At 55.7% G+C, this 57,671-nt stretch carries 39 protein-coding genes; 26 read left to right on the top strand and 13 right to left on the bottom strand.

From position 1 onward, the window contains the following. Nucleotides 1-39: 39 nt before the first annotated feature. The 7 genes from CLV80_RS12230 to CLV80_RS12200 all read left to right on the top strand — a co-directional run bounded on the left by CLV80_RS12230 (nucleotide 40) and on the right by CLV80_RS12200 (nucleotide 15,161). Nucleotides 40-1,056, top strand: a complete 1,017-nt coding sequence (locus tag CLV80_RS12230; protein ID WP_106358227.1) for a zinc-dependent alcohol dehydrogenase family protein — start codon at nucleotides 40-42, stop codon at nucleotides 1,054-1,056. Nucleotides 1,057-1,187: 131 nt separating this feature from the next. Next, nucleotides 1,188-4,880, top strand: a complete 3,693-nt coding sequence (locus tag CLV80_RS12225) for a DUF4132 domain-containing protein (RefSeq protein WP_133169774.1) — start codon at nucleotides 1,188-1,190, stop codon at nucleotides 4,878-4,880. Nucleotides 4,881-5,056: 176 nt separating this feature from the next. Further along, complete coding sequence (locus CLV80_RS12220; RefSeq protein ID WP_207766578.1) at nucleotides 5,057-8,680, top strand: DUF4132 domain-containing protein; 3,624 nt, start codon at nucleotides 5,057-5,059, stop codon at nucleotides 8,678-8,680. Further along, on the top strand, nucleotides 8,674-9,765 hold the full coding sequence (locus CLV80_RS12215; RefSeq protein WP_106358224.1) for an ATP-binding protein: 1,092 nt from the start codon (nucleotides 8,674-8,676) through the stop codon (nucleotides 9,763-9,765). Before CLV80_RS12220 ends, CLV80_RS12215 begins: the two co-directional genes overlap by 7 nt. After that, nucleotides 9,758-12,145, top strand: coding sequence for a DUF5682 family protein (locus CLV80_RS12210; RefSeq protein WP_106358223.1), 2,388 nt, complete (start codon nucleotides 9,758-9,760; stop codon nucleotides 12,143-12,145). Before CLV80_RS12215 ends, CLV80_RS12210 begins: the two co-directional genes overlap by 8 nt. Next, a complete protein-coding gene (locus CLV80_RS12205) occupies nucleotides 12,142-13,254 on the top strand; it encodes a VWA domain-containing protein (RefSeq protein WP_106358222.1) in 1,113 nt (370 codons plus the stop codon). The genes CLV80_RS12210 and CLV80_RS12205 overlap by 4 nt, the downstream gene beginning before the upstream one ends. After that, nucleotides 13,251-15,161: a hypothetical protein gene (locus tag CLV80_RS12200; protein ID WP_106358221.1), complete on the top strand. Its 1,911-nt coding sequence runs from the start codon at nucleotides 13,251-13,253 to the stop codon at nucleotides 15,159-15,161. Before CLV80_RS12205 ends, CLV80_RS12200 begins: the two co-directional genes overlap by 4 nt. 4 nt (nucleotides 15,162-15,165) lie before the next feature. On the opposite strand, the gene CLV80_RS12195 is transcribed toward CLV80_RS12200, so the two are convergent. Continuing rightward, entirely contained in the window at nucleotides 15,166-16,335 is a 1,170-nt protein-coding gene (locus CLV80_RS12195) for a replication initiation protein (RefSeq protein WP_106358220.1), read from the bottom strand. A gap of 516 nt (nucleotides 16,336-16,851) precedes the next feature. On the opposite strand from CLV80_RS12195, the gene CLV80_RS12190 reads away from it, so the two are divergent. Further along, nucleotides 16,852-18,240, top strand: coding sequence for an AAA family ATPase (locus tag CLV80_RS12190; RefSeq protein ID WP_106358219.1), 1,389 nt, complete (start codon nucleotides 16,852-16,854; stop codon nucleotides 18,238-18,240). 3 nt (nucleotides 18,241-18,243) lie between these two features. Then, nucleotides 18,244-19,317, top strand: coding sequence for a ParB/RepB/Spo0J family partition protein (locus tag CLV80_RS12185; RefSeq protein WP_106358218.1), 1,074 nt, complete (start codon nucleotides 18,244-18,246; stop codon nucleotides 19,315-19,317). A gap of 18 nt (nucleotides 19,318-19,335) precedes the next feature. On the opposite strand, the gene CLV80_RS12180 is transcribed toward CLV80_RS12185, so the two are convergent. Both CLV80_RS12180 and CLV80_RS12175 read right to left on the bottom strand, forming a co-directional pair. Next, nucleotides 19,336-20,352, bottom strand: coding sequence for a nucleotidyltransferase family protein (locus CLV80_RS12180; protein ID WP_106358217.1), 1,017 nt, complete (start codon nucleotides 20,350-20,352; stop codon nucleotides 19,336-19,338). Nucleotides 20,353-20,962: 610 nt separating this feature from the next. Further along, complete coding sequence (locus tag CLV80_RS12175) at nucleotides 20,963-22,024, bottom strand: LacI family DNA-binding transcriptional regulator (RefSeq protein ID WP_207766577.1); 1,062 nt, start codon at nucleotides 22,022-22,024, stop codon at nucleotides 20,963-20,965. A gap of 137 nt (nucleotides 22,025-22,161) precedes the next feature. Here CLV80_RS12175 and CLV80_RS12170 point away from each other — a divergent pair, with 137 nt between their 5' ends. The 12 genes from CLV80_RS12170 to CLV80_RS12115 all read left to right on the top strand — a co-directional run bounded on the left by CLV80_RS12170 (nucleotide 22,162) and on the right by CLV80_RS12115 (nucleotide 37,494). Then, nucleotides 22,162-23,196, top strand: coding sequence for a Gfo/Idh/MocA family protein (locus CLV80_RS12170; protein ID WP_106358215.1), 1,035 nt, complete (start codon nucleotides 22,162-22,164; stop codon nucleotides 23,194-23,196). Between the two features lie 5 nt (nucleotides 23,197-23,201). Beyond that, a complete protein-coding gene (locus tag CLV80_RS12165; protein WP_106358214.1) occupies nucleotides 23,202-24,140 on the top strand; it encodes a sugar phosphate isomerase/epimerase family protein in 939 nt (312 codons plus the stop codon). A 27-nt stretch (nucleotides 24,141-24,167) separates the two neighbouring features. Beyond that, nucleotides 24,168-25,388, top strand: coding sequence for an ABC transporter substrate-binding protein (locus CLV80_RS12160; protein WP_106358213.1), 1,221 nt, complete (start codon nucleotides 24,168-24,170; stop codon nucleotides 25,386-25,388). A gap of 70 nt (nucleotides 25,389-25,458) precedes the next feature. After that, entirely contained in the window at nucleotides 25,459-26,361 is a 903-nt protein-coding gene (locus tag CLV80_RS12155; protein ID WP_106358212.1) for a carbohydrate ABC transporter permease, read from the top strand. Further along, nucleotides 26,358-27,185 (top strand): carbohydrate ABC transporter permease, encoded by an 828-nt coding sequence (locus tag CLV80_RS12150; RefSeq protein ID WP_106358211.1) that lies wholly within the window; start codon nucleotides 26,358-26,360, stop codon nucleotides 27,183-27,185. Before CLV80_RS12155 ends, CLV80_RS12150 begins: the two co-directional genes overlap by 4 nt. Then, nucleotides 27,182-28,255, top strand: a complete 1,074-nt coding sequence (locus CLV80_RS12145) for an ABC transporter ATP-binding protein (protein ID WP_106358210.1) — start codon at nucleotides 27,182-27,184, stop codon at nucleotides 28,253-28,255. Before CLV80_RS12150 ends, CLV80_RS12145 begins: the two co-directional genes overlap by 4 nt. A gap of 290 nt (nucleotides 28,256-28,545) precedes the next feature. Next, nucleotides 28,546-30,441: a biosynthetic arginine decarboxylase gene (gene speA / locus CLV80_RS12140; RefSeq protein WP_106358209.1), complete on the top strand. Its 1,896-nt coding sequence runs from the start codon at nucleotides 28,546-28,548 to the stop codon at nucleotides 30,439-30,441. Continuing rightward, complete coding sequence (locus CLV80_RS12135) at nucleotides 30,442-31,668, top strand: saccharopine dehydrogenase family protein (protein ID WP_243394544.1); 1,227 nt, start codon at nucleotides 30,442-30,444, stop codon at nucleotides 31,666-31,668. It begins immediately after the preceding gene. A 7-nt stretch (nucleotides 31,669-31,675) separates the two neighbouring features. After that, nucleotides 31,676-32,848, top strand: a complete 1,173-nt coding sequence (nspC, locus tag CLV80_RS12130; protein ID WP_106358208.1) for a carboxynorspermidine decarboxylase — start codon at nucleotides 31,676-31,678, stop codon at nucleotides 32,846-32,848. Continuing rightward, a complete protein-coding gene (gene speB / locus CLV80_RS12125) occupies nucleotides 32,845-33,699 on the top strand; it encodes an agmatinase (protein ID WP_106358207.1) in 855 nt (284 codons plus the stop codon). Before nspC ends, speB begins: the two co-directional genes overlap by 4 nt. 166 nt (nucleotides 33,700-33,865) lie before the next feature. Then, nucleotides 33,866-35,701 (top strand): ABC transporter ATP-binding protein, encoded by a 1,836-nt coding sequence (locus CLV80_RS12120; protein WP_106358206.1) that lies wholly within the window; start codon nucleotides 33,866-33,868, stop codon nucleotides 35,699-35,701. Next, nucleotides 35,698-37,494 (top strand): ABC transporter ATP-binding protein, encoded by a 1,797-nt coding sequence (locus CLV80_RS12115; RefSeq protein ID WP_243394542.1) that lies wholly within the window; start codon nucleotides 35,698-35,700, stop codon nucleotides 37,492-37,494. The genes CLV80_RS12120 and CLV80_RS12115 overlap by 4 nt, the downstream gene beginning before the upstream one ends. Here the strand turns inward: CLV80_RS12115 and CLV80_RS12110 are convergent, their stop codons facing one another. The 7 genes from CLV80_RS12110 to CLV80_RS12080 all read right to left on the bottom strand — a co-directional run bounded on the left by CLV80_RS12110 (nucleotide 37,495) and on the right by CLV80_RS12080 (nucleotide 49,357). Further along, the gene (locus CLV80_RS12110; protein ID WP_243394558.1) at nucleotides 37,495-38,313 is read right to left on the bottom strand and encodes an ABC transporter ATP-binding protein; all 819 of its coding nucleotides are present in this window, start codon (nucleotides 38,311-38,313) and stop codon (nucleotides 37,495-37,497) included. 43 nt (nucleotides 38,314-38,356) lie between these two features. Beyond that, nucleotides 38,357-40,504, bottom strand: a complete 2,148-nt coding sequence (locus CLV80_RS12105) for a condensation domain-containing protein (protein WP_106358203.1) — start codon at nucleotides 40,502-40,504, stop codon at nucleotides 38,357-38,359. A 121-nt stretch (nucleotides 40,505-40,625) separates the two neighbouring features. Next, nucleotides 40,626-41,675, bottom strand: a complete 1,050-nt coding sequence (locus CLV80_RS12100; RefSeq protein WP_106358202.1) for a FecCD family ABC transporter permease — start codon at nucleotides 41,673-41,675, stop codon at nucleotides 40,626-40,628. Beyond that, nucleotides 41,672-42,682, bottom strand: coding sequence for a FecCD family ABC transporter permease (locus CLV80_RS12095; RefSeq protein ID WP_243394541.1), 1,011 nt, complete (start codon nucleotides 42,680-42,682; stop codon nucleotides 41,672-41,674). The genes CLV80_RS12100 and CLV80_RS12095 overlap by 4 nt, the downstream gene beginning before the upstream one ends. A gap of 4 nt (nucleotides 42,683-42,686) precedes the next feature. Continuing rightward, complete coding sequence (gene fepB / locus CLV80_RS12090; RefSeq protein WP_106358200.1) at nucleotides 42,687-43,631, bottom strand: Fe2+-enterobactin ABC transporter substrate-binding protein; 945 nt, start codon at nucleotides 43,629-43,631, stop codon at nucleotides 42,687-42,689. Continuing rightward, nucleotides 43,628-45,022, bottom strand: coding sequence for a condensation domain-containing protein (locus CLV80_RS12085; protein ID WP_106358199.1), 1,395 nt, complete (start codon nucleotides 45,020-45,022; stop codon nucleotides 43,628-43,630). The genes fepB and CLV80_RS12085 overlap by 4 nt, the downstream gene beginning before the upstream one ends. 15 nt (nucleotides 45,023-45,037) lie before the next feature. After that, nucleotides 45,038-49,357 (bottom strand): amino acid adenylation domain-containing protein, encoded by a 4,320-nt coding sequence (locus CLV80_RS12080; protein WP_106358198.1) that lies wholly within the window; start codon nucleotides 49,355-49,357, stop codon nucleotides 45,038-45,040. Nucleotides 49,358-49,561: 204 nt separating this feature from the next. Here CLV80_RS12080 and CLV80_RS12075 point away from each other — a divergent pair, with 204 nt between their 5' ends. Genes CLV80_RS12075 through CLV80_RS12065 form a run of 3 tightly spaced genes read left to right on the top strand, consistent with a single transcriptional unit; the run spans nucleotide 49,562 to nucleotide 52,087 of the window. Next, nucleotides 49,562-51,169, top strand: a complete 1,608-nt coding sequence (locus CLV80_RS12075; RefSeq protein WP_106358197.1) for a (2,3-dihydroxybenzoyl)adenylate synthase — start codon at nucleotides 49,562-49,564, stop codon at nucleotides 51,167-51,169. Nucleotides 51,170-51,183: 14 nt separating this feature from the next. Then, complete coding sequence (locus tag CLV80_RS12070) at nucleotides 51,184-51,432, top strand: phosphopantetheine-binding protein (protein ID WP_243394539.1); 249 nt, start codon at nucleotides 51,184-51,186, stop codon at nucleotides 51,430-51,432. Then, a complete protein-coding gene (locus tag CLV80_RS12065; protein ID WP_106358195.1) occupies nucleotides 51,425-52,087 on the top strand; it encodes a 4'-phosphopantetheinyl transferase family protein in 663 nt (220 codons plus the stop codon). The genes CLV80_RS12070 and CLV80_RS12065 overlap by 8 nt, the downstream gene beginning before the upstream one ends. On the opposite strand, the gene CLV80_RS12060 is transcribed toward CLV80_RS12065, so the two are convergent. Genes CLV80_RS12060 through CLV80_RS12050 form a run of 3 tightly spaced genes read right to left on the bottom strand, consistent with a single transcriptional unit; the run spans nucleotide 52,084 to nucleotide 54,724 of the window. Further along, on the bottom strand, nucleotides 52,084-52,860 hold the full coding sequence (locus CLV80_RS12060; RefSeq protein WP_106358194.1) for an SDR family oxidoreductase: 777 nt from the start codon (nucleotides 52,858-52,860) through the stop codon (nucleotides 52,084-52,086). The genes CLV80_RS12065 and CLV80_RS12060 overlap by 4 nt on opposite strands. Continuing rightward, nucleotides 52,851-53,504 carry an isochorismatase family protein gene (locus CLV80_RS12055; protein ID WP_106358193.1) on the bottom strand — a complete coding sequence of 218 codons (654 nt, stop codon included), beginning with the start codon at nucleotides 53,502-53,504 and terminating at the stop codon, nucleotides 52,851-52,853. Before CLV80_RS12055 ends, CLV80_RS12060 begins: the two co-directional genes overlap by 10 nt. Nucleotides 53,505-53,524: 20 nt before the next feature. Continuing rightward, nucleotides 53,525-54,724 carry an isochorismate synthase gene (locus CLV80_RS12050; RefSeq protein WP_106358192.1) on the bottom strand — a complete coding sequence of 400 codons (1,200 nt, stop codon included), beginning with the start codon at nucleotides 54,722-54,724 and terminating at the stop codon, nucleotides 53,525-53,527. 438 nt (nucleotides 54,725-55,162) lie between these two features. On the opposite strand from CLV80_RS12050, the gene CLV80_RS12045 reads away from it, so the two are divergent. Together CLV80_RS12045 and CLV80_RS18305 are read left to right on the top strand one after the other, a co-directional pair. After that, complete coding sequence (locus CLV80_RS12045) at nucleotides 55,163-57,259, top strand: TonB-dependent receptor (RefSeq protein WP_106358191.1); 2,097 nt, start codon at nucleotides 55,163-55,165, stop codon at nucleotides 57,257-57,259. 186 nt (nucleotides 57,260-57,445) lie between these two features. Then, nucleotides 57,446-57,671, top strand: a 226-nt coding sequence (locus tag CLV80_RS18305) for a helix-turn-helix domain-containing protein (RefSeq protein WP_165793376.1), incomplete at its 3' end; no start/stop codon positions are given.

Genomic DNA, 57,671 nt, shown 5'->3' with positions numbered 1-57,671 from the left:
CTTCCTCCCGATGCGCGTCACCCAAACCAAGGAAAAGATATGAAAGCGACAGTAATGCATGGTCCCGGTGATGTCCGCTATGACACCGTCGATGACCCTAAAATTCTTAAATCTACAGATGCAATTATCCAACTCTCGGCGACCTGCATCTGCGGTTCCGATCTATGGCCCTATCGCGGGCACGGTGATTTTTCTCAGCCTATGCATATGGGTCACGAATACTGCGGTGTAGTGGTCGAAGTCGGCGCTGACGTAAAATCTGTTAAACCGGGGCAATTCGTGGTCGGATCGTTTGTTCTATCCGACAACACATGCCCACACTGCCAATTCGGATTCCCTTCATCATGCGAGCAGCGCGAATTCATGACAGGTGCCCAAGCCCCCTATGCACGCGTGCCACTTGCCGATGGGGCATTGGTTGCCACAAACGAACTGCCAACAGACGATCAAATCCCACATATGCTTGCGGTTTCTGATGTACTTGGCACGGGGTATTACGCCGCCGAAGCCGCAGGCGTAAAATCAGGTTCCACAGCCGTTGTCGTGGGCGATGGCGCGGTTGGGCTTATGGGCGTTCTGTCTGCTAAACTTCAGGGCGCGGAACGGGTCATCGCCATGAGCCGCCATAAAGACCGACAAAAGCTGGCATTGGAATATGGTGCAACGGACATCGTCGAAACACGCGGCGAAGAAGGGATTAGCGACGTGCTTGAACTGACCAATGGCGTCGGCGCCGATGCGGTGCTGGAATGTGTTGGATTACAGCAGTCAATGGATCAGGCAATGGGCGTCTGCCGTCCCGGCGGTTCTGTCGGCTTTGTTGGTGTACCGCACGAAGTTACGTTCACAGGCGAAGGGCTGTTCTTTGCGCAAAAACGTTTGTTTGGCGGGCCAGCGCCGGTACGCCGCTATTTGCCCAATTTGATGGACATGGTCCTGAAAGGTGAAATCGCCCCAGGCAAAGTGTTTGATCTTGAACTCCCCCTCGCGCAAGTCGCCGAAGGCTATAAGGCAATGGACGAACGCCGTGCCATCAAAACAATGCTACGCGTGTAAATAAAAACCTGTGTCGCGCCAAACGGCGCGGCACGAAATCCTGCACTTTATCCTTTTCAAACGCCTGTGTTTCCATCACCTTACGATCAACCTTTGCGCGCAGAAGGTTCGATTTAGGGAGATATTAACGAGTGCTACGCCGTATTCTACAAGGCCTTATGGGGCAGACTACCAAAACCAGCCAACCTTCTTCACAAGAAGACATATCTCCATTTCGTTACCTGAGTGCGTTAAAATCAGGGCTCTCGGCACGTGCAGAATTATTCTTTCTCACGGGTGAAGATCGGGCCGTCCTTGCCGACATCAAGGCAACAATAGCTAAGAACACTAATTTTTCGCCTGGTCGCACAGATTCAAAAGCGGTCAGTGCGACAAATGACCTGTGCTTTATCTTAGGCGGCCATCCAGACCGGCTCGCGCGCTATGCTGAACTACGCGTTGCGATGAATTGGGGCGTTTCGACATATACCGGGAAAAGCCAAGGCCATTTAGACACTATTTCAGAAGACGTACGCATTCTGCTAGAGGTGCTAAAGCGAAGACATACCGTTAAAACGGAAACACCGACGTCATGGGCGGACCTACGTAAAGCTGCCGAAATACTTGGTGGCACAGATGCGGACATCATCACATTTATTCTGCCAACTGAACGCTATTCAAACCGAAGCCTCAACCTAAAGTTCCCCAAGAACGAAACCACCTGGAGCCAATTCCAGCCAACCAGCTTAATGACTGCTCTCGACCGCTGCGATGGCAAGGGGCGTAGCATGGTTCTGAAAGGATTGAAAAAGCAAAGCTTTGTAACTTCTCCAGAATTCCTGAACTATCTGTTCAAACAATCCGAAGAAACATCGGCCACATTACGTGCGGCGGCAGTCGATCTACTCCGCGAACATAACGGCGCGACGGTTGAACCGAAGGCCGCCGATACCTTGAAATCAAAAAAGGCGACAGTGCGCGCGTTTGGTGTTCAGGTGCTTGGTATGCTCGGAACGCCTTCCGCGCTTGCTATGTTAAAAGCCCACAAAGATACCGAGAAAAGCCAAACTGTTCTGACGGCGCTCGAACTGTTTGTCGGGGCACCGGTCGTCGAAACGAATACCATAGAAAACGGTTATATCGATATCCAAGGTGCGCACATCACGCTGCCACCGCATATCGAACTCATTGACGACGGCAGCGCCCCTCTCGACGAAAGCTTTAACGCACAGTTCCATCCCACCGAAGAAAAGATGCGCCAAGATGCCGAAGCCCGATACCAAAGCAGTTATGACTACTGGATCAAGCGAAACAAAAAACACAGCGAACCGACCAAAGACAAAGTCCTTCCAATTGGTCCAGCTTGGCTTAAATCCCTGAATACACCTGTTGGTTCACCAACGGATGAAAAACGTGGTTCTGGTCCGGGACTGCCCCACCGATACGATGATACGCTCGCCCCCATTATCGAGGCCGCGCTCGACAAAATTCCGCTACGCCGTGCAATCGACCTTGCCGCTTATAAATCGTATTCACTGTTGGGACTTTTTTCGAGCAGCCACGATCCCCGAAGCAGATATGTCCAAAGCGCAATCGCAGATGGTCGTGTCAGTTTTTCACAGGTTGTCGCGATCGCCGAAGAAAACCGAGCCATCATACAAACACCCAGTGATGGGAATGAGCTCACCTATGCTAGTCGTTATCTAAGTGAAGTCATCAATCGCCCAAGATACTATTACGGTTCCTCAACAATCTCGCCGGGCGTTTGGGAAATTGCAGCGTCAAACCTACCCATCATTGTTGATGCACTTCCCCCCCGCGGTTCTGACATCAAAACGGCAATACGCGCTATGGAAGTCATCGCTGACTTTCCGTCCCTGCCTGCCGATCTTGTGCAACCGCTGCTATTTGTGGCGATAGATGATAGGGCGCGGTTGCGTGAACCTGCGCAAAAACTGCTTGCTGATGCGCCGGGGATTGATGATCAATTGATCGCCATTTTGTCTGACAAACGCCAAGCCGTCCGCGCAAACGCGGCGCGGTTCTTGGCTGATCGGGGCGCGAAATCCGCCCTGCCCGCCCTGACCAAACGTTTGAAAACCGAAAAATCCGAACTCGCCCGCGCTGATCTGATTTCTGCCGTTTCGCGATTGGGTGGCGATACAACGCCATATCTTGGTCGCGATGCCCTAATCAAAGAAGCCCAAAAGTTTGTTGAAAAGCTGCCCAACGAAAAACTGAACTGGCTTCCTTTGTCGACGGCGCCCAGCCTGAAATGGAAAGACAAAACCACCGCCGACCCTGTTGTGTTGGACGGCTGGCTGCGGCTCGCGCTCAAATTAAAATCGCCGCTCGGGTCACCGTTGTTTGGCCTGTACTTTGACCAAATGACACCGCAAAGCGTGACCGAAGTCGCTGATTGGGTCCTTAACAGTTGGCTGTCTTATGATACCGACCGCCCTGTCGGCGAAGCGGCACGCACAAAGGCCGCAGAAATGGCGAAACGTATAGTCGCCCAACAAAGCAGCTGGATGACCCAAGTCGGCTACACGGAACAACAGATTGCGGAACAGATACTGCGGGGCATGTCGTCTGGCTATCCCAACTCTGGGGCGGACAGCAAAGGTATCCTTGCGCTAGCCCACCGGGCGACGTCTGCCAAAGCAGGACCACTGATCGCAACATATCTCAAACAGCACGGCAAACGGGTATCGCAAGCCAAGGCATTGGTCGAAACCCTTTACGGCATGGGAACCCAAGACGCGGTGCAAGTGCTTGTCGCGACCGCAACCCGGTTCAAACAACGCACCGTGCGCGAACTGGCCGAAACGCTTGTGTCACAATTGGCAGAGGCACGCGGCTGGACCCAAGACGAATTGGCCGATCGGTCTGTCCCCACAGGCGGGTTCGAAGACGACGGCACAATGCTGCTAGAGGTCGGCGAAGATGCCAAACCTTATACAGCGCGGCTAAGCAGTGATCTGACCGTCAAACTGTATAACCCGCAAGGCAAAGAGGTGAAATCGATCCCCGCTGGCAAGGATGCAAACACCAAGGAATCCAAATCACTCCTAAGCGCGGCCAAGAAAACCATCAAAACCGCCCATGCCCAACAGCAGGCCCGGCTTTACGACGCGATGATTAGCAGTCGCACGTGGGAACGGCAGGCTTGGCAGGATGATCTAACCAAACATCCGATTATGCAGCGCCTGACCGAACGGGTCATTTGGCGCGGTCTGGACGATAAGGGCGCATTCATCACCGGGCTACGGCTTACCCCCGAAGGCGAAGTAGTGAACGCGGCTGGCGACGACATTGATCTGTCTACAATCAGTAAAATCGACATCGCGCATACGGCCAACCTCTCCGAAGATGACAGAAACGAATGGCTGCAACATCTTAAGGACTTTGAGGTTAAACCGCTATTCCCGCAAGTATCCCGCCCTGTGCGCACCCTGACAGACGCGCAAAGCAAAGATACCAAACTGACCGACCGCGAAGGTTGGTTGATGACCACCTTCAAACTGCGGTCAGCCGCCAAAAAGGCAGGCTATGATCGGGCGCCTATCGGCGACGGGGGTGGTTTCGACGCATACCGCAAAGAATTCAGAGGCGCACAAATCTGGGCAGACCTGTATTTCACCGGCAGCTACGTGAGCGAAGATGACATTCCCGCCGCAATCAGACACATGCAATTCACCCAAATGGGCGAAGGCGGACGCGGGCGTGCGTTAACTTTGGAAAAAGTCCCGGCGCTACTGCTGTCAGAGGTCTGGAATGACATGCACGAGATGGCAAAATCAGGTGCCTTTGACCCAGAGTGGGAGAAAAAAGGCCTATACTGATGGCGCCCTTAGCTAACGCTTTCCTTTAGGGCAGCGTTAGCTAAAGTGCCGGTAAATTAACGTGTAAGCTGAGTATCCGTATGAAGTCCTTTCTCAAAAATCTCCTGCCATCCAGCAATTCCCATACCAAATTCATCAAACAAGACCTCGAACATCTGAATCAGACGCAGGCGGGATTGGGGGATAGCACGGTCAGCTATGTCCTGACGGGCGAAAACGAAACTGTCCTGTCGACACTGTCCACTTTGGGTGGCGGCGATCAGCTGAACGTATGTGGGGCACATCGATACAGCCGTGGAAACAGCGCTCTTCAAGATCAACGCCCCTATCATTTCATCGATATGGACCCGTTCGACGGTGATCTACTGGTGCGTTACGCAAAAGTACTGACAGCGGCACATGGTAGTGCGCCGGATCATGCGCTCGGATCTAAAACGATCCCCGATGTCATGCGTGTTTTGTTCACCGAAACAGCGCTCGGCGCAGTTTCCCCAACAAGACGCTGGGACAATGAACCACGCGAAGCACAGCCAAAGGGGCTTACTCGCGATCAGCTAATCCCGATGGCGCAGGCCTGTGGTGGCACAACAGCCCAGCTATTTGAATTGCTATACTGGGAAAACGACGACTACGTCTCAGTACAAGCCCGCGCCTTTCGCGAGCTGCTGGACCCCAGCACATTGGTCAAATCCCATCCAGAGGATGCGATCAAAGGCATCACAAAATCACCCGCGAAGGGCCGCACGATTTTCGTCAATTCACTGCACAAATGGAAACTCACGCAGCAAGAACCGTTTCTTGGGTGCGTCCTATCGCGTGTGGGCGACAGTTCCCGCGCTGTCCGCGAAGCCGCCGTTAACGCACTCCGTGATGTCCCCGCGAATATCATCGAACCCATGGCGATCGAACAGCTAAGCAAAGGGGCCGTCGGCGCGCGGACCGGCATGGTCGAAGTCTTGCTTGGGTTGGGCACAGATACTGCCACACAAGCACTACGCGCCCATGCGAAAACAGAAAAAACAGCGCGCATCGTCGCCATGATCGAAAACGCATTCTCTGCGGCTGAAATGACCAGTGAATCCGGGCAAGCCGCCGATGACGCCACCGGATACACCGCAATTGACGGAACCCGCATCGATATTCCTGCGCCCCGCTCGTTGACCGATGGACCCGGCATCACAATTACCAACGACGACCGCAAACTACTAAAAACGGCGCTGGTCGCGGCAAACGAAAAGATCAAAGCGCGCAACGCCGATAACAAAGCAAAGAATTTCAGATACCAGCAACCGCTGCTAAAATCAGAATTAATCGGCCAAGCCGAAACGTTCTTAACCACAGCCAAGCTGCCGAGCAGTCGTTCTCATGACCTGTTAAGTTTTCTAAACCGAAATGCCGAAGAATGGCTAAAGGGAAAGATGGCAGGCCTAGCACAAAAACCTGCACTGACTTTGGCAATCGGGTCGCTCTACAATGCGCGTTTCATGCTGAGCCAGCACCAGAGCGGCGCCATAACATCAGCAATCAACAGCTACCTTGCGACTGACACCGCAGACCTGCGCGCGTTGGACGATCTGTGGCAAGAACTACAGGTAGAAGTGAAAATCGGTGACTGGAACAAATCGGTCACGCGCAAAGCAATCAAAGGCGATCTGCTGCGGATGATGATGCCAGCAGAAATGTATGCCGCACCTAACCCGCATGATTTACCGGTCAACGCAGTCTGGCCTTATCTTGCGGACAACTTTGATGTGCTCGACGAAGCACTGGGCGTGCGCGCATCTGAATTTGGCGGTCTTGGCCATGTGATTGCCATTGGCTACTTGGCCCGCATGCCCAAAACACCGATGCGCTATTTCGCACCCTTGCTTGAAATTGCAACCGGAGAACGCAAAGCCGGCAAGGCCGAAGCGCGCGCTTTGCTAAACGACGTCCCCCAAGTGACCGATCGCCTGCTCACATTGCTCAACGACAGCAGACAGGCAATCCGCAAAGGTGCCGCCGAATGGCTTGCCGCACGTGAAGACACCGCTGCAATTCCTGCGCTCAAGACCCAGCTAAAGAAAGAGAAAAGCGAAATCGCCAAGGCCGCGATCCTGACCGCGCTAAAACAACTGGGCGAACCACTGGATTCATATGTCGGTCCAACTGTCCTAATCCGCGAGGCGGAAGCTGGCTTGAAGAAAGCCAAATTTGATAAGCTCGATTGGCTTGACCTTGATCACATGCCTGCCGCCAAGTTCAAGAACGGCAAACCCGTTCCGGGCGATGTGCTGCGTTGGTGGATCTTCTTAGCGTTCAAGCTCAAGCAGCCGGGTGGCAACGCCTTGTTTGAAATCTACCTCGATCAGCTTAAGCCGGACAGCGCTGCGGCGTTTTCAAAATGGGTCTTCGATAGCTGGATCGCCTATGACACCCTTGTGCCTTCTGACGAAGAAGCAAACGCATACGCCGAGAAAAACGCGGACGTGCAAGTTAAAATGTACCAGCGCTGGAACCCCAACTTTACCCGTGCGCAAGCATTCGCGCAGCTACGCAATGCGATAAAATCACAATACCAAAATACAGGAACCGCAACCAAAGGTATCCTTGGGCTAACGTCAAGGGTGCCTTCACAGGTCGCAGCCGACCAAGTCCGCGCATACTTGCGCAACCACGGTTCGCGCACATCCCAAGCCTCATCCCTGCTAGAGGTCCTTGCCCACAAAGGTGATCCTGTATCGCTTCAAGTCGTCATCGCCGCCGCAACCCGACTGAAACAAAAGGGCGTCCAAAAATTTGCAGGCGACCTCGTTCAGGCGGTCGCAGACAAAATGAACTGGTCGCTTAATGAACTGGGTGACAGAACAATCCCAACCGCGGGATTAGATGACGATGGCAATCTTGATCTGACCTGCGGAGAGGATGAAAAACTATACCGGGCGACGCTTGGCGATGATTTGACCTTTGTCCTGAAAAACCCGGACGGCAAAATCGTAAAAGCCCTGTCCACCGGTAAAGACGAAGCAACCAAAGCCTCGAAAAAGCAGATCACCGCGTCGAAAAAGGAACTCAAGCAAGTCATCACCATGCAAACCGCCCGCCTCTACGAGGCGCTATGTGGTGAACGGGTATGGCCGCTGACAGATTGGACCCGCGATTTTCACGATCATCCCGTCATGCGACGGCTGATTGAAAGGGTCGTTTGGCAAGGATTGGATTCCAACAATACCGTTCTGCAAAATTTCCGCCCCACGGCAGAGGGTGAATTTACCGATGCCGAAGATAACGAAGTCGATATCAGCGCATTTGCGGGCATCCGTCTGGCACATGGCGCGACACTATCCGAAAGCGAGGCCGATCAATGGGCGGCCCACCTGAAAGATTATGAAATCAAACCGTTGTTCGCGCAATTCGGGCGCAGCTTGCTGCGGCTCCCTGACGACCAAAAAGACAAAACCGAGATCAACGATCGCAAGGGCTGGGTAACAGAAAGCTTTGCCATTCGCGGCGCGGCGTCGAAACTGGGCTACGAACGTTGCGGAACCCAGGACGGTGGCTGGTTCTACGGCTACCAGAAATCTTTCAAAGGCGTCGGTTTGACAGCTATCATTGAATTCACCGGGAACTTCCTTCCCGAAGAAAACCGCAACGTCGCGATTATTTCACTTGGGTTCGAAAAAGAAGGCGGGCGTTACGGGAAAAAGGTCAAACTGTCCGAAGTGCCCCCCGTTCTGCTATCAGAATGTTGGAACGACCTGCATGCAATGGCTGCCAAAGGCGCCCATGACCCCGATTGGGAAAAAAATACGCAATGGTAGAACAAACACAACGCGCGCCCGCTGAAATTCGATATGGCGATGAAATCGCTCGTCTTTTGGCTGCGGACACAGACCCAAAACCAAACGGTTGGCACCTTTCACCGCGCGCGGTCCGTCGCTTTATCCTAGGCGACAAAGCCTTGGACGTACGGCAAAAATTCTTTGGCGATGATCCTTTGGTTGATCGTTGCATCGTGTCGCTCATGGGGCATCAGGGGCTTATGCTTGTCGGTGAACCCGGCACCGCGAAATCGCTACTGTCGGAACTGCTTGCCGCCGCAATCGGCGGCACATCCAAACTAGTGGTGCAAGGGTCGGCTGGCATTATCGAAGATCACCTGCGCTATGGCTGGAACTATGCGTTGTTGCTCGCCGAAGGCCCATCCGAACGCGCGCTCATCCCATCCCCAATCCTGAGCGCGATGCGCGGTGGCCAAATCGCCCGGATCGAAGAATTGACCCGTTGCGCCCCGGAAGTCCAAGACGCGATCATTTCGCTGATGTCGGAAAAAACGGTGGCGATCCCCGAACTTGGCCCCCAAGTCGAAAGCCGTGCCATTCCAGGGTTCAACCTGATCGGCACCGCCAACCTGCGCGACCGCGGCGTGCACGACATGTCGTCGGCTTTGAAACGTCGGTTTAACTTTGAAACCGTCAAACCCATCGCCGATGCGCAGTTTGAAAAAGAACTGATTAACCGTCAGGTGGCCGAACGGATGGCCGAAAACCCAGTGTCGCCAGCGCTTTCGCCCGATGTGCTGGATCTGGTTGTCGCCGTGTTTCGTGATTTGCGCACAGGCACCACCGCCGACGGGGCAAGCGTCGCAGTCCCCAACAGCGTCATGTCCACAGCCGAGGCTGTCAACGTGACCCACGCCGCCGCGTTAGAAGCCGCCTATCTGGACAATGGCACCCTGACCGCAGGTCATATCGCGCGGCAATTGGGCGGGACGGTGTTCAAAGACGACCCCGAAGACGCCCGCAAACTGCGCGCCTACGTTGATCAAATCGCCAAACCACGGTCACGGACATCGCGCACATGGGCCGCATTCTATAAATCAGCCAAAGAAAGCCTGCGTGACTGATCGGGATACATTCGCACAGCTGCGCTCTGATCTATTTCAACCGGATCGGGGGCTTTATGTCGTGCCAATCCGGCACCATTCGCCCGCATGCGCATGGGCGCTGCGCGCACTGATCCGCGACATAAAACCCAGCCAAATCTTGATCGAGGCTCCATCAGATTTCGCCGATAAAATCCCGCTTTTGCTGGACCCTACGACGAAACCACCTGTCGCGCTTGTCGCATTGGTCGATAACGCTGGCGAACGGGGGCGCGTCGCGGGCTATTACCCGTTTTGCGACCATTCCCCTGAATACGTCGCACTCCAAACCGGTCAAGAGGTTGGGGCAGACCTGCACTTCATCGACGCGCCTGCGGCTGACAAAGCAATGCGTGGTCAACTTGACGGCGTCGAGCCCACATCATTGATGGACGAACAACGGTTCAACAGCAATGACTACACCACTGCATTGGCACGTGCGACGGGGTGCCGGGATGGGTTCGAACTTTGGGACCACCTGTTTGAAACCCGGCTTGGCAATCCAGATTGGCGCAGCTTTTTCGGTGATGTCGGTGTCTATTGCGCGGGTATCCGTGCAGCGACCCCCGAAAGCCAAATCACGGAAACCGGCGATACCAATCGTGAATCCCACATGGCGCGCGCCGTCAAAAAGGCGCTCTCGCGTGGTGGGCCGGTTGTGGTGGTGGTTGGCGGATTTCACGCGCCTGCGCTTGTTGGTGCGCTTGACGACCTGCCCGCCCTTGAAAAACCCAATGGCAAAACCGATAGCTACCTCATCCGATATGGATTTCGGGCGATGGACGCCCTGAACGGCTATGCTGCGGGTCTACCGCAGCCGGGGTATTACCAGCAAATGTGGGAACGGGCCGACATTCAGACCGGTCCGAATACATGGCGGACACTTGGCGTCGATATTCTAACAGAATTCGCCACCCAAATGCGTGCCGAAGGCCACCAAGTTCCCCTCCCCTCTCAGGTCGAAGCCGTCCGCGCGGCTGAATCGCTCGCAATTTTACGTGGGCGGCCCGGTGCACTGCGTCATGATCTGATCGACGGCATCCGCACTGCGTTGATCAAAGGCGAAACCACCGCCCAAGACATCTGGACAACCCGGTTTCTGACGTTCCTTTGCGGTGATAAGCTGGGCGATGTCCCCGTTTCCGCGGGATCGCCGCCATTGGTCGAAGACATACGCCGCCGCGCACGCACCTACCGTTTGGATCTAAGCGATAGTGCGCAACGCAGGCGCAAATTGGATATCCGGCGGAACGATACGCATCTTGCCGCATCACGGTTCTTTCACGCGATGCAACTACTGTGCCCCAGTTTCGCGACTCGGATCGTCGGGCCAGATTACCTGACCGGTAGCCGCATAGAACTGTTGTTCGAAGAATGGCAATACGCATGGTCCCCCCAAACCGAAGGCCAGCTGATCGAACAAGCTGTCTTGGGCGATGAACTCCCCAATGCCTGCCTCGCGCTGTTATACAGGCAACGGGCCACTTTGATCGAAGATGGGCGCGCTCGCGACCTACCGGCGCTGATTGACTTGCTGTCGCGTGGGCTGCTGGCCGGGCTTGGTGCGCAGCTTGGGCCGTTTGTCGAACAGCTTGGCAACGATATCCAAAACCACGGCACATTCGCCTCAGTAACCGCCGCGCTAAGGCGTTTGATGTTCGTGCTGCAATCCGCTGGGCCGCTTGGTGCGCCCGATACGCTTGATCTGCGGCAATTGGTCAACGCGGCTTATGGGCGATTGGTGTATCTTTGCGATGACCTTCCAAACACATCTGACGACGACACCCAAGAACGGCTAGACGCGCTGCGCATGGTGAATGAAATCCTGCGTGATTGCGACAGCATCGGGCTAGATCGGTCACTTTTGGACGAAGCGTTAGACCGGGTTGCGATCTACACCGAAAATCCTGTGATCCTCGGGGCGGTTCTGGCGGTCTGTGTCCAAGCAGGCACACGACCTGCCGCGACGTTGGTGCAAATCATGCAAGGGCGGCTGACGGGGGTTAGCCTTGATACCGCCGATCAAATCGGGGTGCTGCGGGGCATCTTATACACCAGCCCGGCCCTGTTGTGGTACGCTGACGGGCTGCTGGCCGTTGTCGACCAGTTCATGTGCAATATCGACGAAGATCGTTTTCTTGACCTGCTACCGCACCTACGGCTGGCCTTTACCGGGCTTAATCCACGCGAAACAGACCGGCTTGCTGGGGAATTGGCGGCGATACACGGGGTTCAGGCAGGCAGCTTGGTCACCGTGAATACAATGGCCACAGAAACCGACCTTAGCGAAGGGCTAACCATCGAAAAAGCCCTGCGCGCGTCACTGTTGGCAGACGGATTGACCGATTGGATAACACCATGACCGAAGGAACACGCCGCTGGCGGCTTGCCTTAGGTCGCTATGCCAAAGACAATTTGGGCGGGCTTGGCGGCCAAGACCAGAAAATGGATCAGGCGCTCGATTACCTTTATGCACGCGAATATGATCAACGCGGACTTGAACGAGATCGCGGCGCAGGGTCGCTTGATCCGACACAAATGCAGGCGTTGACGTGGCTGGGCAAGGCCAAGGGCCTGTTCCCAAACACCGTGTTTGAAACCCTGCAAGGACACGCGCTTGACCGGTACGGGCTGACTGACCTGCTCAAAGATCCTAAAACGCTGGAAAGTCTGGAACCAAACCAAGACCTGCTTAAGGTTTTGTTAGGTTATCATGACCGCGCCGACCCTGCGATCCGGGCCAAATTACGCGAGGTCGCCGATAAAATCATACGCGATATCATGGAACGGTTGCGGCACGATGTGATGCGGGCGTTTTCCGGGCGACGCAATAGATTTCGGCGGTCAAATATCCCATCTGCCGCGAATTTCGACTGGCGCAACACGCTACGCGAAAACCTGAAAACCTATGACCCTGAAACGAGCCGTATTATCGCGCAAACACTGCGGTTTAATAGCCGCGAGAAACGGAAACTGCCGTGGACTGTTGTGCTATGCGTCGATCAATCAGGGTCGATGACCGACAGTGTGATCCATTCGGCGGTCATGGCCGCAATCCTATGCGGCCTGCCCGGAATCACTGTGAAAATGGTGCTGTTTGATACGTCAATCATCGACGTGTCCGACAAACTGACCGATCCTTTGGATACGTTACTATCCGTGCAACTGGGCGGCGGCACCAATATCGGCCGCGCTGTCACCTATTGCGAAGACTTCATCCAAGACCCCGAACGCACTGTCTTTGCGCTGATCAGTGATTTCGCCGAGGGCGCATCACCACGCACATTATACGCCGCCCTTGCCCGCATGGCCGAAGCCCGCGTGCGCATGGTCGGGCTGGTCGCACTAGATGACCAATCCGCACCTTACTTTGATGGAACAATCGCGGGGCGGGCCGCTGACCTAGGAATGCACGTCGGCGCAATGACCCCCAATAAATTCGCCGATTGGCTGGCCGAGATCATGACATGACCCTGTCCGAGATGATCGCAGTTCACGATGAAAACGCTTTGGCTGCATTGGCCAACGTCGGCATTGTACGCCGTGCCAAACGCGACTTTGAAGCAGGCAAAGCAACCGTCGAAGCCCGCGACGACACCCAAGCAACCGTCACCGCAGACGGTAAATCCGTGACGGTCCCTGCAACCGGATTAAACGCCGCCACCTGCGACTGCCCATCCACCGGAGTGTGCAGGCATATCATCTTGGCAGCTTGCGCCCTGCGCGCAGACACCCCTGCCCCCGCAGTAAAATCCGCACCCGACGATCTGCATGCCCTAACAGAGGAAGACCTGCGCAAATTCGCTGGCGCCGATTGGGATAAGGCAATCAACCTTGCCCGCATCAGTACCGCCGCAAAAATCGACGCTGACGGGGCCAACCTAACGGTGCACCTGCCCGATCTTGAATTTCCTGTGGTGTTTTTGGCCGGTCAGGGGCTTTCTGGCGCTGTATTCAAAGGCGCGAAATCCGCTAAACGACGGGTCACCACCGCCGCCGCACTTGTGGCGCGGCAACAAGGCGGTGCACAAGCGCTTGATCAAATCACCCATGATGATGCGCAAAGCGCCTTTTTGTCCGCTGAATTCCTTGCCCAAGTCCAAACTGCGATTACCGCTGCCGTCACAGGCGTGTTTGGCGGCGGTTCAGTCATCGCCGAAGACACGCTCTTTGACCTGTCGATTTCCGCACGCGCCCAATCTGCACCACGGTTAACCTCGCTTCTGCGGGTTCTTGTCCACCATGCCCGGCTTGCACGTGCCCATCATTTTGATTTTCGGGACGATAGGTTCTTGGCCGATGCTGCCTTGACCTATGCGCTCGCAAAAGCCTTGGAAAAACACCCCGAGGATACCCAGCTCACCGGGACATTGCGGCGCACCTACCGCGATAGCGATAGCTTCGACTTAATCATGCTTGGCGCTGTGCGCTGGAACGCCGCCAGCGGGGCACGTGGGCTGCGTCTGTATGGTTTCGCGCCCGATCAAAACGCGTGGTATACCACATCCCAAGCACGCGGCGCCGGGATGGACCCCGGATTTGCACCCGAAAACGCCTATTTCGGTCCACTGTGGGGCGCAGCCACCGCCAAAGACATCACAGGAACCCAAGTCACCCTGCGACAGGCACGCATTTCATCTGATCAACAAATCTCATGGGACCAAGCATCTGCAGCGCCCACCAACGCACCCGACGTCATTGCACAGCTCAATAACGCCGGGGCGGTATTTGCGAATTGGGATGACGCGCAAGACGATATCGCCAAACGATCACCCGCCGGGTTGCGACGGATGGGCAGCGCAGTTCCAATACTGCTCGCCCCGATCGATATTGGAACCGCAAATTTCGAAGATATTAACCAGCAATATCAATTGCCTATTGCCGATCAAACCCGCGCATCGTGGAACCTGACCCTATCTGCAAAGCAGCATAAAACCGTGGCATGGCTTCAAGACAACAAAGCCAACATTCGCCTGCTATTTTGCGAAGCAACCGTCGTCGACCTGCGGCTACGGCTAACACCTGTATCCGTCATGATCGGCCAACATATGATAAACCTGTCGCTGGACACACTTCCGGATGCGAAATCGACCTTGGGTAACCGCGCGCGATCATTTCTGAAAAGCAAGATCAGTTCCGGTTCCACACTCGCGCAAGCATCGCTCAGCGCAATCGAACAGCTTGGGAACGCAGTTTTTGACGCCACAGCCGAGGTCATGCGCTTTGGTCAATCCAACACGCTTATGGCGCTGGCGGACCAAGCCGAAACGCTTCAGCTCGCGCTTCTGGCGCAGGCGTTACGGGATTTATCGCAAACACCCGATGCCAATCAGGCGATGCGCGTAAGCTATCTCGCATCCGAAATCATGCGCAGTTAACGATCTAAAGATCGTCAAACGCGCCGGGCATTAGGTCTTCCCAAAACGCAAAGATTGCTTCGGCGTTCAGCGCAGACATCCAGCCGTGGTTTTCGAAATCAAGCCGTGCGCCGGAATCATCCAACCGCGACATAAACAGCCGTTTATCCGCGTCGCGCTGCGTCGGGCTGCGGGCGTTGATCAACTCGCGCACGCGGGCAAGCCGTTTGGCCCGGTCCGAAGTCAGGGCCCCCTGCCCTGCTTTCTCTTCCGCGTAATCTTCGCGCAACGCGGCTGTCAGATAGCTAACAGGATTCTGCACACCTTTGCGCGCGCTGACATAGTTAATCTTTTCAGAAATATGCGCGGGTCCGTGTTCTTTGATCCATTGTCGGGCCAAACGGTCGCTCACGCCCTGATCTAGCAACTTTTCATAAACCGGTTCATTCCGAACCCCTTCCCCATCATCCAGATCAAGAATGGATAGCTGCGGGTTCTTGGCAATCTTGAACCTGATCTCGGTCACCGCCCGCCCCATTTTGCGGGTCTCGGGGGTCACGATAATGTTCGACGTCTTGTTCACCTCGGCCACTGCCGGTTTGATCACCTTAGCATTCAGATGCTTAAACACCTCGTAATAGGCGCTGTCATTCACGCCCATCAAACGGCGGAACAGTTCAAGCGGCCACCACCCCGTGCTTCCCGTCCGCACAAAGCGATAGCAGTTTTCATAAAGCGCAAGAGCATGACCGCTGGTGAACCGACGTTGAATGTTCAGATTGATCAACGCGAACACCTTAGGGTCATGCAGCTTTTCAGCCAGTGCCGCTGAATACGCATATTCGCACACGCCGCCCTTTAGCTTGGCGTAGGCGAGCAGACTGGACACGCCCCATTCCTGTTGACCGTTTTCATCCAGCATATCCCACTCGGCAGAAGTCTCGACCAAACCGCGCAAGGACTGCTTCAGCGTTTCCATGTCATTCGAATTATATCCGATCATCGTGCACAAGGTGCGCGCGTCGATCGCGTGGGACTGTTTGTGGATCAGCGTGTCATAGGCGTTCAGCAACAGGACATTCGAAAGCTTGCGCTGCAACAGCGTCAGCTTGCCACTCACGTGAATCGCGGCCACGTTCTTTTTGACTTCGCCGCGGCGCAAGGCACCACTTAGCGAAACTTGATCAGATGCCATTCCTGCTCACCTTCTATCGAGGTTTCCTCCAGTCTGCCCTATAAGGCACCTAAGAGCAAGCCAACCTTGGGGACCTTAAGCAGCATAACGACAGTCCCGTAAACGGGTTCTTTAAGGATAGAACGACCAAGAAAGGAAAACTTAAGGTATCCATATACAGGGCAAGGTTCTGGCAAAGACCCGCCAATTAGACACTAACACGGGCAATACCGACTCTGGGCACCTCAAACCCCGCGAATCGGACCCTGCCATCCTGTATTTGGTGCCCAATGAACCTGTATATGGATACCTTTCATCCTGCATACGGGTCCAAAATATCCGTAACCTATTGGCAAAAAACAATTTTTTCTAAGCAAATATCTTAAAGTACTTAAAGAAATTAAACAGCTATATGTCGTCGTTTCCTATGAATTACAGAATTTTCTTGCAAATAAGCGCTTAACGATTCGCAAATCCGATTTCATGTGCGATACTCCCACGCAAATCACCTTAAACAGCTTACATTGAGTTTCAAACATGTCATCTTCAAGCAAGCCACCCCTGCCCCCTTATATGAACATCGATCCGGCCAAAGCAGCGGCCAAGTTATCTGACCCTATCGACACCACGCGATTCGCAAAAGCCGCGACTTTCGCAGCGAAAGGGCGCGATGATCTGGCCAAGCGCGGACACGCCCCAGATGGCGAAAAACGCCTGCGCCGGTTCTCCACTTGGGAGGTCTGCCGCTACCTGATCCCCGTCGCGACTTCCCATCTGCGGCGCGTTCTGAAAGCCAACCCTGACCTACCCCAAGGCCACGGTGAGGGCGGATCAAAATGGTTCACGCTCGAGGAAATCCTAACGCTCCGGAAATTCTTTGCAGCTGAAGGCGCAGCCGACCGTGAGTACCTGCCCTACCGGCCCAAAGATCAGCCTGCGAAAATCATCGCCGTGGCAAACTTTAAGGGCGGCGTGGGTAAAACATCGACCACCACGCACCTCGCCATGTCAGCCGCGCTTGATGGCTACAAGGTGCTGGTGATCGATCTCGATAGCCAAGGGTCGCTGACGTCCATCATGGGGGGCAAAGTCGAAGACGAATGGCAAACCGCTTTCCCGCTGATGGCGAAAGATTACGCCATGAACGTCGAGGCCGAAAACAAGGTCCGCGAACGTAACGGGCAAACTCCCCTGCCCCTAGATGAAACCCTGTCAGAGGCGCGCAATGTGAACGCCCGCGATTTGATCCAGTCAACGCATTGGCCAAACATCGACCTGATTGGTTCGCAGCTCAATCTCTACTGGGCCGAATTCCAAGTGCCTGTTTGGCGGATGCAGCTGCGCAGTTGGGCGCTTTGGGACGCGCTAAGCAACGCGCTGTCGGGTGAAGGTATTTTAGACGAATATGATATCATCCTTCTCGATACGCCGCCCGCGCTTGGCTATCTGACAATCAACGCATTGGCTGCTGCTGATATTCTGCTGGTACCACTTGGGGCGTCGTTCCTTGAATTCGACAGTACGGGCCGGTTCTTTGATATGCTCTACAGCACCTTTGCGTCGATTGAAGATGGGGAAAACACGGTGCGCCGTCGCGATGGATTGCCGGAAATGAAATTCGAATGGGATGCTGTGCGCGCCATCGTGACCCGTTTCGATGCGAACCAACAGACCGATTTGGCGAATGTGATCCAAGCCTATTTCGGTGACTTTATGACGACCTACCGGCAAGAGGTCACCGCGATGGTTGGCCAAGCCGGCGAACATGTGAATGGCATCTATGAGGCCGACTACCGCGACTTTAACCGCGATACCTACATTCGCGGACGCGAAACATTTGACCGCACTTGGGCCGAAGTCAAAGAAGTCCTGATCGGGACCTGGTGGCGCGACGCCCAGATGCAAAAATCCGAGCAGGAGGATTAACCAATGGCAAAACGCCGCAAACTGACCGCGCCATCCGTCGAAGACCTACAAGCCATCGACGCAGAGTTTCGCAGCGAAACTCCGGCGCGCACAAACCGGACCTCAGCGCCAATCGCGCAAGTGGCTGCGGATAGCGCGCAATTCGGTCATGCCGAAAATGTGCAATCGCGGCTTGATAAGCTCGATGCAGAACGTCTGCGCGAGGCTGAAAAGAACGGGCTGATCGTCACGGAAATTCCGACCGACAAAATCACGACTGACGCGATGGTCCGCGACCGGACGGTTCTAAGCGAAGAAGAGATGCTGGAACTGCGTCTTTCAATCGCCGCCAATGGTCTGCGCCTACCGATCGAGGTTTACGCTGACGGGCAGGGTTACAGCCTGCTGTCTGGCTACCGTCGTCTGATGGCGATGCGCGGTTTGGCTGAACTAAACGGCGACGGCAAGTATACGACGATCAAAGCCTTCGTGCGCCCCAGTACCGACACCGCATCCGCCTTTGCCGCTATGGTCGAAGAAAATGAAGTCCGCGCAAACCTAAGCCACTACGAACGCGGCCGCATCGCGGTGATCGCCGCACAGCAGGGCGCATTCGGCAGCACCGAAGAGGCGGTGAATGTCCTGTTCGCGTCGGCGTCGAAATCAAAACGCTCAAAGGTGCGCTCCTTTGCCGAGGTATTCGAGATGCTCGGCGACATGCTCGCGCATGCAGAGGGCCTCACAGAGCGCCGTGGGCTGCGTTTGGCAGGTGCATTGCGGCAAGGTGGCGAAAGCCGTCTGCGTGCGGCGCTGGACGCCGGGCAGGGTGGTTCGGTCGAAGATGAATGGATCGCCCTAGAACCCGTGATTGCCGAAATCGAAGAGGGGCCACGGGACACCGTCAAACGTGGCCGTCCCAAAGCCGCGACGCCAACAGGCTGGGTTGGTAATGACACGCTTAAACTTTCAACCGGCGTCACCCTACGCAAAGAACGCGACAGCCAAGGTTTCGTGATCCGCCTATCCGGCAAACCCGTCGACGCCGAAATGATCGACGCCGCAATGGAAGAACTGCGAAACCTATTCGAACGCGGCTAGAGTTTCGCAGCGAAACTCTTACAACTCTGCCAGAATGTGCGCGGTGTCGGGCATTCTGGCCAATGTCCCATCCAACCTTTGTTCCCAACGTGGCCCTGTATTACGTGCCAATTCATATGCGTCGCGTAATTCGTCGGGGCGGTCCTCGGCCAGTGCGTTAATCAAAAACGCGGCCTGCGCCCGGTCTTTGATCGCCTTGATCTGGTCCGGCCCATCACGCCGCCGATCTGCGACAATCAGTTTGTGAATAGCAAAGCGTTCCGGCTGCGGGATCTGCACCAGCGTTCCGCTGCGGTACAGGATCGCTGCGGGGATCGGATCTTGGATCAAATAATTCAGGTGATGCAGCGATTGCGCATCAACGCCAAGCGCGACCAGCGGCCTGACGCCCTCCTCTGCATCGAATGACGGGGTCAGAAATTCGACCATCAAATCGTTGCGTGTTTGCTTCCAGCGCCAGACGTTTTCGGGGCGCAAACTGGGCACCGGATCAAAAGAAAAATCACGGAACACTTCATGCAACGGCGGCGATACGGCATCCTCTAGAGCTAGCGACAGCCGCTCAAAGCTGGCAATGTCGATATCGCCAGTTTGGGCCGTATCGTCAAAGCCGTACCGCAGGCCAAGTTCACCTTCGTACAGACGAAACGCGTGGGTGCCGACAACCGTGCCACCCAGCCGAAATACGCCAGCTTTGGCCATCGCTGACAGCAGGCTACCTGTGGCGGCGTCCGTGCTCATAAAGCCTTCGGCGCGCAGGATACGGATCAGGCGGGTGCGGTTGGTTTGGCGATCCTTAGCGGCGGCACGCAGTTCGGTTAGTGTCGATAGGCGGCTGGATAGGGCAGGGGAGTCCTCTCCGATATAGGTCTTGCGCACATCGGTCCCGACGCGAAACGTGTCATACCAATAGGTCTTATCCCCGCGGGTGATCTTGGTCGGCGTGCCGCGAATATCCATCATCGCTTCGTCCTTAAGTGAACGAAGCAAGTCGTGATAAGCCGCATGGGCAACAGAAGAATGGCGATTAATCATAATGTTCAACGTAAGTTATTTTTGTTGAACATACGCCGTGTTCAACAAAAAGTAAATCTGTTGAATACGGCCAAGCCTTCTATGTCCTGATGATGAGTGCGGCCGTTCGAGAGGAGGTTCTGTAAGGCCCTGAGAGCCAAATCAAGCTGCCGGCGGTTGAAACTGGGTCAACCGATTGCACTTCGCGACTGAAAATCAGGGACCACGTCAATGAAAGGCGACCCACGTTTGTTGCATGACGCCACGACCTGAGGATATGACGCAAATTTTCGATAAGATGTGTCCATTCCGACCACTGCCAGTGCCAAACAGGTGGAGACATAGTTTGCCGCTCCGCTGACATTTATCTCAACAATCGAGGCTGAGGGTTATTTCGGAAGATGATTCGCGTGCTCCGCATGACCGTATAATCGACCTGGCGATCCGATATGGTCGTCCACCGTTCGCGGAGATGTCGATTATTGGGTTCTTTGCAGATGGAAGAGTGGTTGCTTTGGACGTTCCTAGCCTAGACCAGAAGAGCGATATTATGTGCTTGTCCCAGAGCGCCGACAAGTGCCCTCTGCGGTCGGTGTCTTTGCAAGATGATTTAGCGATGGCACGCAGCTGATCACGCCATATCCCGTATGCTGTCGCCGTCGATGAATGTGTAAGGCACGCTTTCGCGGATTATTTTTGCCGGGTCTGAAAACGGGCGATCTTGCATTGTTGGCAAGAGTGCCTCGGCAATTCTGACGCCTAAGTCAAATAGGTTGAACCTGTAATGGCTCAGGTTCGGGGTAAGCAGTGAGGCTAGCCTTGTGCCGACTCCGATCAGGGATAGGTCTTGGCCGGGGGTTAGCCCATTTTCTGCAAGGCCACGGTAAATCCCAAAAGGAAGGATATGATCTGAATAAATGACCGCAGTAGGGCGTGGGTTTAGTTCTATGAGGTCATGCACCAACGTCACACCACCATTGTCGCCGGCATCTGTTTCGACGATGAAGTCCTCGTTAACTTCTATCCCGGATCTGGCTAAGTTACGTCGATAGCTTTCGACCATAATATGGCGCAGGTTCAGATCGCTGCGGGGCAGGGCGAGCGCGATTTTGCGATGCCCTTTGGCAATGAGCCGATGAATTGCATCTTCGACGACCCCGTCAAAATCAAGATCAAGCCAGGGCTGGCCCACGTCCGTGAGAGACCGGCCCAATGTGGCGAATGGCAGATTTTGATCAGACAGATAACTGATCCGCGCGTCGTTGCGGTGAATGGATGACAGTACCAAAGCATCAGTAAATCGGCGCGCGACAATCTGTTTAAGATAGGTTTCAGGATCGACGGTTGATGGCGATAAAAGCGCCACCAAGTTCAGACCGTGCTGCGTCAAAACCGATTGCATCCCGTCAAAGACCCGGATGAAAAACAGATCGCCTTGCATCATGCCTTCGCTATCGGTCTGAAGAACGAACCCGATCACGTTGGTACGCCCTTTGCTAAGCGCACGCCCGGCCTGATTGGGAACGTAACCAAGCTCTGCCGCGGCTTTGAGGACTTTTGATTTGGTGTCCTGATTCACGTCCGGCTTGTTATTAAGCGCCCGCGAAACGGTGCCTATTGAAATATCAAGATGGCGGGCAAGGTCGCGGATGCCTGTCAAAGTATGTCCTCCATTATCGGGGTAGTTTGTCATACCTAGCATGCAATTAAAAGCAAACCGTAAACGTTTACGATTCTTGTTGACAGAAGCAGAAGCATCCGCAATGTTGTCGTAAACGTTTACGGTGAATCGCTCGGGATTTTATCTGATGCGATCCGGGGGGAGAGAAGATGCGTGCATTGTTTGTTGGCTGCGGGGCCATGGCTGCGGCTTGGGCCGAGGCTGTTCATAAAAATGATCTGCTTGTAGGGCGGGTTAAGATTGTCGCGCTTGTGGATGCAAATCTGGCGGCGGCGCAGGCGTTTGCCACAGCACATGGGCTGACGGACGCGCAAATCTTCACAGATATTGATGACGCCCTTGCAAATGTCGAAACTGACATGGTGTTTGATGTGACGCCGCCAGAGGTGCGGGCGAACATCGTGCGTAAATCGCTCAAGGCCGGGCGGCACGTTCTTTCTGAAAAACCTATGGCTGCAAACATGGACGAAGCGCGTGAGCTGGCGATCTTAGCCCAAGAAAGCCGCCGTTTATTCACGGTGACCCAGAACCGAAGATATAAGCCAGGTGTGCGCCGGATCGGAGCGTTTTTGGACAGCGGCGTGTTGGGTGACATCACTGGTATACACGCAGATTTCTTTATCGGTGCGCGCTTTGGCGGGTTTCGCGATCAGATGGATCATGTCTTGCTTTTGGATATGGCGATCCATCATTTTGATGCGGCGCGGTTTATGTCTGGGCAAGATGCGGCCCGTGTTTTTTGCGCTGAAACCAACCCACAGGGGTCTTGGTATGCGCATGGTGCATCGGCCTTTGCGACGTTTGAAATGTCGGGCGGTAGCTTTTTTACCTATCGTGGTAGCTGGTGCGCGGAAGGTGAGCGCACATCGTGGGATGCCGCGTGGCGGATTACTGGCACAAAAGGCAATCTAATATGGGACGGTGAAGATAAGCTGGACGCCTATATTGCCGACGGGGATGAGACGTTTTTGCGCGATTTTAAACGCGTTGATGTTCCTGAGCTTTCTTCTGATTACCAAACCCAAGACCACGCGTCCGTTCTGGCGGCATTTTTGGATGCTATCGCATCAGGTGACCGCGCCGAGACCGACAGCGTAGATAATTTGCATTCCATGGCCATGGTCTTTGGCGCAATTCAAAGCGCGCAGACTGGCAAACAAATCAACATCACACAGGATTTCTAGGACCGATGAGCAACCCAGCAAAAGATATTCGGATTGGCACAATGGTGTCTGCCAACAATGGTGATGCCGCCGCGAGCATTGCAAATATTGCGGATCACGGGTTCGAAAGTTTTGAACCATTTTTCTGGCAAACTACTGCCGGGCAGGACGTTGCCGAGCTTGGCAAACGTTGCCGTGATGCGATCGGGGATCGTGATATTACCATGTCGACGATTGGCATGTTCGGGAACCCGTTAGAAACGGATGCGCTGGACATTGAAACGCTGGACGGTTGGAAAGCCTGCATCGATAACGCGCATCATTTTGGGGCGACTTGTGTGGCTGGGTTTACCGGCCGCCTGCGCAATCGGCCGCTGCCCGAAAGCCTGCCGCGCTACAAAGAAATTTGGGGCGATTTGGCGAAACGTGCCGCTGACAAGGGGGTGCGGATTGCGTTTGAAAACTGCGCGATGGATGGCAATTGGGAAACCGGTGATTGGAACATTGCCCATAACCCCGACGCATGGGAAATGATGTTTAACGAGGTGCCGGATGACAATGTTGGTCTGGAATGGGAACCTTGCCACCAGATGGTCTATCTGATTGATCCGATGCCGCAAATTCGCAAATGGGCGGATAAGATTTTCCACGTACACGGAAAAGACGCGACAATCCGGCACGATGTCATCCGCGAGCATGGAATTTTTGGCAAACATCCGTTTGTGTTCATGCGCACACCGGGTTTTGGCGACAGCAATTGGACCGACATTATCTCGGAATTGCGGTTGGCGGGCTACAAAGGGTCCATCGACATCGAAGGGTGGCACGATCCGGTTTACCGCGATGCGCTTGAAATGACCGGGCAGGTCCATGCGTTGAATCATTTGAAAACTTGCCGGGGGGGATCGTTCGTCGACGATCTGGCGGACTATGGCGGTGGCGATCCATCGTTAGAAAAGAACTGACGAACACCAGTGGAGGAGGATTTAACTATGAAATATATGATCGGAGCGAGCGTCGCCGCTTTGCTGTCTATGGGCAGTATTGCGCATGCCGAAGACGTGACCATTACGATTTGGTCGCTTGATGATGAAAACCAACCTGCGATGAACCTTGCGCAGGAATTTAGCGACATGGATAACGGGATCACTGTCGATTACCGCATGATCCAGTTTGATGATGTGGTGACGGAATCGATGCGGGCCTTTGCCACGGGGCAGGCACCGGATATCATTGCCGTTGATAACCCTGAACATGCATTGTTTGCGGCGCGTGGCGCGTTTTTAGATGTCACTGATATGGTTGCCGCGTCTGATGAAATCGTCGCCGAAAACTATTTCTCCGGCCCGCTTAATTCGGTCACATGGGATGAACGGCTGTATGGTGTCCCAAAGGCCACGAACACGATCGCACTGTATTATAACGTGGATATGTTCAAGGCAGCGGGGCTTGATCCTGATGCTCCGCCAGCGACGTGGGATGATCTGGTCGCAGCTGCACGGACGTTGAACGATCCTGACAACTCTGTCTATGGGATCGCTTTTTCTGCCAAAGCCAGCGAAGAAGGCACCTTTCAATTCTTGCCTTGGGCGCAGATGTCTGGCGGCGGTTATGACCACATCAACACCGAAGGCGCTGTTCACGCGTTAGATACGTGGAAAACGCTGTTGGATGAAGGTTTGGCGTCGCCGGACACGTTGACACGCGGTCAGTGGGATTCCACCGGAACATTCAACTCAGGCAATGCGGCGATGGTTATTTCCGGCCCATGGGAATTGAACCGGATGGTAGACGAAGCCCAATTTGAATGGCGCGTCGCGCTATTGCCTGTCCCCGAAGAAGGCGCACCGCGCGCGTCAGCGATGGGTGACTTTAACTGGGCTATTTTTGCCAATACTGATCACCCGCAAGAGGCGTTCCAAGCGCTTGAATACTTTGCAAGCCAAGACGACCGGTTGTTCCCTGAATTTGGGCAATTGCCGGCGCGGTCTGACATCGAATTGCCGCCCACTGGCGTGGCCCCAAAAGATGCAGCCCTGCAAGTCTTTCTTGAGCAGCTACAGTATGCGCAGGCCCGTGGTCCGCATCCTGAGTGGCCGAAAATTTCAAAGGCGATTCAAGATGCAATTCAGTTGGCGTTAACTGGGCAGATGACGTCCGTTGATGCGCTTAATCAGGCGCAGGCATCTATTGACGCCATTCTAGCCGAGTAATCAAAGTTGTATGGGGCGCTGCATTTCGTATGCACGCGCCCCATGATGTTCTAAGGGGGGAAGCAGGCCGGTGAAACGGATACGATCAAGCATCATTGACGGCGTTGGATTTGACCTAGTGTTGGTTGGCATCCCGCTTGTTTTTCTTCTTCTCTTTTCGGGACTTCCGCTGGTTTATAACGTGTTGATGAGCTTTCAAGAGGTTGACCTGTTCAGCCTTGGCGAAGTGTTTCGCCCCTTTGTTGGCTTGAAAAACTATCGTGCGCTTTTCGCCCAACCCGAGTTTTGGCCGATCATGTGGAACACGGTTATTTTCGTTTTCTGTTCCATCGGTGGTCAGTTCATTGTCGGGTTTGGTCTGGCGGTGTTCTTTAATACAGGGTTTCGCGGATCAACGTTTATTCGCGGGCTGTTCTTGGTGTCTTGGGTGATGCCAGGGCTTGTTGTGGGTGCCACGTGGAATTGGATACTTGCCGGTGACTTTGGTGTCTTGAACTACCTGCTAAGTAGTATTGGCGTGATTTCGGAAAACATCTTTTGGCGCTCTGATATCAACTATTCGCTTTGGGCTGTGATTATCACCAACATTTGGTTGGGAACGGCGTTTAACATGATCCTGCTGTCCGTCGGGTTGGCAGGAATTCCCAAGGACCTGTACGAGGCTGCGTCGCTTGACGGTGCGACCGCGTTTCAGAAATTTTGGACGATCACGGTGCCGATGATGCGGTCCACCACGGGCGCGGTTATTTCGCTTGGGTTGATCTTCACGTTGCAGCAGTTTGACCTGTTTGCCGCCATCACCGGCGGGGGGCCAGCCAATTCATCGAATGTTGCACAGTATTGGGCGTGGGAACTGTCGTTCCGCCAATACGACTTTGCCCGCGGTGCGACGATTTCAACAATCATGATCGCGGTCGTTATGGTGGCTTCCGTCTTTTATGTCCGTTCAACAAGACACGAGGTCCGGGGATGATGACACCTCATTTAAATCGCATCTACCTTGGGGCGGCGATCGTCTTTGCGATCATCTATCTGTTCCCGCTGTATTGGATGTATGTCACCGCGCTGAAATCAGGATCCGAGATTTTCGCATATCCGCCGACCTTTATCCCCAAAGACCCACAGTGGGGCGTGTTCAGCCACGTTTGGGAAGTTCGCGGCATGGGCCGGTTTATCTGGAATTCGCTTGTGATTGCGACGGGTACCATGATCCTTGTCGCGGGGCTGGGCACGGGATGTTCTTATGTTCTGGCACGGTATCGCAACATCTGGATTGATGTGGCTTTGTTCCTTGTGTTGATGCTGCAAGTTTTGCCTGCATCACTTATGATTACGCCACTGTTTGTGGGGTTCTCGGCTGTTGGGTTGCTTGATTACCCACGGTTTGCGGTCATCTTGGCGGTCACGGCAAAGGCGATGCCTTTCTTTGTGATCCTTGTGCGTGCGACATTTATGGCGGTGCCTGCGGAATTAGAGGAAGCAGCATTAGTTGACGGGAACTCGCGAGTTGGGGCCTTTGTTTCGGTAGTTTTACCACTGGCCCGTAACGGGGTTCTGGTGTCCGCCATTCTTATTTTCATGCAGGCGTTTGGTGAGTTCGTTTATTCCAAATCGATCATTCAGGATGTGAACCTACAACCCGCTTCGGTTGGTTTGAACGCCTTTATGGGCCCCAATACCGTCGAATGGAACAACATCATGGCCTACGCGACGATCTACGTCACGCCCATCCTTGCGGCCTTTGTATTGCTGCAGCAGCGCATCGTCGCTGGACTTACTTCAGGAGCCCTCAAATGACACAGGAACTGCAAATCGAACTGAACGGTGTCGACAAACACTATGGGGCTTTTCACGCGCTTAAGGATATACAGCTTGCGATCCCAAAGGGGGCTTTTGTTGCGCTGGTTGGTCCATCTGGCTGCGGTAAATCCACGTTGTTGCGATCAATTGCTGGGTTGGAAACGATATCTGGCGGAGAGATGAAAATCACCGATGAGGTGGTGAATAATGTGCCGCCCCGGCACCGCGATGTGGCGATGGTGTTTCAATCATATGCGCTATATCCGCATATGACAGTCATCGACAATCTGACCTATTCGTTACGTCTTAAGAAGACCCCAAAAGCCGAGGCACGCAAGATCGCAGAAGAGGTCGCGGCAACGATAGGTTTGGAAAATCTGCTGGATCGCTTTCCACGCGAACTGTCAGGTGGGCAACGTCAACGGGTCGCTATGGGCCGTGCCATTGTGCGTCGACCCAAAGTGTTTTTGTTCGACGAACCGCTATCCAATCTTGATGCGTCGCTGCGCGTTCATATGCGCAAAGAAATACGGGCGTTGCATGATAGGCTGGGGGCGACGTCGGTTTATGTGACCCATGATCAAATCGAAGCGATGACAATGGCTGATCATGTTGTGGTGATGCGCGCTGGGGTGATTGAACAGCAGGGCGCGCCGCTTGAACTATATGATCGGCCCGCTTCGCAGTTTGTCGCGGGGTTCATCGGGTCGCCAGCGATGAATTTCGTCGATGGTGTCACAAATGCTGATGGCACGGCTGTAACGCTGGAAATAGACGGTGCACCCGAATTGAAATTGCCACGTCAGGTGGCGTGTAACCAAAAGGTCACCGTTGGTCTGCGGCCCGAGCATCTGTCGATATCAGCGGCGGGGCAGGGCACGATTACCACCAAAATCAGCGTGATCGAATCCACAGGTTCCACTACCTATGTTGGCGCGGGCGACACAGGAAAAATCACAATTGTTCTGTCTGAACGGCGCGATATTTCGGTTGGCGACACAATCGACCTAAGCATAAACGCCAAGGACATCCATCTGTTTGACCCGCACAGCCAGATGGCAATTTAATGTGAATTTCAATTGGGTGGGACTGCGAAAGGTCGCACTCAATTCTGAATTTTGCCGCCTAAATGACGGAATAGAATAAGGCGTATATCCGCACACCTAAAACCACCCCAAGATGAGCTTGCATCTCTTTTTGCATGGTCCTATAGAAGTCGTACCCGCCCGGTTGGTCGCTTCGTTTTCGTGCCGAAGTTTCGCCTACCTAGCTATTCAATAATAGCGGGCGGAGTTATGATTTTACATCAAAAACCAATCAACGTGATCCCGTTTCGCCTTAGAAACACGGATTGCTTATGAGAGACACAGCCCACGAAATTACTGACATTTATGGTGTTTCTTCTTGGTCGGATGGCTTGGTCGATGTTGCCGATAGCGGCGATTTGGCGCTGCGTAATCCGCATGACGACAGCCCGCCAGTGTCATTGCCAGAGGTGATGAACGCACTAACACAGCGCGGAATTTCGGCACCGATTTTGTTGCGCGTTCAGCCCTATTTGGACCGTGCGCTAGACCGCCTTCATACCGCGTTTGACTCTGCATTCCGCGAGGTGAATTACAAAGGCAAGTATCGTGGCGTTTTCCCGATCAAGGTGAACCAGCAGTCCGATGTTGTAGAGCGCCTGACTGAAGTGGGGCGTCAGTATCACTTTGGCCTTGAAGTCGGGTCAAAGCCCGAGCTGTTGATCGCCTTGTCGCAAACCATGTCGCCGGATGCTTTGTTGATTTGCAACGGTGCAAAGGATGCGGGTTTTATGCATCTTGCGATCTTGTCGCAGAAGTTGGGCTTTAACACGATCATCGTGCTTGAAAGCCTGCACGAGTTTGAAACCGTGTACCGGATTGCTACTGAATTGGATGTGCGCCCGACGCTGGGCGTGCGGATCAAGCTGACTGAAACTGTGACGGGCAAATGGCAGGCGTCATCGGGTGACCGTTCTGTGTTTGGCCTAAGTGCGCTGGATGTGGTCAAGCTAACCGCGCGTTTGGAAGAAACCGGGTTGATGGATTGTCTGGTGTTGCAACACACCCATTTGGGATCGCAAGTGCCCAACATCATGGATGTCCGCCGTGCCGCGACCGAGGCCTGCCGTTTTTACGTTGAACTGACCCGTTTGGGTGCGCCGCTTTCTTATATGGATTTGGGCGGTGGTTTGGGCGTCGATTATACCGGTGAGCGCCGCCCGGATGAGAATTCGGTTAATTACACCGTGAACGAATACTGCACGAACCTTGTGGAAACCGTCGCTTATGCGATGGACGATGCGGGCATTGAACACCCAACGATCGTGACCGAAAGCGGGCGTTTTGTCGTCGCGCAGTCGGCGATCTTTGTGTTCAATATCTTGGGCGCAACCCTATATGACAATTCGGAAAAGCCCGAGGTCCACGAAGGTGATCACCATCTGCTAAGCGATCTGTTGGCGGTTGAAGGCTATATCGCGGGTGCCCGCCTGCAAGAGGCGTTGAACGACGCGATTTATTATCGTGATGAAATCCGGGCGTTGTTCCGACGTGGACAGATTGATCTGCAGCTTTTGGCGCGTGCCGAGCAGGCGTTCCTATATCTGCTGTCGCGCTTCAAGACTGCGGCAAAGCTGGAAGATAGTGCAGGTCAGATTGATGAACAGCTGACAGGGTTCGTCGATTACTACCACGGCAATTTCTCGTTGTTCCAATCGTTGCCTGACGTTTGGGCGATTGACCAATTGCATCCGATCATGCCGCTACAGCGCCTGAACGAAGAACCAACGCGTAGCGCTGTTTTGACCGATATTACCTGTGATAGTGACGGTAAAATTGATCAGTTTGTGCTGGCTGATGGTGTTTCCGGCGCGCTGCCTGTGCACGAACTGCGCAAGGACGAGGATTACTATATCGGCGTGTTTTTCGTGGGTGCCTATCAGGAAACCTTGGGCGATTTGCACAATCTGTTTGGTGACCCGAATGTGGTGACCATTTCGCTTGATGGCGAAGGTGGTTTTGACATCGAACACGAAGTTGAAGGTGACACCATCGCGCAGGTGTTGTCCTTTGTCGAATACGACCCCCAAGACTGTCTTGCCACGTTCCGCAAGACGGTGGAAAAGGCCGTGAAAGCGGGCAAGGTGAATGCCGCGGAACGGCGTACGATGATGGCAGCTTATAAAGATAGTCTTGCAGGTTCGACCTACTTTGGCACGGACGGCTGAATGAAAATGAAGGATCAAAACATGGAAAAAGTTCTGGTTGTAGGGGCCGGTGGCGTTGGTGCCGTGGCAGTCGTTAAGATGGCGATGCACCCCGAGATATTCAAAGAGATCACATTGGCCAGCCGCACGGTTTCAAAGTGCGATGATATTGCGGCAAATGTAAAGACCCGCACTGGTGTGACGATCAAGACTGCCGCGCTGGATGCGATGGACGTTGCAGCCACGGTTGCACTGATCAAGGAAACTGGTGCTGAGCTAGTGGTGAACCTTGCGTTGCCGTATCAGGATTTGGCGTTGATGGATGCCTGCCTAGAGGCGGGCGTGCATTATCTGGATACCGCCAACTATGAGCCCGAGGACGAGGCCAAGTTCGAATATCACTGGCAGTGGGCCTATCAGGAACGCTTTGAAAAGGCGGGTTTGACGGCTGTTCTGGGCTCTGGTTTTGATCCGGGTGTGACGTCGATTTTTGCGACTTGGATTCGTAAACACAAACTGGACGGCATTCGCCTGATCGACGTTCTGGACTGTAACGGCGGCGATAATGGCAAGCCATTTGCGACCAACTTTAACCCAGAGATCAACATCCGCGAAGTGACCGCAACTGCGCGTCACTGGGAAAACGGTGACTGGGTCGAAACACCGCCAATGTCGCATAAGGTTGCGTTCGATTTCCCTGCTGTGGGCGAAAAGAACATGTACCTGATGTACCATGAAGAACTGGAAAGCATGAAAACGCACTTCCCCGAAATCGAGCGGGCGCGTTTCTGGATGACCTTTGGTGATGCCTACATCAACCACGTCACCGTTCTGCAAAACATCGGCATGACCAGCATTGAACCTGTGACCTATGAAGGCCACGAGATTATCCCGCTTCAGTTCCTAAAGGCCGTGCTGCCAGACCCAAGCGATCTGGGTGCGCTGACCAAAGGGAAAACCTGTATTGGTGACATCATCACTGGCCCTGCGGGCGACAGCGAAAAGACCTATTACATCTACAACATCTGCGATCACGAAGAATGCTTTGCCGAGGTCGGCAGCCAAGCCGTTGCATACACCACTGGTGTACCTGCGATGATTGGTGCGGCGATGATGATGAAAGGTATTTGGCTGGAACCGGGTGTTTGGAACACCGAACAGCTGGATCCCGATGCATTCATGGACATGCTGAACACCGATGGTCTGCCTTGGCAGGTGGTCGAGCTTGACGGGCATCCAGAGTTCTAAGCTGACGATGGATATCGAAGAACTCTCCCGCACGAGCTTTGCGCGGTTTGACCTGAACCGTGTGCCTTCGCCATGTTTTGTCGTGGACGAAGTCGCGATCGAACGTAACCTGAGCATCTTGGCCGACGTGGCCAAGCAATCAGGTGCGCATGTTCTATTGGCGCTCAAGGCGTTTTCGATGTTTGCGACGGCGCCTTTGGTCAACAAATACCTGTCGGGTGTTTGCGCGTCGGGTCTTTATGAGGCCCGGCTAGGTCGCGAAAAATATGCGGGTGAGGTCACCACCTATTGCGCCGGGTTCAAGGCGGATGATCTGGATGAAATCATCCATCTGTCCGATCACTTGATCTTTAACACACCAAGCCAGCATCAGCGTTTCGCCAGCCAGGTACAAGCGGCGCGGGACGCGGGTGAAACCATTAGCCTTGGTCTGCGTATCAACCCGGAACATTCCGAAGGGTGGAACCCAAAATACGATCCCGCAGCGCAATGTTCGCGGCTTGGCACGCCGATATCAAAGGTCAGCGCGGCTGATCTGATTGGCATCGACGGGCTGCACATGCACACGCTGTGCGAACAGGGTTTTGAACCTCTCAAGCGGACTTGGGATGCGGTCGAAGACCGACTTGGGCCGTGGCTGAAGAACATGAAGTGGCTGAACCTTGGTGGCGGGCATCACATCACCAAGTCTGATTATGATCGCGCGGGGCTGATCGCGCTGATCCAGCACATCAAAGAAACCTACGGCGTCGCCGTATATCTGGAACCGGGCGAGGCCTGCGCGCTGCATGCGGGCATCTTGGTCGGCGAAGTGCTGGACGTTGCCAACAACGACATGCCTTTGGCGATTACTGATATATCGGCCACATGCCACATGCCCGATGTGATCGAAGCGCCTTATCGCCCTGATCTATTGGGCGAGGTTGCAGAGGGCACGACCTATCGTCTTGGCGGGCCGTCTTGTTTGGCGGGCGATGTGATTGGTGATTATACCCCAGCACAGGAATTGGCACCGGGCGACCGCATCGCGTTTTTGGATCAGGCGCATTATTCGATGGTGAAAACCAATACGTTTAACGGGGTGCCTTTGCCTGCGATTGCGCTTTGGAATTCTGACACTGATGACCTGCGGATGATCCGCGAATTTACCTACGAAGATTTCTTGGAGCGCTTGTCATGACTTATTTTCTTGAAGGCGAACTATCAGGTCGCGAACGCGATCCGCAGTCGGCCAAGTTTCGGGTGATCCCCGTACCGCTAGAACGCACTGTGTCTTACGGGGCAGGGACCGCCGGCGGCCCTGATGCAATTCTTGAGGCCAGCGTTGAGCTAGAGCGCCTGTTTCGCAATTCCGAACCCTGTGCGCAGGGTATCGCTACCGAAGAATTTGTGGATTGTTCCGGCCCATTGCCCGAAGTCATGGAACGGATTGCCGCCCGCACCGAAGGGGCCGTAAAGGCAGGCGCTGTTCCTGTCACCTTGGGCGGCGAACATGCGCTTTCTTATGGTGCGGTGCGCGGTGTGGTGCGCGGCTTGGGCCGCGATGTTGGTATTGTCCAAATTGACGCCCACGCTGATTTGCGGCTTGCCTATCAAGATGAACGCCATTCGCATGCATCGGTCATGCAATTGCTGGCCGAAGAAGATGGCATTCGCATTGCGCAGTTTGGCGTACGGGCCCTGTGCACCGAAGAGGCCACGCGCCGTACCGATTGCGGGGTCTTCTATCGCGATGCCGAAGAATTGGTGACCGAAAACATCAGTGCGGTCGATCTGCCCGATGATTTCCCCCAAGACGTCTATGTCAGCTTTGACGTCGATGGATTGGACCCGTCGATCTTGCCTGCGACGGGTACGCCCGTGCCGGGTGGACTGGGGTACTATCAGGCGCTGAACCTTGTCCGTCATGCCCTAAAGGGGCGTCGTTTGGTTGGGTTTGATGTGGTGGAACTGGCCCCCCATGACGATAGCACCGTGTCCGATTTCACGACGGCGCAGATCACCTATGCCATCATGGAAATGGCTGATTAACCAACATTAATCAGTTTCTGAGCGATCAAAGAAATTGCGTCCGGGTGACCTCGGGCGCTTGTAGTCGTGGTGCGCGGTTGTTATCGTCTGCCTCGATCAGCCAAGCTGCTGCGGCACCGCCGAAAGCCTAGCCAACAGTCCCGCATAAAGCATGAAGAGGCAGGCAATGGCGATCAAAGAGCCGCGCGCAGAGCAAACCCCGAAACCAAAACGCGTTTCGCCCTGGCGCATTCTTACCCCGGTCAAGACACAGATTAATCTGGCGATGGCGATCTCGGCCAGTTCGGCGCTGTTTGGTTTGGCCGTGATGCTGCAGTTGATGATGGTTGTGCAACGCCTGATCGAAGACCCAACAACGGTTCCGTGGCTTTGGTTTGCGGGTGCTGCAATCTGCACAGTCGGTGCCTATGTCGCCCGGCTGGGCGCGTTCAATCAGGCGCATTATGCAGCCTTTCGGTTGGAACGCGTGTTGCGCACTGGTTTGGCAGAACGGCTGGCGCGCGTGTCGCTTGGCTATGTCGAAACCCAAGGTGCCGGTGCGCTGGCCAAGGTAATCCATGATGATGTGAAAGCGCTGCATGTGTTCGTGGCGGATAGTACGCCGCTTTATGCGCGTGCTTATGTGACGCCGGTCGTGACGCTAGCACTGTTGATCGCATTGGATTGGCGGCTGGCGCTTGTGACCTTGATCGTCCTCGGGTTTGGCTATGGCATCTTGAACGGTGCACAAAAACGTCGTCGTGACATGGTGCGCAAATATAACGCCGCTCGTGAACAGGTTAGTGCGGCGGTCGTTGAATACGTGCAGGCCATGCCTGTTGTGCGCAACTTTGACAGCGGCAAGATGAGCTTTGGCCGCTATCAGAATGCGTTGGACGGTTATCTAACGGTGATGTTGGATTGGTACCGCGCGGCTGGATTTCCGGCGCGGTTCTCTTGGCTTGTGCTAAGCCCGATGCCGACATTGACCCTGGTGTTGGGCACTGGGCTTTGGCTGACATCAGCGGGTGATTTATCTGTATCGCGGTGGCTTGGCGTGCTGCTGATCTGTACCGGCATGGCCGAAGCGATGATGCCGATGATGATGCTGCGCCACATGATCGAGAAAGTATCGCTAAGCGTTGCGCGCATCGAAGAAGTGATGACTGCGCCCGAACTGGGGCAGGGGGCCAAGGTGCCATCGGACACGCCGCTAACCTTGGACCCAACAGCGCCAGCATTGCAGTTTGAAAACGTGACCTTTTCCTATGGTCCTGATTTGGACCCCGCGCTGCGCGATATCAGCTTTGCAGTTGCCGAGGGTAGCGTGACCGCTTTGGTCGGGCCATCGGGTGCAGGCAAAACAACGGTCGCGCGTCTGATCCCACGATTTTGGGATGTGACGTCGGGTGCGATTTCATTGGGCGGTCATGATATCCGCGACATGGGCCCTGATCAGTTAATGGAACAAGTCGCGTTCGTGTTTCAGGAAAGCTTTCTATTTGCAGAATCGATCGCTGCAAATATTCGAATCGGCAAACCAGACGCCAGCGACGAAGACGTGATTGCTGCTGCGACTGCTGCGCAGGCACATGGTTTCATCAGTGATCTACCCCAAGGATACGACACGCCCGTCGGTGAACGCGGTGTGTTTTTGTCAGGTGGCCAACGCCAGCGGATCGCGATTGCGCGGGCGCTTTTGCAAAGCCGTCCTATTTTGGTGCTGGACGAGGCGACAGCCTTTGCCGACCCTGAAAACGAGGCCGAATTGATCGCCGCCCTGTCCGAGCTGATGCGCGGGCGGACTGTTATCATGGTGGCGCACCGTTTGGCGACGATCCGCGACGCCGATCAAATCTTGGTCTTTGATCGCGGGCAGATTGCCGAACGTGGGGCGCATGATGATTTGGTCGCGCAGGGCGGGGTCTATGCCCGCCTATGGAACAACTATGAACAGGCGCAAAACTGGTCGCTGGGCGGTGAACGCACCCCCCAAGCACCCGTGATCGAGATGGTGAAATGATGCAAAAAGCCGCAAATGTACCGCCGCGCAAAACAAGCGCGAGTTCCTTTTTAACGACCTTTCGTCAGCTAGCCGATAGCGTCGGACCAGAGGCCGCGCCGGGCCTGCGTTGGTCATTGGCTGGATTGATCGCTGCCGCTGCTTTTCAGGGCTTTGGCCTAGCCGCGATTGCGCCGCTGTTCACTGCCGCCGCGACTGATCCGGACCTAAGCCGGGCGTTGATCTGGTTTGGCGTGATGATCGCCCTGATGGGTACGGCTTCGGGTTTGCGTTGGTTTGCCCAAGGGTTTGATTTCGACGGCCGCATGGTTCGTGCGACATGGCGATTGCGTGGCCAGTTGGGCGCAAAACTGCGTGAAATCCCGTTAGAGCAATTACAGAACAAACGCGCCGGAGAGTTGAACTCGATGGTTTTAGGCAACGTCGATGAGAACCTGCTTTATGCGCTGACGGTGCTTAATCTGGTGTTCACTGCGATTGTTACGCCACTGTGTGCCGCGATTGGTATCGTGATGTTTGACTGGCGGTTGGGGCTGTTGCTGCTGATGATTTTCCCGGCCATCGTGCCGCTTTATCGTTGGCGCAGGCCCGCGCTGGGGCGTGGCAAACGGATTTTGGGCCAAGCCCACCAAGAAGCCAGCGCCGACGTGTTGGAATATACGCAGGGGCTTCCGATTTTGCGGGCCGCTGGTCGTGCAGGCGAAAAAGCCGAGAAGCTTTCCCAGACATTCCATAAACTGGAATCGATTCAGGCGTTTGGGCATCGTAAAGGGGCAAAGCCGAACATCATCGTAGCGAGCGTCGTTGAATTGGGCTTGGTTGCGGTTTTGGGGCTTGGTGTTTGGCTGGTCGTTGCCGGAAGCCTGCACCCCGCGACGTTGGGCGCTGTCTTTGTGATTGTAGTGCGCCTGTCAGAACCACTGTCCACGTTCATCCTATACACCGCGATGCTAGAGGTGATGGAAGCCGCGCTTGAACGGATCGGCGCGTTAATGGCGACCAAGCCTTTGCCGCAAACTGAACCAGCACAGGTCCCCAAGGAATTTGGAATCCAGTTTAAGGATGTTAATTTCACATATGCGCAAGGTGACGGTCAGGCGATCAGTGGTTTCAACGCCGATCTGCCCGAACGGTCGTTGACCGCGCTTGTTGGTCCATCGGGTTGTGGCAAGACGACTCTGACCCGACTGTTGCTACGGCATTTCGATCCGCAGAATGGTGCGGTGACAATTGGCGGGGTTGATCTGCGACAAATCCCTGCGGATCGTATCAATGGTCTGATTTCTGTCGTGTTTCAGGATGTGTACCTGTTCAACGACACGGTTCTTGCCAACATCCGCATGGGCCGCCCAGAGGCAACCGACGAAGAAGTTCGTGCAGCTGCCAAAGCCGCGCAATGTTTGGATTTCATCGAACGCTTGCCGCAGGGCTGGCAGACTCCATTGGGCGAAATTGGTGGCCGATTGTCTGGTGGTGAACGTCAGCGGATTTCGATCGCGCGGGCGCTTTTAAAGGATGCCCCGATTATTGTTTTGGATGAACCAACTGCGGCGTTAGATACTGAAAGCGAACTGGCCGTGCAGCGTGCGCTGGATGCGTTGGTATCACAAAAGACCGTGATTGTGATTGCGCACCGCCTGTCCACCATTGTTGGGGCCGACCAGATTTTGGTGATCGAAGACGGCACCCTTATGCAAGCAGGAAAGCATGCCGATTTGCTGGCCAAAGGCGGCCGCTATGCCCGGATGTGGGCGGCGCAGGGTGCGGTCAAAAAGTGGTCAGTCGCGAGCTAATCAGCGCGGTACGATCATTGGTGTATGGCTAATGGGATCGTCGATGATGATCCCATCCAACCCAAACACCTGCTGCAGCAAGTCTGGCGTCATAAGCGCCTTTGGCGTGCCTTCGGCGACGATTTTACCAGCGGTCATCACCACGAGATGATCGGCGTAACGGCAGGCCTGATTAAGGTCATGCAGCACGGCCACAATTGTGCGCCCCCGTTCGCGGTTCAATTGGCGCAGCAGCGAAAGCAGTTCAAGCTGGTGGGCAATGTCGAGATATGTTGTCGGCTCGTCCAGCAGCAAGATTGGTGTTTCTTGGGCAAGCACAAGCGCAATCCAGACGCGTTGGCGTTGGCCACCAGAGAGCGCTTCGACATCGTGATGTGCCAAATCGGCGACACCGGCGGCATCCATTGCCATGGCGACGATACGTTCATCTTCCGCGCTTTGCTGGCGGAACGGCCCCTGATGCGGGTAGCGCCCGCGCGCGACAAGATCGACAACAGTGATCCCCGGCGGGGCCTGTGCGCTTTGCGGTAACAACCCGATTTCTTGGGCGAGCTTGCGCGGGGGGAGCCGCGCGATGTCATGCCCATCAAGAAGAACCTGGCCCGCACTTGGCGGCAGCAAATTACAAAGCCCCCGCAAGAGCGTGGATTTCCCGCAGCCATTCGGGCCGATGATGACGGAAAACTTGCCCTCTTCGACGCCCATCGAAATATCTGCGCTGACCACTTTGCCAGCATAGCTAAGCGAAAGCCCCTGCGCCTGAAGGCGCGGGGTGTTTGTGGTGGGCTGCTGGTTTGGGGCGTTATGAGAGCGTGAAATTGCGTTCAAGGTGGCCTCTGACTGGCGAGTGACGGGCAAGGGATTAGGGTAATAGTTCGGCGAGCGGACGATCCGCTGCATTGTCGCTGGCGAAGGCTGCACAGCTATTTTCGACTGCTGAAATCAGTGCTTTGACATCATCGGGGCCGTAATGCGCGGTGCGATAGCTCATCATTACGCGCAGGCGTTTTGCGCCCTCGATCACGTCTTCGACGACCTCGAACTGTAGGCCAAGCACAGAGTCGCTTTTTTCGGGGTCGACTTGACGGAACCGGATCGGGCCTTGGGGTCCTTCTAGCGTGCCGTTCAGTTTGTTTTGCGCGTGGATTTGAATGAAGACTTCGAACATGTGTTCGCCCAATGGGGCTTTGCCACCCGTCAGCGCATCTTCGACAAGGTCGATTGGGATTTCGCAGTAAGGCAGCGATCCGTTGATCATGTCGCGCACGTTGCCGATCAGCGCCCGTGGCGTGAGGTGGCCGGGGGTGCGCAGCGAATGGGCCGTCACAGTGGTGAAATACCCGATGGTGTCGAAATATTCGGGGTCGGTGCGCCCTGACGCCGATGTGCCGATTGTCAGGTCATCGAGCCCCGCAAGCCGTTGTAGCGCACATGAAATCGCGGCGTAAACGGTGTTGAACAACGAGGCAGAGCAATCTTTGGACAGCGCGTAAAGCGCATCTGAAACGGGACGATCAAGCATGATCTCGGTCCAGCCACCGTCCGCAGCATGACCATCCGCAGGCGGCTGCCACGGTGCGGCTGTCGCGGCGCGGATTGGCTGTGGGGGTGACGCGTCCTTAAGAGCATCAACCCAGTAGTCCAACGCGTCTTGGTCAAATCCAGACGCCGCTTGTTTGTGGGCAAAGGCGTGGAATGGCGCGATGGGTTCTCCCCAGTCGGGTGCGTTACCCGCGACCCTTGCGGCATAGGCTTTGGCAAGGTCATCCATCATCAGGTTCACGGACCATTCGTCAACGACGATGTGATGGAACAGGAACGACAGTGTTTGCCCTTCGGCGTCGCGCACAAAACGCAGCCGGATCGGTAGGTCACGCGCGAGGTCAAAGTCGTAACCGGCCTCTTCGCCAAGGATCGGCGCGGGGTCTTGGACACCTTCGGACGGCCAGAACCATTGCTGTTGGTCGACCTCTGACATCGGAATGCATTCTTGTTCGACGGTGTCGCCTTCGGCGATAAAGCGGCTGCGCAGGGCAGGGTGGCGTTCAAGAATATCGCGGAAGGCGGCGGCGAAAACTGTTTCGTCAACCGGATCAAGAAAGCGCAGCACAAAGGGGATGTTGAACATAGGTCCAAACCCAAGTGCGGCGTAGATTTTCCACAAGGACGCCTGCGCGTGCGACAGTGGCGTGCGTTCTGTGGTTTCATAAAGCGTCGGAAGCGGCCCCGGTTTCACCGCAGCCCAATCGTCGGCTTGCTGATCGGCGGCCGGCGTTTCGATCTTGGCGACTTTGGCCAGTGACGCAGCGGTGGCATGTGAAAATAGGTCGTTGAACCGCAGCTCAAACCCGTGTTGCGACGCAAGCCGCCCGATGACGCGGGTGGCGACCAGCGAATGCCCACCGAAATCAAAGAAATCGCTATCGGCTGTCATCTCGGGTGCATCAAGCGCGAGCCGGAATTCGTCGAGGATGGTTTGTGTGGTTTGATCTGTCGCTGTATCCTGAAGGGCAAGGTCAGTCGCCTGATTTTCTGCTTTGGGAGCAAGTGTCGCCAACAGCATGTTGCTGTCTGGAAGGTCAGCTGCAATCGGGTGCCGGATCAACGCAAGATGTGTCGTGTTTTGCGCCATAATCAGCGCGAGCGCTAATGGTCCACGCGTCGCTAGATCCCAGGTTTCGGCAGCCAAATCTGTTACGACTTGTGCCACCTGTGATGCGTTTTGCGCCCAGCGGATTTGCAGGCCAGCCGTGGTTTGTGACGGACGCACCAGCAATTCACCCGTATCATCGAAATGATAGCTCCGGCCCAATTCCGGCGTATCGATCACCAGTTGAACAAAAGCCGCTGCGATTGTGCCCGGCTCGGTTTCCGCAGGCAGTTGGACAAGCTGAACAGAAGGCACCAGACCGTTTTCAGTCTGCATATGTTCAAGCCATATCCGCGCTTCGTCTGGTGTCGCAGGGCGAGAACCGAACTGGTCGTCGGTATGCGGGTTATGCTTGGTCATGATGGTGTCCTGCTGGTTCCGGGGGGCGTCATTTTGGGCTGGGGACCCTTGTGCGAGGGCCCGGATCTGGCGCGTGTAAACAAGGGCAGGGCCACCATAATGTCAAGTGTTTTTGTCGGATTTACGGGGCGCCGTTCCGTAGCCGATTTCCGGCGAGCAACCAGATCAGGTAGACCCCACCAATGATCCCGGTGACTTGTCCGATTGGCATGGTCAAGTCGAAGGGCGCAACGCGTGTCAAAAGGTCCGCGCCAAGCATGAGGCACGCGCCAAACAACGTCGCCCCGATAAGCGGTTGTGTTGGTGCACGCCCCAGCCGCCGCGCAAGCTGTGGTGCGGCGAGAGCGACGAATGCGATCGGTCCGGTGGCGCTTGTCGCGAGGGCGGCGAGTATCAGCGCGCCCAGTAGCATCCAGCGGCGCACGCGTTCGACGGGCACGCCAAGTGGCCCTGCCAAATCGTCGCCCATCTCCATCATTCCTAGAGGCCGCATTCCCAAAAGCATGGGCCCCATCAGCGCAATCAGCCCGAGCCATAAAGGCCAAACATGCCCCCAATCGCGCCCGTCGACGGACCCCGCCAGCCAAAGGTTCGCCGAAATCGCGACGTCTAGATCGCCCTTTACCAGCAGCAGTGCGTTGATCGCGTGCAGCACTGCACCAACGCCAATCCCCGTCAGTACAAGCCGATAGGCGCTGACCCGTCCGTCTTTTCTGGCCAATAGATACACGCCGACGCCAGTCAGAAGCGCGCCGGCCATCGCTGCAAGCACGACATTGGCACCTGTACCGCCAAAGACGATAATCCAGATAAGCGCACCCGTGGCAGCGCCAGCAGTGAAACCGATGACGTCAGGCGACCCAAGTGGATTACGCGAGATGGTCTGAAACACCGCGCCCGAGGTGCCAAGGGCCGCACCTGCGCCGATTGTAACCAAAAGGCGTGGTAGGCGGATGTCTATGAGCACATGTTCGACGGCGCGGGATGGGGCATTGCCCGTAATGACCTGCCAAATCTCTTGCGTCCCGATTGGAAGCCGCCCGAGCATCAGCGCTGTCGTGGAGCCAATCACGAGCAGCCCGAACAGGATGATATTCAGCCAAAGCGCGCGGCGTGCCAAAAGCAACGACCAACCCCGCCAACGTAGGACAATGTTTGGTGCAGTCGTCATAGCCCGCTCATCTTTAGGCGCCGTGCCAAAGCGACGAATATCGGCCCGCCGATGAGGGCAGACATGATGCCAACGTCGATTTGTGCGGCCGGGTCGATCAGCCGCCCGGCCAGATCAGCGACACTGACAAGCGCCGCGCCGATCAGCATGGAAAGAAGCAGTAGCGCACGATGCGAAGGGCCAGTGATATGGCGTGCCAGATGTGGCGCGGCCAAGCCGACAAAGCTGATTGGCCCGGCTGCCGCTGTCGCTGTCCCGCAAAGCACGACGATCACGGCGGCTGCGGCAAACCAGACACGGCGAGGATCAGCGCCAAGGCTTTGGCCGAAATCTTGGCCCAATGCCAGCGCATCTAGCGGTCGCGCCAAAGCGACCGCAGCAAGGCCACCAATGAGCGTCAGCCAGATGCTGGGCCATAAAACATCCCAGCCGCGCCCCTGCAATGATCCGACAGCCCAGTGACGGAATTGATCGAAAACATGGGCTTCGGCGTTTACGGTGATCACGCGTGTCAGCGTCATCAGCACGATAGACAACGCCGCACCTGCCAGTACCAGCCGTACCGGGTCATGTGTTTTGGTCATCCCACCCAGCAAAAATACGGTAGCGCCACCAACCCCGGCCCCAAAGATGCCGGCCCAAAGCGACGCACCGATATTGATTTGGCCAGTCGCAGCGATCAGGCAAACAATGGCGAGCGTCGCGCCCGCTGAAATGCCCAACAGCCCCGGATCAGCCAGCGGATTTCGTGTCAGCGTTTGCATCACTCCGCCAGCGGCCCCGAGCGCCGCGCCGACGCAAAGCGCAAGAAACACGCGGGGCAGGCGCTGGTCGCGCACCAACAGATGCGCGCCATTTCCGGCGTCAAAGTCCAATAGCGCGGTCAATGTTGTCGCGGGGGTGATCGCTCGTGGCCCGACAAAAAGGCTGGCGATTGCGGTCAACACAACGAATAGAATTGCACCCCAAAGCAGCAGGCGCGGCATGGACGAAAGGGGCGGTGTCATGCGTTTAGGCCCGGCCAAAGCGTTGTGCGATGCCGGCGACGATTTCCGAGGCGCTGTAATAATCCACCCTGAAGGAATTGCGCCCAAGCCCGTAAACTTGCCCCAGTTGCACCGATGGCAGGTTGCTCAGGATTGGATCATCCAGCAACCGCTGCGCGTCCTCATCCGTGCCCGCCAATACAAATGTGGTCTGCGCGGTCAGTTCGGTCAGATGTTCATAGGCTGCGCGGATGAAATCGGCGGCGGGCGGTGTATTGGCGCTTTGCCAGCTACGCGGCGGATCTTCGAGCTGGAACCCAAGCGCGTTCAGCAATCGACCATGTACGCCACCCGCTGTAGCGACCGGGTTGGGTGCACCGGGGCCGTTGTAGCTGATGATATTTGTCAGCCCTTGGGGGAGCTGAAGCTGCGCACGCGTGGTTTGCAGTTCGGTTGCGAATAGGCTGAGAAGCGCGTTGGCCTCTGCCTCGTGACCGATGGCTTGGCCAAGCTGCCCTGCCAAATCTTCCCAGCCGATCGCGCCGTAATCTAACACCAGAACGGGTGCGACTTCTTCAAGCGCGGCACGTTGCGCAAGGGCGGAATCTGCGCCGCTGGCGGACACAACGATCAGGTCAGGGGCAAAGGCCCAGACGGCTTCGAGGTCGACGGCACCTGCACGCCACAGTTTTTCAACGCCGCGTTCCTTTGCGATATCCTGCCATTGCCCAAAGTAGTCACCGCGTACCGTTGTGGCGCTGGCGACAAGCGGTGCTTCGATGGCCAGCAAACTGCCTGATAGCGTGACAGAGGTTGAAAGTATCCGCTTCGGCTGTGACTGCAGGATTGTTTCGCTGCCGTCTGCATTGGTGACTGTGCGCGGCCAACCGGAGTTTGCCTGAACAGTAGTCGGCAACATAAATACGCCTGCGGCACATGCGCTGCTGGTTATGAATGAACGACGTTTCATGCGCCCTCTAAACGGCCAGCGATTGGCCTGATTGGTGTTGATTTCTTTTGCGCAGCTATGGGCAGGGCAGGTGCCGCGTGCCGGAGCAATTCTGCAAGCGGCATATCAAACGCGCCATCCGCACAGGCCCGGATGATAAACGGTACAAGATCAATGGTGCTGGCAGTGAATTGCGCCTGTGATGCGGGATCGGCATCAATCCAAAGGCCCAGCCCATCAGCATTCGAGGCACCGCCCCACGTGAGGTTAAACCCGTCACCCGGCCCTGCGGCCAGCACTTCGCGTTCTGCCGTGCAGCCGATGAATTGGGGTGGATCAAATGGAATGACGTTGATCAACGGCGAAAAGAAGAACCGCTGCCCTTCTTTCAGGCCACGGTCGGCGGCAAGCTGTTCCACCCGATACCGCCCGTGGCGCCGCAGTTTGCGCAGCACTTTGCCCATCCGCACAAGGTAATCGCCCAGCGTTTCATCAGCGACGTTTGTGACGATCAGCGGCAAAATATTCACGACGAGCGCAGGGATTTCTGCGCTGACGCTGCCGAACCTGCTCATATACGGTAGCCAAACGGGCAGGCCCGGACCATCAGCGGATAGGTCGCGTGTCACCCAAGCGGCGCTAAGCAGCGTAAGCAGATCAGGCCAGCCCATATCGTTATTTTCGGCAGTCTGCCTTAGCAGGGCGGGCAATGTAGGCGGCAGTTCGGGGGCCGCACTAAGTGGCGAACAGCCGTAGTCTTCTTCGTCCTTTTCTAGCACGGTCAGGTCCGGACCATCGGCAAGCGTCTGCGTCCAGCGATCTTGGTCGCGGGTATGGTGGGCGCTTGCGCGATAGGCGGTTTCTTCTTCGAGGTAACGCGGGAATGGCTGAAAGGCACCCAAATCAGCCGGATGCCCAAGCGCCTGCGCATAAAGCGCAGCAGCGCGGCGTTCGATAAGGGACACGCCGTAACCATCAAGCATGATGTGATGACCACGAAGGTACCAAAGCCAGCGCGTGCCGCTAAATTTCAACAACCAAAGCGCGGAAATCTGATCGCGTTCCAGATCAATCGGTTTGGCGATGTCGGCTTCCATCATTTTACGCCCGGCTGCTTCGGGGTCGGTTTCAGATGTCAGGTCGTGATAATGCACCGTTGGGATGCGCGCGGGATCAATCTGTTGGCGCGGCCCGTCTGGCCCATCGCGAAACCGCAGCGCGAGCACATCGGTTTCCTGCGCAAGCTGATTTAATGCGCCGATCAACGCGGCCTCGTCCACCGGTCCTTCGATGATGGTGCAGTGGGCCACCGTTGAAAGCGGCCGATCTGGGTGAAGCCGGAATTCTTCCCAGAAATCAAATTGGGCAAGCGTCAGATCAAGCCAGGGCGCAGCGGTTGGTTGGGCGGACATTGGGTTTCCTTCGCCTTAAGTCGCAGAGATTGCTGGCTGACGTACGATCAGCGCGGCGGCTTGCCGTGCTGTGCGTGCCCCAAGCAATTGTGCTGGGCTAAGCTTGCTTCCAAAACGTTCATTCATTGCGGTCGCGATAACCGCGAGGTGGTTCGGCAGCAGGCCAAGGCTAAGCAAGGTACTGTCTGCGGTCGCGCTTTCGTGCGGCCCTAAGTGTTCAAGATAGATCCCGAGCACTCGGTTGACGAGATTCTGATCCGGTTCGGCCACTTTTGGTGCGGCCGGGGCTGTCGGGCGTTCGTTCGCCAAACGCCGCGCGGCGGCCCTATCAATTTTGCCATTCGCCGAAAGCGGCAAAGCGGGAACCAGCATGAACCGATCAGGCAGATGGGATTGCGGAAGCCTGTCACGCATGTAGGTCCGTAATTCGGCGGGGTTCGTCTGGGCGTCATCGTGTCCGACACAAAGTGCCGCAATCGTTGTCTCGCGGCCATCGGCGGATGCGATATCAACGACCATCGCTTGGCGCAGCGCAGGGTGATCGCCCAGCACCGTTTCGATTTCACCAAGCGACACACGGACGCCGCGGACTTTGACATAGCCGCCGACACGTCCCGCAAACAAGATGGTCCCTTCGGGCGTCCATTGACCCAAATCACCTGTGCGGAAGGCCCGGCGCTGATTGCCATTGTCGTCCGGTAAGGTCACGAAATCTGTCGATACCAGTTTGCCGTCATCAAGATACCCAAGCGACAGGCAATCACCCGCTGTGTGGATGCGCCCGACAACACCAGTTGGGCAAAGTTCGCCTTCGGGGTTACAGATCAGGTATTCAGCGCCCTTCAGCCCCCGACCATATGGAATCGCCCCGGTTTCAGACCCGATTTCGTACCAGATGCTCCAGATCGTTGTTTCTGTCGGGCCACCCAACGAAAACAGCCGTGCATCCGGGCGCAGTTCACGCAGGCGGGCAATTTGGGCAGGCTTAATATAGTCACCGCCCTGCGCGATCAGCCGCAAAGAACCCAGCTGTTGGGGTCGCACGCTGTCCAAAAGCATCTCAAGGATGGCCGGGACTGACACCCAGATCGTCACCTTATGACGGGCGACGATCTTAGCCCATTCCATGGCGTCTTTGTCTTGGCCGATGTCTGGCATGGCCAGCGTGGCACCCGCGCTAAGCGCGCCAAAGATATCAAACAGTGACATGTCGTGATGCAGCGGGGTGGCCGACATCAGAACGTCACTTGCCCCGACTTGCCATTCATTGAGCGACTGTTCCAACACATTGGCCGTCGCACGGTTGTTTAGCACGACGCATTTCGGTGCCCCGGTGGTGCCCGATGTGAACAGGTAATAGCTGGGTTCGCGGGTCAGGCTGCGTTCAGCAAGCACAGTGTCTGATGGCAAAGCACCGCCCGGTGCCGCCAGATCGGCGGGCCGGATACTGGGCCAGTCAGCGATATCATCGTTTGAAACAACAAGCGCGGGCGCACAGCGGGCAAGCTGGTAATCTCGTCGTTCGGTGGGGGCCGATTCATCAAGCGGCACCCAGATAACCCCGGCAAGCGATGCTGCGAGTTGAAGCGCAATATGGTCAATGCCGCGCGGCAAATGGATCGCCAACACTGAACCCGCATGAACCTCGCGTTCGGCAAATCCGCCAAGGATTGCTTTGACGCGCGTATGCAGGTCTGCATAGCTAAGCTGTGTTTCGCCTTGGATCAGCGCGGTGCCTTGCCCGGCACGCAGATGCGCGGCGATCTTGGGTAGGTGTGCGACAGGGTCGGGAATATCCGGCTGTTGGTCCGGCTGATTTGCGGGCACAACAGGCAGGCAGAGTGTGTCTTGGTCACAGATTTCGACAAGTGTGGCTGTGATCGCATCAAGCATGGTGTTGATCGTATCGGCGTTTAGCGCGCTTTCTGCATAATCGGCGGCGATTTCGATCCCGCCATCCGGCGCGTTCATCAATCTGATATCCAGCGCGACTTGCGGCGTTTGCGTTTGCCCGGCGACCTCTTGCATCTGGCCATTTGGCGTTACCCAGTTCAGCCCGTTGGTTAAGACAACGGGCAAGGCAAGCGGTTCTTGGGTTTGCGACAGCAGGTGGCGCGCGATATCGACGCCAGCGAACCCCATATGCGACAGCCCTTCCATCGTTTGGGTTTGAAGCGCAGCGGCCCGTTCAAGAGGCGTGCCAATGCGCGCGTCATGGTCCACGGCAATAAAGGATGACCGATTGCCTAGCCCCGTTTGTTCAAGCGCGGGCGCGGTTGGCAAACCAACGCAAAGCCGCATGTCTGGGGTGAAACGCGCCAAGACGTCCAGCACCACAAAGCTAAGCAAGCTATTCAAAAACAGCTTATCCTTTGCCCCAGCGCGACGCAGTTGGCGTTTTTGGGTAGGGTCGATCTGGCGGGTGCTACGGCGATAGCGCGAGGTTTCGATCTGATGCAGCGGCGTGCGCCAAGGCAGGCGCGGCGCGGTTTCGACGGATTGCAGCGCCTTGGCCCAATAGGCGGCGTCGGCCCGTTGTTGGGGCGCGGGCGCTGCAGGTGTCTTTGATGGGTTCTGTGGTACGAGTGGTTCGTGCCCGAACATCTCTGTGCAGATTTGCGCGATTGCGGGGCCGTCCAGCGCGATTGCGTCGAATTTGACGGCGACGGCATCTTGTTCGCCTTCGGGCATCTGGACCGCACATACCTGCCACAACGCGCCATCAAGCGGGCAGGGGGTTTGCGCGAATTTATCCCAAAACGCGTCAAGCTGTGCTGCTGCGGTTTGATCGGCGCTAAGATCGCGCACCTCAATGGGTGACTGTACTTGCGGCAAATACGTTAGCCGCAGATCGGTTGCGTTCACGCGGGCGCGCAGTGCGGGATAGGCCGCGCAAAGCGTATCAAGCCGGGTCCGTAGCTGTGGCACATCAAGTGTGCCGCGGAACAAACGGACCTCTTGCATGGCGACACCACCGAGCGGAAGCGCCTTGTCGCGGCCCATGATATAGGCGCGCTGCAATTGCGACAGTGGCTGACTGTTTGCGGCCGTTTCGTTTTCTGCCAGCAATGTGCGAAGCCGTGCAACAAAGCCGTTGAACAGCTGTTCGATCCATTCTTGGTCAACAAGATCCAACCGGATATCCCAGTTGATCAGGATCTGATCGCCCAGCTTTGCGATCTGTGCGTCTAGGGCCACGCCGGGGCCTTGTGAAACGCTCCAGACAAGATCGCCAAGCGTTTTGGCGGCATTTTCGGGCAGGATCGAACCAAGTTCGTGGTCAAAGCCAGCGGTGAACACAACGGGTGCATTCGGCACATTGCCTAAATGACGCGCGAGATCGCGCATCAACTGCGGGCCGGGGCGGGCGGCGTGTGTCACGGCTTGGATCAGGTCAGTTTGCACAGTACGCGCCAGAACCCCCAGATCCGCGCCTGTATCTTTGACCCCCAGCAAGGTGAAATCGGCGAAATCACCAACTGTCGTGGCGCAGTCGGCGCGGTGGAACATTGGAACGGTCAATCGCAGCGCGGGTTGCGCGCAGGCTTTGGCGAGTTCTTGGCTGAATACAGCAAGCGCCAGCGCCGATGGTGTCACCCGCAACGCGCGGGCCAAGGTCACGAAATCGGCGGATTGCTCGGGGCTAAGCGTGGCTGCAAGCCGGGTCGTGTTGGTGCCACGGTCACGTGGTGAAACTGTGGGGGCGGGAAGATTGGGTTCTTGCGGTAGCTTCGGAATTTTGACCTTCCAGAAATCACGCGCGGCGGCGTCTTTTTCGGTGCGCGCAGGGTCATTGCGCCGCGCCTGCAGGTAGGCCGCAAAATCACCAGCATCATCGGGCAGGGCGTCTGGCCCGGCCTCGTACAGCTGCGCGAGTTCGGCCATCAGATAGGGAAAACACGACGGATCGGCGGCGACCATATCGATATCGATATGCAGCCGATGGCGCCCTTCGGGCAATTGGGTCAGCGTGAATTCGCATGCTTCGCCGTTTGCCAAGGCAAGCCGCTGATGTGTTTTTTCATCGCGGATGCGGGCAAGGGCGGCGTCGCATCCCAAAGGATCAAGCCCGTGCAGATTGTTGAAGTGCAAGCGGTGCAATGCAGATGGTTCGGCGATGCTGGGCTGCCCTTGGGCATCGACCGCAAGTCGCAGCTGCGGGTGCCGGGCGATCAGTGCAGAAACCGCAACAGACAGCCGATCGGGGTCCAAGGCGGGCTGATTATCGGTGCTGTCCAGTTCGACATATAGATGGGCCGAGGGGCTTTTTTCGTCCTCGCCTTTGGCGTGTCCATTGACCCAGCAGGCGGCCTGCATCGCGGTTAGTTCGTACATCTGCAATCACCCGTTGACAATTCCAGACATAAATACTCAAGTATTAGAGCACGTCAACCTGTGGAATCCGCACGCCTTACAAATTGCCGGTAAAATGTTGAAATTGTTGTCGGTTCTAGAAAAACGGCCGGCTGACGCGTTGGATTTGGACGAAGATAAATATCGGGGCGGGTACAGGCTGCTTCGAAAAGAACCGGATACGCGATGACTGATTTCACCCCTTGGCCAGAAAATCTGGCGGAACTTTATCGGCAAAAAGGATATTGGATCGACAAGCCGCTAACGCATGGGTTGCACTATCAGGTCCAGGCCCGCCCCGGCGCCAGCGCGATCCAGTGCGGTGCGCGGGCGATCAGCTATGCCGATCTTGATCACATGTCTTCAGCTCTTGCTGTTCGGTTGTTGGCGGAAGGTCTGCAGCCCGGTGAGCGCGCTGTGGTTCAATTGCCGAACTGCGCGGAATTTTACATCACGTTCTTTGCGCTATTGAAGGCGGGCATCATGCCTGTGAATGCGCTGTTTAATCACCGGGCGCTCGAGTTGCGGTCCTATGTGGAACAGCTACAGCCGACATTGTTCATCGGGTCGCGGGGTCATGCCTTGTTCAAGGATGATGCCTTTGAAACGGAACTGCGCGAGATTTCAAAGGGGCTGAAGCTGTGTCTTTATCTTGGTGATGCCGATCCGAGGGCTGATTTACAGCAATGGATGGCGCCCGAAGTCGCTGAAACCGCCGAATTGCCCGAACTCGATCCTGGTAGCGTTGCGTTTTACCAGCTTTCGGGGGGCAGTACCGGCACGCCAAAGCTAATCCCGCGCACGCATAACGACTATGATTATTCCGTGCGTGCCAGTGCCGAAATATGCGCGTTGACCCCGCAAACCCGGTTCCTGTGCGCGCTTCCAGCGCCGCATAACTATGTGATGAGCTCGCCGGGTGCGCTTGGTGTGTTTTTTGCGGGTGGTACGGTTGTGATGGCCGATAACCCAGACCCAAGCCTGTGTTTTGATATCATGGAACAGCATGGCGTTACGGTGGCGGCATTGGTGCCATCTGCGGTTGGTCTTTGGCTAGAGGCCGTGCGCGAAGGCAAGACACCGCCAGCCAGTCTAGAGTTGCTTCAGGTTGGCGGTGCGAGCTTTGCCGAAGCTCTGGCGCGTCAGGTGCCGGAATTGTTGGGATGTCAGTTGCAGCAGGTCTTTGGCATGGCCGAGGGGCTGGTGAACTACACCCGCTTTGATGACCCCGAGGAACGCATCTTTACCACGCAGGGCTGCCCGATTTCGGAACATGACGAAGTGCGCGTGCGCAACGCTGACGGCTATGATTGCGCGGTTGGTGAACCCGGCCAGTTGTGGGTGCGCGGGCCATATACGTTCCGTGGTTATTTCCGGAGCCCCGAACATAACAAATCCGCTTTTGATGCCGAAGGGTTCTATTTCAGTGGTGACCTCGTGCAGCGTGATGCGGACGGGTATTTGCGTGTGGTTGGCCGGGTAAAGGACCAGATCAACCGTGGTGGCGAAAAGATCGCCGCAGAAGAGGTCGAAGGTCTGCTGCTACGCCATCCAGAGGTGCTTGAGGCGGCTTTGGTTGCCCAGCCTGACGCCCGGCTTGGCGAACGTGGTTGCGCGGTTTTGGTGACCCGCAATCCGTTGCGCCCGGTTGAATTACGCCGCCATCTGATGGGGTTGGGCGTTGCGGAATACAAACTTCCCGACCGCTTTATCTTTGTTGAAACAATGCCTTTGACGGCTGTTGGCAAGATCAACAAACGCGTTTTGCGCGACACAATTCTAGAAACTCAATGACGAAGGACACGAACGTGACTGTAACAACGACTGAGGCGACTGATTTCGATTGGTTGGAATCGCGGGTATCAAAGCTGATCGAAGACGAAGGCCCCATCGATCCGGCGGAAAGCCTGATTTATTACGGGCTGGATTCATTGCGCGTTATGAAATTGGCGGCAGAGCTAAAAGAACGGGGCATCACCGTTAGCTTTGAAGACCTTGCCAAAGACCCAACGCTGAATGCGTGGTCCGCGTTGATCGACGCGCGGAAGAATGGCTAAGGCGCAGTCAGCGCAGAATGATTGGCAGGTCGGTCTTGATCAGTTGCGTGTGGCTTTGCCCGCGTGCCGGATCGAGATGCGATCAGCTGACTATACGTCCGCCCCACAATCGGGGGGCGGGCGCCAGCGCCGCGCCGCGCAGCACGATGCTGGGCGTTTGGCAGCGGCGGCGGCAGGCAAAGGTCTGACCGGATTGCCGTGCTTTGCTGGGCGTGGGCCAGATGGTGCGCCGGATTGGCCCAAAGGGCTGCGCGGTTCTATCAGCCATTGCGCGGACCGTTCAGTCGCAATGGTTGGGGATGCCGCCAATTGGTGTGGTCTTGGCGTCGATATCGAACAGCATTTAACCACCCAAATCGCCCAAGAGATTGCTCCGGTCGCATTGACCCAGCGCGAACGCGTCACGTTTGGCGCTGATCCTTTGTGGGTCGCGCTGATATTTTCGGCCAAGGAAAGCCTGTTTAAGGCGCTTAGCCCATTGATCAACCGCCGTTTTGATTTTGACGCGGCAGAGCTGTGCGCGGATCCGAAAGGCGCACCGCATCTGCGGCTGACATGCGACCTTGCGCCAGATTGGCCAGCGGGCCGCATGATCAAACCATTGCTAATCCCATGCAGGGCAGGGGTGTTAACGGCAGTCGCATTGCCCGCCTAAGCGCGCAACGTTGCCCCGCCGTCGATATATAGATCAGCCATTGTGATATGGCCTGCTTCCTCGGACAACAGGAACATCGCGGCCCTAGCAATATCATCAGGGGTGGCCAGTTTGCCCAGCGGAATACCAGTGCGATAGTTCTCCAGATCACCTGCCAACACCCGCTTGGGGCCTTCGTCGTCTTGCCACATGCCCGTTTGCATTGGGGTCAGCGTTGAACCGGGTGCAATCACGTTACAGCGCACGCCGTGTTCTGCCAGTTCAAGCCCAAGGCATCGTGTTAACATGGTCAGCGCCGCCTTTGACGCGCAATAGGCCCCCATGTTCATGCGGGGAATGCCTGCGGCGTTGGAACTGACCACCACCAAGGCGGCGTTGGATTGCGTGATCAGACGTTTGCCTAAATTCTGCATGACATGAAAACTGCCATTCAGGTTGATGTCTTGGACGCGTTGCCATTCCTCTGTGCTGGTTTCCAGCAAAGGCCCCATACCCAAGACACCTGCGGTATGCAGGCCAAGGCTAATCGGACCAACGGCCGCTTCGGCTTGGGCAACCATTTGGGCAACGGCCTGCGCGTCGCGCAGATCGCAGGGTAGCCAATCGACCGCCAGCGCGCGTTGATCTACGGGTACTGCGTTGATTGCGGCTTCGGTATCGGTGGCGACGACCTTTGCGCCTGCGGCTTGCAGTAGCGCAACGGCCTTAAGCCCAATGCCACCCGCAGCGCCTGTGACCAAAGCGCTGCGTCCTTCAAATCCGGTTAGGCGCATGCGGCGACCTTTGGCATGTTGGCCAGCACATCTTGGGTTGAAACCACGCCGCCACAGCAACCCGCCACCCAGTTCATTGCCATTTCATGACGTGGTTCGTCAAAATCTGCTTGGGCATCTGCAATCGCAATCGGTTGGATATCGCGTTGAAATGCCTCGGCTGCGGTCGCGAGACAGCCGATGTGGGCGTAAATCCCAGTGATCAGCAGTTGGTCACGACCGCGCGCGCGCATCAGCGTTTCAAGGTTCGACCGCTGAAACGCACTGTAGCGATGTTTGACCAGAACGATGTCTTCGTTCGCCGGGGTCAGTTCCGGCACGATCTGCTGATGTTCGTCGCGTGTCGACATGCCCGGCCCCCAAAGGTCCGCCTGCAAACCGCGATCAGCGCGCAGTTGGTTGCCCTCTTGCGCGGTGTAAAACACCGGAATGTTGTTGGCCCGCGCAGCGCTGGCCAGTGCCGCAATATTGCGGATGATGTCGGGCAGGGGTGCTGCGTCCTGTGGAAAAGGGGCGCAGAAATAACGCTGCATGTCATGGATCAACAGCGCAGCGCGGTCGGGCGCGAATGTCCATGGTGCGCGTGCAGTTGGCAAAGCGTCCTGTGTTGGTAATGGATAGGACGGAATTCCGGGAAGTGCCATTGGGTGGTTTATCCTTGGGGTTAGTTAAGGTCATGCAATGCGGCGTCACGCGGCAAGCCAAGCGCAGCGAGGAGCGCTCCAAATTTAGCGCCGGTTTCAGCCGCCTCTAGCTGCGGTTCAGAACCCAGTACAATTCCTGCGCCGGCATATAGCCGCGCTTGTGTACCGCATAATTCAGCGCAACGGATCGCCAGATACCATGCGCCATCACCATATCGATCACACCAGCCCACAGCACCCGCATAAAAATCGCGGGGCACAGGTTCAAGCTCGCGAATAAGATTGGCCGCGCGTTGGCAAGGCATCCCGCAAACAGCAGGCGTTGGGTGCAGCTTTGATGTCAAAACGACCGCCGGAGTATCGGGGTCTTTCAAGACGCCTTTGATCATTGTGCCAAGGTGCCACATCGAACGTGTCGTGGTTAGCGTGGTCCCATCAGGCGCACCCAATTCAACGCAATAAGGCCCCAGCGTATCAAGGATATATTCAACGACCAACGCATGTTCACGTTGGTCTTTGACCGAGTTTTTTAGACCTTCCGCAGCAGCGGCATCAGCCGCCGGATCATCTTGGCGACGCGCCGAACCAGCCAACGGATGTGACAGAATTGCGGTGCCGTTTTTGCGGATCAGCAGTTCTGGCGTTGCCCCAACAAGGTGGCGCGGCGCTGTATCATTCGCTGCGTTTGGCAAGGCGACTTGAAACGCGGTGACAGACGGGTCTTCGGACAGCTTGGCCAAGACATCAGCGATTCCGAAATCATGCGCCTGTTCCAACATCAAAGTGCGGGCCAAGACAACTTTGTTCAACCCCTGCGGTAGCTGTTCTTCAGCCCGCATAATATCAAGCGCTTGAGAAACGCTTTGCATATAGGTCTGAGGTGAGGGCTGGGAACGTGGGCGGGATACTGTCGCGGGCAGCGCCTGAATATTTGCTTTTGGTTGATCCCCTGGCCAACGTTTATCGGCGTGATCTACCTGCCATAGATAGTCGAATTCGGACTTATGAAAGGGCAGCGCGCCACCCAACAAAGCACCGTCATCTGCGCCATTAAAGAAAGACCCAACGCGGTCGCTAAGGGTTTGATCATCGCCGCGGGCAATTGGCTGCGCAGGCCCGGCGGCGCAAATCACACCGTCACTATTGCGAAACGCGAATGGCTGATCTGGAATGGCTGGCGTCCCTTCAGTCGAACGCGCATTTTGGAATGGCAAAGTCATGTAACTGCCTCAGTATTGCGCGCAATTTCATAGGTGAGTGCATGCATTGCGCGCCCTGTTCACGGAAATGCCGATCGCGCAATGCGCCTTCGGCTGCGAATTTATGTGTGGGTTTGCTACTTCACTCTACGCGCGCCATAGCGACGCAATGAGAATGGCCCCGTGTGGGGCATCGCTGCCTAGTTGAACAATGCCAGAGTGTCCGGGGGCCTTCAAGATATAATTTACTATAACAGTCAGGTAATTAATAATTCCCAGCCGCAACTTGAGAGTGTGGTGTGAAAATGGTCACATTCCGACTATTTTTATCAATTATTATGTTGCCTCTTGAACTTCGGAGATACCGTGGCCAAACAACGAATAGCGTGTACGCACGCAGGTATTTCACAAACATTGCCAGCCATTCAAAGCCAGCCAGACCATTGCAAGGGGTAACGAATGGAACAGAAGCGAACCGCGCGATTGCTCGGCGGTGTAAGTATTGTAGCGATTTGCGCAATCTCACCTTTATCAGTGCTAGCGCAAGACGGCCCCGAAGAGGCCTATTCACTAGGAACCATCTACATCACCGGCGATACGATGACACGCAGTCAGCAGCGTACTGCTTCCTCGGTCACAGCTGTTGAAGAGGACGAAATCGACGCACTTAAAGGTGCCGACTCTGTCAGCGATGTGGTCCGTGGTTTGGCTAACGTGACGCTTCCTGCCGAAGGTGGACAGGGCGGGACGCCTACAGTGCGCGGCCAAGATGGCGAAGGCCCGAACTCGGGTGCGACCGCGTTCTTTGGTGGCACCGCACCGCGTCTGGCTGTGAACGTTGATGGTCATTACCTGAGCTATAATGAACTGGTCTATGCGACGACCTCACTTTGGGACGTTGAACGCGTCGAGCTTTTCCGTGGGCCGCAAACCGTCAGTCAGGGTGCAAACAGCATCGCGGGTGCGCTGGTTATCGAAACGGCTGATCCGTCATTCACACACGAAGGCGCGGTAAAGCTTGAGGCCGGTAGCGGTGGACGGCGCAGTGCCGCGCTTATGGCGTCTGGCCAGATTGCGCCGGATGTTGCGGCACGGTTCACATTGGACCACACCCAGCGAGAGAATTTCATCGACTACACAAATCCAGCGTTCTCGATGGGCGATACTGATCAGGATCACAGGTCTACAACCGCACGGGTTAAGCTTTTGTGGGAACCTTCCCAATTGCAGCAGCTTAGCACGCAATTCACGTATTCTCATTCCGACAGCAACCGTCCGACGTGGGAAGCAGCAACCGAAGATTATTCCGACTATGAGAGCATCGTCACTGGCAACCCAAGCTGGGGTCAGATCACAGATACTGCTGTTCATGATCTAAGCTATGAATTTGATAGCGGCGTCACATTGACGAACCAGCTACAGTATTCAGCGATGCAAACAACGCGGACAACTTCGCCAGAAGCTAGAGGCAGTGCCGAGATCGATCAAAACAACGTTTCGAACGAAACTCGCCTTGCCTTAGGGGATGAGACGGAAACATTCAGCGGTGTTGTCGGGGTATTCGCATCGCACACAACAAGCGACGAAACTCTTAACCTTCCGACTCGGACAAGCACGGAATTGTCCCTATTTGACGATGAAAAGGATAGTGTCGGTATATTTGCAGAGGTCAACTATCGTCTGACCGATCGGTTGTATCTCGGTGGATCACTTCGGTACCAGAACGACCGGGTACAACGGATGGGATCAAGCCCTTATGCGGCCGAAGATGTGGACTATGACAAAACCTTCGAGGCTTGGCTACCTAAGCTCACGGTTGCATATGACGTGAATGACAGCACGACCGTCGGTGCGATGGTGTCAAAAGGTTACAACCCCGGTGGTGTTACGCTCGGACTATCTTCGCAACAATGGGTCGAATTTGACGAAGAAACCTCGGTTGATTACGAGATCTTCGCGCGTACGAAGGTGCTCGACAATCGGCTCGGTCTGACTGCCAACCTCTTCTACACCGAATTTGACGATATGCAGCGCTATGTGACGTCAGAAGCGGTGGACGGGGTCTTTGAAGCGGTCACTGTCAACGCTGAAGAAGCCCATTCCTACGGGCTAGAGCTTGGCTTTGATTTTGAACCAAGCGATGTGTTGTCAATTAGAGGTAACCTTGGTCTTCTGGAAACAGAAACCGACGAATTTACCAGCGCACAGGGCGATTACAGCGGTAACAGCTTCGGAAGCGCACCGAGCCATACATTTGCTCTGAGTGCTGATTGGCAGGTCCATGAAGACATCATGCTAAGCGGCAACCTGCGTTACACCGGTTCCTACTATTCGGATGACGAAAACACCGAAGCGAGCGAGATCGAGGCCTATACAGTCGCCGATACGCGGATCGTCTACACACCGCGCGACAACGTCGAGCTATACGGCTACGTGAACAACGTCTTCGGCGAAGATGCGGTTACTAGCATGCGCTACGGCCGTGCGCTCGCAGCTTATGAAGCAACGATGGTACAGCCACGCGAAATCGGACTGGGCGTTCAAGTAACGTTCTAATCCCTAACCACGCTCTCCGCGCTCAGGGAATATACCCAAGCGCGGAGAAACCATTTACGGAAACAGGTTTGTAAGATATTATTACATAACTATCATTATGCGATTTTTCTGTGTAGCCTGGTGCGCGCTACCTTCAACTGCGACTCTTGTTAGAAAACAGTATGTTATCTGACGAGAGGAATCGACATGGGAACGACTTATACGCAGTTGAGTATCACAGAACGACGCAGAATAGAACGTTGGAGACACGCTAAAGTCCCTGTCGACGAGATGGCGTGTGTTTTGAAGCGCTGCAGGTCGACGATATTCCGTGAGCTTAAGCGCAATCATTTCAGCGATGAAAGTATGCCGAAGCATGACGGCTACTACGGTGCTGCCGCGCATCTGATGACCGCAGATCGACGCGCACGAG

Source organism: Yoonia maritima, from assembly GCF_003003285.1.
Classification (GTDB): Bacteria; Pseudomonadota; Alphaproteobacteria; order Rhodobacterales; family Rhodobacteraceae; genus Yoonia; species Yoonia maritima.
This window is presented reverse-complemented; position numbering and strand designations above follow the sequence as displayed.

Bases quoted from the DNA above. Each gene is read 5' to 3' on its own strand.
- fepB (WP_106358200.1), bottom strand. From the start codon at position 43,631: ATGAAACGTCGTTCATTCATAACCAGCAGCGCATGTGCCGCAGGCGTA.
- nspC (WP_106358208.1), top strand. From the start codon at position 31,676: ATGGATATCGAAGAACTCTCCCGCACGAGCTTTGCGCGGTTTGACCTG.
- CLV80_RS12050 (WP_106358192.1), bottom strand. From the start codon at position 54,724: ATGACTTTGCCATTCCAAAATGCGCGTTCGACTGAAGGGACGCCAGCC.
- CLV80_RS12135 (WP_243394544.1), top strand. From the start codon at position 30,442: ATGAAAATGAAGGATCAAAACATGGAAAAAGTTCTGGTTGTAGGGGCC.
- CLV80_RS12165 (WP_106358214.1), top strand. From the start codon at position 23,202: ATGAGCAACCCAGCAAAAGATATTCGGATTGGCACAATGGTGTCTGCC.
- CLV80_RS12105 (WP_106358203.1), bottom strand. From the start codon at position 40,504: ATGACCAAGCATAACCCGCATACCGACGACCAGTTCGGTTCTCGCCCT.
- CLV80_RS12100 (WP_106358202.1), bottom strand. From the start codon at position 41,675: ATGACGACTGCACCAAACATTGTCCTACGTTGGCGGGGTTGGTCGTTG.
- speB (WP_106358207.1), top strand. From the start codon at position 32,845: ATGACTTATTTTCTTGAAGGCGAACTATCAGGTCGCGAACGCGATCCG.
- CLV80_RS12055 (WP_106358193.1), bottom strand. From the start codon at position 53,504: ATGGCACTTCCCGGAATTCCGTCCTATCCATTACCAACACAGGACGCT.
- CLV80_RS12215 (WP_106358224.1), top strand. From the start codon at position 8,674: ATGGTAGAACAAACACAACGCGCGCCCGCTGAAATTCGATATGGCGAT.
- CLV80_RS12170 (WP_106358215.1), top strand. From the start codon at position 22,162: ATGCGTGCATTGTTTGTTGGCTGCGGGGCCATGGCTGCGGCTTGGGCC.
- CLV80_RS12060 (WP_106358194.1), bottom strand. From the start codon at position 52,860: ATGCGCCTAACCGGATTTGAAGGACGCAGCGCTTTGGTCACAGGCGCT.
- CLV80_RS12180 (WP_106358217.1), bottom strand. From the start codon at position 20,352: ATGATTAATCGCCATTCTTCTGTTGCCCATGCGGCTTATCACGACTTG.
- CLV80_RS12175 (WP_207766577.1), bottom strand. From the start codon at position 22,024: ATGACAAACTACCCCGATAATGGAGGACATACTTTGACAGGCATCCGC.
- CLV80_RS12200 (WP_106358221.1), top strand. From the start codon at position 13,251: ATGACCCTGTCCGAGATGATCGCAGTTCACGATGAAAACGCTTTGGCT.
- CLV80_RS12150 (WP_106358211.1), top strand. From the start codon at position 26,358: ATGATGACACCTCATTTAAATCGCATCTACCTTGGGGCGGCGATCGTC.
- CLV80_RS12145 (WP_106358210.1), top strand. From the start codon at position 27,182: ATGACACAGGAACTGCAAATCGAACTGAACGGTGTCGACAAACACTAT.
- CLV80_RS12230 (WP_106358227.1), top strand. From the start codon at position 40: ATGAAAGCGACAGTAATGCATGGTCCCGGTGATGTCCGCTATGACACC.
- CLV80_RS12120 (WP_106358206.1), top strand. From the start codon at position 33,866: ATGGCGATCAAAGAGCCGCGCGCAGAGCAAACCCCGAAACCAAAACGC.
- CLV80_RS12080 (WP_106358198.1), bottom strand. From the start codon at position 49,357: ATGTACGAACTAACCGCGATGCAGGCCGCCTGCTGGGTCAATGGACAC.
- CLV80_RS12205 (WP_106358222.1), top strand. From the start codon at position 12,142: ATGACCGAAGGAACACGCCGCTGGCGGCTTGCCTTAGGTCGCTATGCC.
- CLV80_RS12065 (WP_106358195.1), top strand. From the start codon at position 51,425: ATGGCTAAGGCGCAGTCAGCGCAGAATGATTGGCAGGTCGGTCTTGAT.
- CLV80_RS12045 (WP_106358191.1), top strand. From the start codon at position 55,163: ATGGAACAGAAGCGAACCGCGCGATTGCTCGGCGGTGTAAGTATTGTA.
- CLV80_RS12075 (WP_106358197.1), top strand. From the start codon at position 49,562: ATGACTGATTTCACCCCTTGGCCAGAAAATCTGGCGGAACTTTATCGG.
- CLV80_RS12160 (WP_106358213.1), top strand. From the start codon at position 24,168: ATGAAATATATGATCGGAGCGAGCGTCGCCGCTTTGCTGTCTATGGGC.
- CLV80_RS12195 (WP_106358220.1), bottom strand. From the start codon at position 16,335: ATGGCATCTGATCAAGTTTCGCTAAGTGGTGCCTTGCGCCGCGGCGAA.
- CLV80_RS12115 (WP_243394542.1), top strand. From the start codon at position 35,698: ATGATGCAAAAAGCCGCAAATGTACCGCCGCGCAAAACAAGCGCGAGT.
- CLV80_RS12190 (WP_106358219.1), top strand. From the start codon at position 16,852: ATGTCATCTTCAAGCAAGCCACCCCTGCCCCCTTATATGAACATCGAT.
- CLV80_RS12095 (WP_243394541.1), bottom strand. From the start codon at position 42,682: ATGACACCGCCCCTTTCGTCCATGCCGCGCCTGCTGCTTTGGGGTGCA.
- CLV80_RS12085 (WP_106358199.1), bottom strand. From the start codon at position 45,022: ATGTCCGCCCAACCAACCGCTGCGCCCTGGCTTGATCTGACGCTTGCC.
- speA (WP_106358209.1), top strand. From the start codon at position 28,546: ATGAGAGACACAGCCCACGAAATTACTGACATTTATGGTGTTTCTTCT.
- CLV80_RS12185 (WP_106358218.1), top strand. From the start codon at position 18,244: ATGGCAAAACGCCGCAAACTGACCGCGCCATCCGTCGAAGACCTACAA.